Annotated in this window: 54 protein-coding genes (2 of these 54 running past the window's edge); 28 read left to right on the top strand and 26 right to left on the bottom strand. The window is 60.6% G+C overall.

The window, feature by feature from the left end; all coding sequences use genetic code 11:
- The 4 genes from ACQK2L_RS05735 to ACQK2L_RS05720 all read left to right on the top strand — a co-directional run.
- Positions 1-471 carry the 3' portion of a PEP-CTERM sorting domain-containing protein gene (locus ACQK2L_RS05735; RefSeq protein ID WP_425395974.1) on the top strand. 444 nt of this gene lie to the left of the window's left edge, so the window shows 471 of its 915 coding nt (coding positions 445-915); its start codon lies off the left edge, out of view; its stop codon occupies positions 469-471.
- Between the two features lie 117 nt (positions 472-588).
- On the top strand, positions 589-1341 hold the full coding sequence (locus ACQK2L_RS05730; protein WP_425395973.1) for a PEP-CTERM sorting domain-containing protein: 753 nt from the start codon (positions 589-591) through the stop codon (positions 1339-1341).
- A 121-nt stretch (positions 1342-1462) separates the two neighbouring features.
- Entirely contained in the window at positions 1463-2275 is an 813-nt protein-coding gene (locus ACQK2L_RS05725; RefSeq protein ID WP_425395972.1) for a PEP-CTERM sorting domain-containing protein, read from the top strand.
- A gap of 287 nt (positions 2276-2562) precedes the next feature.
- Positions 2563-3603, top strand: coding sequence for a sigma-54 interaction domain-containing protein (locus tag ACQK2L_RS05720; protein ID WP_425395971.1), 1041 nt, complete (start codon positions 2563-2565; stop codon positions 3601-3603).
- 15 nt (positions 3604-3618) lie between these two features.
- Here ACQK2L_RS05720 and ACQK2L_RS05715 read toward each other — a convergent pair whose 3' ends face one another.
- From ACQK2L_RS05715 to ACQK2L_RS05705, 3 genes are all read right to left on the bottom strand, one after another.
- Complete coding sequence (locus ACQK2L_RS05715; RefSeq protein ID WP_425395970.1) at positions 3619-3798, bottom strand: hypothetical protein; 180 nt, start codon at positions 3796-3798, stop codon at positions 3619-3621.
- Between the two features lie 21 nt (positions 3799-3819).
- Positions 3820-4476 (bottom strand): pyridoxamine 5'-phosphate oxidase, encoded by a 657-nt coding sequence (pdxH, locus tag ACQK2L_RS05710; protein ID WP_425395969.1) that lies wholly within the window; start codon positions 4474-4476, stop codon positions 3820-3822.
- Positions 4477-4678: 202 nt separating this feature from the next.
- On the bottom strand, positions 4679-5938 hold the full coding sequence (locus tag ACQK2L_RS05705) for a beta-ketoacyl-[acyl-carrier-protein] synthase family protein (protein ID WP_425395968.1): 1260 nt from the start codon (positions 5936-5938) through the stop codon (positions 4679-4681).
- Positions 5939-6349: 411 nt separating this feature from the next.
- On the opposite strand from ACQK2L_RS05705, the gene ACQK2L_RS05700 reads away from it, so the two are divergent.
- Positions 6350-7492 carry a fatty acid desaturase family protein gene (locus tag ACQK2L_RS05700; protein WP_425395967.1) on the top strand — a complete coding sequence of 381 codons (1143 nt, stop codon included), beginning with the start codon at positions 6350-6352 and terminating at the stop codon, positions 7490-7492.
- A gap of 111 nt (positions 7493-7603) precedes the next feature.
- Here ACQK2L_RS05700 and ACQK2L_RS05695 read toward each other — a convergent pair whose 3' ends face one another.
- Positions 7604-8407 carry a DUF5984 family protein gene (locus ACQK2L_RS05695; protein ID WP_425395966.1) on the bottom strand — a complete coding sequence of 268 codons (804 nt, stop codon included), beginning with the start codon at positions 8405-8407 and terminating at the stop codon, positions 7604-7606.
- A 43-nt stretch (positions 8408-8450) separates the two neighbouring features.
- Entirely contained in the window at positions 8451-10634 is a 2184-nt protein-coding gene (thrS, locus tag ACQK2L_RS05690) for a threonine--tRNA ligase (RefSeq protein WP_425395965.1), read from the bottom strand.
- Between the two features lie 567 nt (positions 10635-11201).
- Here thrS and ACQK2L_RS05685 point away from each other — a divergent pair.
- Together ACQK2L_RS05685 and ACQK2L_RS05680 are read left to right on the top strand one after the other, a co-directional pair.
- On the top strand, positions 11202-11351 hold the full coding sequence (locus ACQK2L_RS05685) for a hypothetical protein (protein ID WP_425395964.1): 150 nt from the start codon (positions 11202-11204) through the stop codon (positions 11349-11351).
- 254 nt (positions 11352-11605) lie between these two features.
- Positions 11606-12199 (top strand): superoxide dismutase [Ni], encoded by a 594-nt coding sequence (locus tag ACQK2L_RS05680; RefSeq protein WP_425395963.1) that lies wholly within the window; start codon positions 11606-11608, stop codon positions 12197-12199.
- 56 nt (positions 12200-12255) lie between these two features.
- On the opposite strand, the gene ACQK2L_RS05675 is transcribed toward ACQK2L_RS05680, so the two are convergent.
- Complete coding sequence (locus ACQK2L_RS05675; protein ID WP_425395962.1) at positions 12256-13047, bottom strand: hypothetical protein; 792 nt, start codon at positions 13045-13047, stop codon at positions 12256-12258.
- Between the two features lie 93 nt (positions 13048-13140).
- Complete coding sequence (locus tag ACQK2L_RS05670) at positions 13141-14202, bottom strand: polysaccharide biosynthesis/export family protein (protein ID WP_425395961.1); 1062 nt, start codon at positions 14200-14202, stop codon at positions 13141-13143.
- 770 nt (positions 14203-14972) lie between these two features.
- On the opposite strand from ACQK2L_RS05670, the gene ACQK2L_RS05665 reads away from it, so the two are divergent.
- Together ACQK2L_RS05665 and ACQK2L_RS05660 are read left to right on the top strand one after the other, a co-directional pair.
- Positions 14973-16121, top strand: a complete 1149-nt coding sequence (locus ACQK2L_RS05665; RefSeq protein ID WP_425395960.1) for an exosortase/archaeosortase family protein — start codon at positions 14973-14975, stop codon at positions 16119-16121.
- A gap of 239 nt (positions 16122-16360) precedes the next feature.
- A complete protein-coding gene (locus tag ACQK2L_RS05660; protein WP_425395959.1) occupies positions 16361-18790 on the top strand; it encodes a polysaccharide biosynthesis tyrosine autokinase in 2430 nt (809 codons plus the stop codon).
- Positions 18791-18929: 139 nt separating this feature from the next.
- Here ACQK2L_RS05660 and ACQK2L_RS05655 read toward each other — a convergent pair whose 3' ends face one another.
- The 7 genes from ACQK2L_RS05655 to ACQK2L_RS05625 all read right to left on the bottom strand — a co-directional run bounded on the left by ACQK2L_RS05655 (position 18930) and on the right by ACQK2L_RS05625 (position 24982).
- On the bottom strand, positions 18930-19082 hold the full coding sequence (locus ACQK2L_RS05655) for a hypothetical protein (protein WP_425395958.1): 153 nt from the start codon (positions 19080-19082) through the stop codon (positions 18930-18932).
- 40 nt (positions 19083-19122) lie between these two features.
- Entirely contained in the window at positions 19123-20082 is a 960-nt protein-coding gene (locus ACQK2L_RS05650) for a hypothetical protein (protein WP_425395957.1), read from the bottom strand.
- Between the two features lie 67 nt (positions 20083-20149).
- Entirely contained in the window at positions 20150-21523 is a 1374-nt protein-coding gene (locus ACQK2L_RS05645) for a hypothetical protein (protein WP_425395956.1), read from the bottom strand.
- A gap of 130 nt (positions 21524-21653) precedes the next feature.
- Complete coding sequence (locus tag ACQK2L_RS05640) at positions 21654-22967, bottom strand: APC family permease (RefSeq protein WP_425395955.1); 1314 nt, start codon at positions 22965-22967, stop codon at positions 21654-21656.
- A gap of 171 nt (positions 22968-23138) precedes the next feature.
- Positions 23139-23633 carry a hypothetical protein gene (locus ACQK2L_RS05635; protein WP_425395954.1) on the bottom strand — a complete coding sequence of 165 codons (495 nt, stop codon included), beginning with the start codon at positions 23631-23633 and terminating at the stop codon, positions 23139-23141.
- A 24-nt stretch (positions 23634-23657) separates the two neighbouring features.
- Positions 23658-24389 carry an SMC-Scp complex subunit ScpB gene (scpB, locus tag ACQK2L_RS05630; RefSeq protein ID WP_425395953.1) on the bottom strand — a complete coding sequence of 244 codons (732 nt, stop codon included), beginning with the start codon at positions 24387-24389 and terminating at the stop codon, positions 23658-23660.
- Between the two features lie 14 nt (positions 24390-24403).
- Positions 24404-24982: a hypothetical protein gene (locus ACQK2L_RS05625; protein WP_425395952.1), complete on the bottom strand. Its 579-nt coding sequence runs from the start codon at positions 24980-24982 to the stop codon at positions 24404-24406.
- 142 nt (positions 24983-25124) lie between these two features.
- Here ACQK2L_RS05625 and ACQK2L_RS05620 point away from each other — a divergent pair, with 142 nt between their 5' ends.
- The 6 genes from ACQK2L_RS05620 (at position 25125) to ACQK2L_RS05595 (ending at position 33295) form a co-directional block, all read left to right on the top strand.
- Complete coding sequence (locus ACQK2L_RS05620; RefSeq protein WP_425395951.1) at positions 25125-26303, top strand: cysteine desulfurase family protein; 1179 nt, start codon at positions 25125-25127, stop codon at positions 26301-26303.
- A 120-nt stretch (positions 26304-26423) separates the two neighbouring features.
- On the top strand, positions 26424-27524 hold the full coding sequence (locus ACQK2L_RS05615) for a helix-turn-helix domain-containing protein (RefSeq protein ID WP_425395950.1): 1101 nt from the start codon (positions 26424-26426) through the stop codon (positions 27522-27524).
- Between the two features lie 310 nt (positions 27525-27834).
- On the top strand, positions 27835-28950 hold the full coding sequence (gene dnaN, locus ACQK2L_RS05610) for a DNA polymerase III subunit beta (RefSeq protein ID WP_425395949.1): 1116 nt from the start codon (positions 27835-27837) through the stop codon (positions 28948-28950).
- Positions 28951-28953: 3 nt separating this feature from the next.
- Positions 28954-29328: a DUF721 domain-containing protein gene (locus ACQK2L_RS05605; protein ID WP_425395948.1), complete on the top strand. Its 375-nt coding sequence runs from the start codon at positions 28954-28956 to the stop codon at positions 29326-29328.
- A 58-nt stretch (positions 29329-29386) separates the two neighbouring features.
- Entirely contained in the window at positions 29387-31942 is a 2556-nt protein-coding gene (locus ACQK2L_RS05600) for a DNA gyrase subunit B (RefSeq protein ID WP_425395947.1), read from the top strand.
- Between the two features lie 6 nt (positions 31943-31948).
- A complete protein-coding gene (locus ACQK2L_RS05595; protein WP_425395946.1) occupies positions 31949-33295 on the top strand; it encodes a M16 family metallopeptidase in 1347 nt (448 codons plus the stop codon).
- A gap of 13 nt (positions 33296-33308) precedes the next feature.
- Here the strand turns inward: ACQK2L_RS05595 and ACQK2L_RS05590 are convergent, their stop codons facing one another.
- From ACQK2L_RS05590 to bcp, 9 genes are all read right to left on the bottom strand, one after another.
- A complete protein-coding gene (locus ACQK2L_RS05590) occupies positions 33309-33890 on the bottom strand; it encodes a hypothetical protein (RefSeq protein WP_425395945.1) in 582 nt (193 codons plus the stop codon).
- Complete coding sequence (locus ACQK2L_RS05585) at positions 33887-34705, bottom strand: hypothetical protein (protein WP_425395944.1); 819 nt, start codon at positions 34703-34705, stop codon at positions 33887-33889. The genes ACQK2L_RS05590 and ACQK2L_RS05585 overlap by 4 nt, the downstream gene beginning before the upstream one ends.
- A gap of 99 nt (positions 34706-34804) precedes the next feature.
- The gene (locus ACQK2L_RS05580; protein WP_425395943.1) at positions 34805-36400 is read right to left on the bottom strand and encodes a S1 RNA-binding domain-containing protein; all 1596 of its coding nucleotides are present in this window, start codon (positions 36398-36400) and stop codon (positions 34805-34807) included.
- Positions 36401-36539: 139 nt separating this feature from the next.
- Complete coding sequence (gene fhcD, locus ACQK2L_RS05575) at positions 36540-37442, bottom strand: formylmethanofuran--tetrahydromethanopterin N-formyltransferase (RefSeq protein ID WP_425395942.1); 903 nt, start codon at positions 37440-37442, stop codon at positions 36540-36542.
- A gap of 150 nt (positions 37443-37592) precedes the next feature.
- Entirely contained in the window at positions 37593-38354 is a 762-nt protein-coding gene (locus ACQK2L_RS05570; protein WP_425395941.1) for a hypothetical protein, read from the bottom strand.
- A gap of 89 nt (positions 38355-38443) precedes the next feature.
- Entirely contained in the window at positions 38444-39370 is a 927-nt protein-coding gene (locus ACQK2L_RS05565) for a hypothetical protein (protein ID WP_425395940.1), read from the bottom strand.
- A 161-nt stretch (positions 39371-39531) separates the two neighbouring features.
- On the bottom strand, positions 39532-39957 hold the full coding sequence (locus ACQK2L_RS05560) for a hypothetical protein (protein ID WP_425395939.1): 426 nt from the start codon (positions 39955-39957) through the stop codon (positions 39532-39534).
- Positions 39958-40203: 246 nt separating this feature from the next.
- On the bottom strand, positions 40204-40614 hold the full coding sequence (locus ACQK2L_RS05555) for a hypothetical protein (RefSeq protein WP_425395938.1): 411 nt from the start codon (positions 40612-40614) through the stop codon (positions 40204-40206).
- 389 nt (positions 40615-41003) lie between these two features.
- The gene (gene bcp / locus ACQK2L_RS05550; RefSeq protein WP_425395937.1) at positions 41004-41477 is read right to left on the bottom strand and encodes a thioredoxin-dependent thiol peroxidase; all 474 of its coding nucleotides are present in this window, start codon (positions 41475-41477) and stop codon (positions 41004-41006) included.
- Between the two features lie 160 nt (positions 41478-41637).
- Here bcp and rsfS point away from each other — a divergent pair, with 160 nt between their 5' ends.
- The 3 genes from rsfS to ACQK2L_RS05535 all read left to right on the top strand — a co-directional run bounded on the left by rsfS (position 41638) and on the right by ACQK2L_RS05535 (position 44784).
- Positions 41638-42084 carry a ribosome silencing factor gene (rsfS, locus tag ACQK2L_RS05545; RefSeq protein WP_425395936.1) on the top strand — a complete coding sequence of 149 codons (447 nt, stop codon included), beginning with the start codon at positions 41638-41640 and terminating at the stop codon, positions 42082-42084.
- 36 nt (positions 42085-42120) lie between these two features.
- A complete protein-coding gene (gene argS / locus ACQK2L_RS05540; RefSeq protein WP_425395935.1) occupies positions 42121-44091 on the top strand; it encodes an arginine--tRNA ligase in 1971 nt (656 codons plus the stop codon).
- Between the two features lie 201 nt (positions 44092-44292).
- Positions 44293-44784 (top strand): DUF1269 domain-containing protein, encoded by a 492-nt coding sequence (locus ACQK2L_RS05535; RefSeq protein ID WP_425395934.1) that lies wholly within the window; start codon positions 44293-44295, stop codon positions 44782-44784.
- A 35-nt stretch (positions 44785-44819) separates the two neighbouring features.
- Here ACQK2L_RS05535 and ACQK2L_RS05530 read toward each other — a convergent pair whose 3' ends face one another.
- Positions 44820-45347: an STAS domain-containing protein gene (locus ACQK2L_RS05530; RefSeq protein ID WP_425395933.1), complete on the bottom strand. Its 528-nt coding sequence runs from the start codon at positions 45345-45347 to the stop codon at positions 44820-44822.
- Positions 45348-45530: 183 nt separating this feature from the next.
- Here ACQK2L_RS05530 and ACQK2L_RS05525 point away from each other — a divergent pair, with 183 nt between their 5' ends.
- The 5 genes from ACQK2L_RS05525 (at position 45531) to ACQK2L_RS05505 (ending at position 49361) form a co-directional block, all read left to right on the top strand.
- Positions 45531-46316: a cyclase family protein gene (locus tag ACQK2L_RS05525; RefSeq protein WP_425395932.1), complete on the top strand. Its 786-nt coding sequence runs from the start codon at positions 45531-45533 to the stop codon at positions 46314-46316.
- 115 nt (positions 46317-46431) lie between these two features.
- Positions 46432-47346, top strand: coding sequence for a polyphosphate kinase 2 (gene ppk2 / locus ACQK2L_RS05520; protein ID WP_425395931.1), 915 nt, complete (start codon positions 46432-46434; stop codon positions 47344-47346).
- 92 nt (positions 47347-47438) lie between these two features.
- Positions 47439-48083 (top strand): hypothetical protein, encoded by a 645-nt coding sequence (locus ACQK2L_RS05515; protein WP_425395930.1) that lies wholly within the window; start codon positions 47439-47441, stop codon positions 48081-48083.
- A gap of 200 nt (positions 48084-48283) precedes the next feature.
- Complete coding sequence (locus ACQK2L_RS05510) at positions 48284-48697, top strand: hypothetical protein (RefSeq protein ID WP_425395929.1); 414 nt, start codon at positions 48284-48286, stop codon at positions 48695-48697.
- A gap of 97 nt (positions 48698-48794) precedes the next feature.
- Positions 48795-49361, top strand: coding sequence for a DUF4272 domain-containing protein (locus ACQK2L_RS05505; protein WP_425395928.1), 567 nt, complete (start codon positions 48795-48797; stop codon positions 49359-49361).
- Between the two features lie 51 nt (positions 49362-49412).
- Here the strand turns inward: ACQK2L_RS05505 and ACQK2L_RS05500 are convergent, their stop codons facing one another.
- Positions 49413-50426 (bottom strand): alpha/beta hydrolase, encoded by a 1014-nt coding sequence (locus ACQK2L_RS05500; protein ID WP_425395927.1) that lies wholly within the window; start codon positions 50424-50426, stop codon positions 49413-49415.
- A gap of 97 nt (positions 50427-50523) precedes the next feature.
- Here ACQK2L_RS05500 and ACQK2L_RS05495 point away from each other — a divergent pair, with 97 nt between their 5' ends.
- The gene (locus ACQK2L_RS05495) at positions 50524-51462 is read left to right on the top strand and encodes a DMT family transporter (RefSeq protein WP_425395926.1); all 939 of its coding nucleotides are present in this window, start codon (positions 50524-50526) and stop codon (positions 51460-51462) included.
- Between the two features lie 83 nt (positions 51463-51545).
- Entirely contained in the window at positions 51546-52274 is a 729-nt protein-coding gene (locus tag ACQK2L_RS05490; protein ID WP_425395925.1) for a methyltransferase family protein, read from the top strand.
- 8 nt (positions 52275-52282) lie between these two features.
- Here the strand turns inward: ACQK2L_RS05490 and ACQK2L_RS05485 are convergent, their stop codons facing one another.
- Entirely contained in the window at positions 52283-54250 is a 1968-nt protein-coding gene (locus ACQK2L_RS05485; protein WP_425395924.1) for a SpoIIE family protein phosphatase, read from the bottom strand.
- Positions 54251-54452: 202 nt separating this feature from the next.
- On the opposite strand from ACQK2L_RS05485, the gene pyk reads away from it, so the two are divergent.
- The 3 genes from pyk to ACQK2L_RS05470 all read left to right on the top strand — a co-directional run.
- Positions 54453-55880, top strand: coding sequence for a pyruvate kinase (gene pyk, locus ACQK2L_RS05480; protein ID WP_425395923.1), 1428 nt, complete (start codon positions 54453-54455; stop codon positions 55878-55880).
- Positions 55881-56037: 157 nt separating this feature from the next.
- Positions 56038-56292: a GlsB/YeaQ/YmgE family stress response membrane protein gene (locus ACQK2L_RS05475; protein WP_425395922.1), complete on the top strand. Its 255-nt coding sequence runs from the start codon at positions 56038-56040 to the stop codon at positions 56290-56292.
- A 79-nt stretch (positions 56293-56371) separates the two neighbouring features.
- Positions 56372-56486, top strand: partial view of a hypothetical protein gene (locus ACQK2L_RS05470; protein WP_425395921.1) — the beginning only. The gene runs 212 nt beyond the window's last position; only the first 115 of its 327 coding nucleotides appear in the window; the start codon lies at positions 56372-56374; its stop codon lies off the right edge, out of view.

Here is a 56486-nt window from a genome sequence, read left to right as displayed (position 1 = left end):
GGCGCCGGCATCGACATCGACTTCTACGACTCCGATGCGAATCATCCCGTGTCGAACCCCAACGGTGGCTTCGTACTCACCACGCCGGTCACCGGTTTGTCTTATACCGAAGTGCACAACGTCCGCTTCGACATCCAGTTTGTCGACGGCATCGACATCGATGGCGATGACGGCGAGGTGCACGGCAACGACATTGTCGACCTGTACGTCAACGACGTGCTAGTGCACACCGGCACCACTTGGGAATCGTACTTCTGGACCACCACCGAGGGACAGACTCCGCCAAGTGTGCGTGCGATCGACACCCTGCTGTTCCGGCTTTCGACCAACAACGGGTTCGTGTCGAACGGCGGTGGTTTCTACATCGACAACGTGCGTGTCCAAGGCGTGCCCGAGCCCGGCTCCATCGCCCTGCTGGGTCTGGCTGGCATGTTCGGCTCGGCCGTGTATCTCCGCCGTCGCTGGGCCTGATTTACAAAACCCTATCGGTCGCCGGGGGCCTGAGGGGGCCCCTGGCGACCCCCCTCCCTCCAAGTTTGCTTTCTGTTTCGCTTTAAGATCCTTCCTCCCTTTCCAAGGAATACGCTAATGCTACGCTCTTTCGCACTACTTACGGCTCTTGCGGTTGCTTCCGTCTCCCAGGCTGCCATTACCTACGACGACGATGTAACGCCCGACGTCATCTTCGGCAGCGGCAATCTCAACGGCGGCTACACCATCGATCGCGACAACGGTGTCGAGATCGGCCTTCGCGGCAAGCTGCGGCACAACGCCGCTGGCGCTCCGGAGAACACGTTCAATAGCAACGGCGATGGCACCTACACCTTCAAGTCGGGTGTGGCGCCTACGCAGTCTTACCCCACGGCCGAGTGGTCGTTCGAATGGGCAATCAACACCGACTATGAGGGAACAACCGGTACGAAGCTCGATGACCTCACGTATGAGTTGTCCATCACTGGACCGGGCGTGGCACCGGTGGCCTTCGACCCTATCAACGACATCAACCCCGGCAACGGCATGCTCCTGTGGGATCACTCGATGGGCGACAACTTGACTGGCAACGGTGCGGGTATCGAAGCAGCGGATGCGATCGAATACGCCACGAACATCGCTGACCTGAACGTGGCTCAACAGTCCTGGAAGCCTCATTGGATCGTTCCGGGTTTTAACCCCGAACTCAACGGCGAATACACCATCTCGCTGACCGCTTCGGACTTGCTCGGCCAAGTTGCCAGCAGCACGATCGTCATCAACGCGGTCCCCGAGCCCGGTTCCATCGCCTTGATGGGCTTGGCTGGCCTGTTCGGCTCGGCTGTTTACCTTCGCCGCCGCTGGGCCTAACTGATTATCGGTCGCCGGGGGCCCCGAGGGTGGCCCCTGGCGACATGCTTCCAGTCATTCAGCACCCTCCGCAACCTTGCCTTACTCAAATATCAAACTTCATTCCATAAGGAATTCGCTAATGTCCGCTACACTCACCTCCCTGCTACGTGCCGCTTCGATTCTCTGTCTGCTGGTTGCGACCAGCGCTGCTCAAGCTGGATTCACTTCGTTCGTGATTCGCGAAGGCGGCGGAAGTGCTCCTGACATTCTCCCCAACAGCGACTACGTGCCCAACGCGCTCGAGTTCGTGACTGGCGCCGGTGGTCAGAAGGCGGCTTGGGGCTCCAACGACATCAATGGCCAAACGATCGGTGGCATCTCCAACCTGTCCATCACTCGCCACGATGACACCAGTCGGTTCTCCGCCGGATCGGGTCCCGCCGTGGCGCCGTACTTCAACCTGTGGGTCACCGATGGCGGCGGCAACTACGCGGTGATCGCCAACGAGCCTTCGAATCCGGCTTTTCATTCGCTGTTCGAGACCAATGGCGATGGCAGCAAGTCCTACAACCTGAGCTACGCTGACCTGTCCGACAAAGTGGCCAAGGTTTATGAGACACCCGGCTGGAACACCAACTCGTCGTGGGTACACGCCCTGTTCGGCAGCGATCCGCTGACCTTCGCTGACTTGGCTACCCTCGAGATCGCCCCTCCTCCGGCCTCGTACATCACCAATCCTGCCAATGGCGTAGGCAGTGGTGCTCCGGACGAGCTCGGCACGAACACGGCTTACGGTTTCAACTGGGTGTTCGGCGACACGCTGAGCAACTACGTTTCGGGCGACGAAGGCTACGTCGTGTCCCACCCTGGCGTTCCCGAGCCTTCGTCGGTCATCCTGCTCGGACTGGCTGGCGTGGCTGGTGTGGCCGCCTATCGCCGCCGCCGGGCATAGTATCGCTGGCCACAGCGCACTAGCAACTCACGACCCTAGGAGCTGGCAACCGCTGGTTCCTAGGGTTTTTTATGTATTGATAGTGATCGTGAGGTTTCTCATAGAGCTGTTTCGGACTTCCGAAGAAGAGGCCATTTATGCGGCTTCTTCCACCATTTTTCTTTACAGCAGTTACACGAGCAAGCAGTTTGAAACGTACCGCTGAGCTTGAGTCGCGTGGGGCAACGCGATTTCGAGTTCAGTCCCGCCGAACATGCACCCATTGATTCCCACCCCCGGTGCCGCTAATGAATTCCACCTCGCTTTCCCCCATGGTTGGCCGTTCGCAGTGGCTGCGCGAAACGCAGCTTCGCATACAGCAGATTGCTCCCTACCAGGCCAACGTTCTGATATGTGGTCCAAGTGGTACCGGTAAAGAACTGGTTGCCAGGGCGATCCACGCAACCAGTCTCCGCAACGACCGATCCTTCTTGCCGGTCAACTGCGCGGCCATCCCCAACTCGCTGTTCGACAGCCAGATGTTCGGGCACGTCAAAGGCGCGTTCACTGGGGCGGACTACGAATCGCTAGGCTGCTTTCGCGCTGCTGAAGGCGGTACTCTGTTCCTGGACGAAATCGGCGAACTCGATCTCGACCTGCAGGCGAAGTTGCTGCGTGTGCTGCAAGATCACCAAGTGGTGCCGGTCGGCAGCCACACTCCGCAATCAACCGACGTGCGAATCGTCGCGGCCACCAACCGCGATCTGGAACAGGAAGTAGCAGCCGGGCGGTTTCGGCTCGACCTCTACTACCGCTTGAACGTCATCGAGATTCCTACGTTGCCACTCAACCAACGGCCCGACGACATCGATGAGTTGAGTCGTCACATGCTGCACCGGGCATGCGCCGAAAATGGCATGGCTGGCAAGTCGATCGCGCCTTCGGCCATGCGGTTGCTGCTGGAGTACCGCTGGCCCGGCAATGTCCGCGAGTTGCAGAACCTGATGGAACGCGCCGCGCTGGCCTGCCGCGAAGACGTGCTGTCTGCCGAAGCGCTCGAAGCCATCTGGAATCGCAAGCCGTGCCTGGAACAACCAGCGGCCGCGCTCGGCGCGATGCGAGAACCTTCGGAACCCGCGCCCAACGCTTTGAACTTTGGCCACCCAAGCCACGAGCCAGCCCCCTGGCAGTCGCTGGACGACGTCGAAGCCGAACACATCGCGCGCACCTTGAAGCACGTGTCGTCGAACAAAAGCGCTGCGGCACGCCTGCTGCGAATCGACCGCAAACGCCTGGACCGCAAGATCGCCAAGTACGGTCTTCAGGAAGCGGTAAGGCAGTTGGCGTAGCGGCTGGGTCGTCGCTCAACGCTCTGTATCGTCGCGGTATTCGACCCTTCCAGAAATGTCTTTGAGTTCCCTCAGGCTGCAGATGCGCACGTATTCGCGTACCGCACACGCAACTGCGTCCGAATTGTTGTCTAACTCTGTTGCCTTCCTGAGCTGCACGAGATCCTGCTCGGAGAGTTCAACGGTTACGTCCATTTTCAGGCTCTGATAAGGGTTTCACGGTCCCAAACGGCGAATCGCCCACCCATCACCTTCACGCTGGTACACCAAGCGATCGTGTAGGCGGTTCGGGCGGCCCTGCCAGAATTCCAGTCGCGTGGGCGTCAGTTGATAGCCGCCCCAATCGTCGGGCACGGGGACGTCTTGCCCCTCGTACTTGGCTTCGGCGGCGGCCAAGGCAGCTTCCAGCGTCTCGCGACTCGTCACCTCATGCGACTGGTCGGAAGCCACCGCGCCCAACTGGCTCGATCGTGGGCGAGTGGCAAAGTACTTGGCCGACGTCTCGCGGTCGGTCTTCTCCACGGTGCCATCGATGCGAACCTGGCGGCCCAACTGTCCCCAATAGAATGCGAGTGTCGCCTGCGGGTTGGCGGCTAGTTCGGCCGCTTTGTCGGACGCATAGCTGGTGAAGAATACAAAGCGGTTCGCGTCGTCGATCTCCTTGAGCAGCACCACGCGCGCGGCGGGTTGCCCGCCGGGGCCGACGGTGGCCAGCGTCATGGCCGTCGGCTCGAACCACTCGCCTGGCGAATTGGCGATCGCCAGGCTAAGCCAACCTTTGAACTCGTCGATCGGACTAGCCGCCATGTTTGCTTCCAGCAGACCATCCTGATGCTGATAGTCGGTCCGCAGGTCGCCCAGTTGCATGCTCATTTGTTTGCCTTGTCGCGTGAAGCGTCGTTCAAGAGCCAACGTTGCTACTCTTGTTTAGACCTCCCCCACGAAAAAGCTTAGCAGACCGCCCACGCATCATGTCAGAGGGCCAGCCACCCGAACGACTTAGCCGTGTGCCGGATTAGCACAGTAGGACGCTCGCCGCGGGCGCAGAGTTCGGAAGCGTCTCTGCGGAGGCCTGCTACTCCACCACCACGATGGTTGCCGCAGCCTGGCCGGTGGGTGTGTGGCTCAATTTGGCGAACGCTCGGCGATCGGTCGACTCGGTGGAGGTCGCCACGCGAACTGGACAATCGGGGTCGGTTTGCTCGTGGTTCAGCGTCGCCGGCACTTGTCGGTCTGCGGCGGCCAATAGGCTCACCGCCAACTCCACCGCGCCGCCGCCGGGACCGAGATTGCCAAAATAGCTCTTCGCCGCGGTCACCGGAACATCCGCCCCATCGAGCACTCGGGCGATGGCGGCCGCTTCCACCGGATCGTCTTCCACGGTGCTCAAGCCGTGAGCGTGCACATGCGCCAGCTCGGCGGGCGAAACGCCGGAGCGCTCGAGCGCCAGGCTGAACGCCGTGGAGATCGCCTCGCCCGGTGGGTCGTACTGGTGAGCGAGCTTCTGGTAGCGACTGGCCGAACTCACCACACGAGCTATCGGCGCCGCTCCGCGACGTTCCGCGTGACTGCGACTCTCGAGCACAAACAGCGCGGCCCCTTCGCCCATCACCATACCCGAACGCTTGGCGTCGAAGGGTCGGCTGATCGACTCGGGCGGATCGTTGGTCTGAGCCAGCCGCGCACCGCGGTGCCAGATCAGATCGGAGATGGCAAGTCGCGAACTCACGCCGCCGGTGAACATCAAATCGGCCTGCCCGCGACGGATCACATGCGCCGCTTCGGCTACCGACAGCACGCTGGATGCGTCGCCAAGGGCGATGGTGTTGGTAGGACCTCGCGCGTCGTGTCGAATGCCGATGTGACAGGCCGGCATGTTGGGCAGGTACTTCAGCATCCACAAGGGATAGAACTCCCGTAGGGCCTGCTCTCCCCACTTCGAGAAATCAAACTTCCCGTCGTTGGTGCTCGCCAGGTAGGGCTCCACCAACTCTTCCATGTCGCAGTACATCGAACCGGCGCCCAAGACCACGCCCGCCCGATCGGGATCGAAACTCCCCTCGGCGACGCCCGCTTGCTCGGCCGCCATTTCGGCGGCGGCGAAGGCCATCTGGATTTCGCGGGCCATGACCTTCAGGCTCTTGCGCGGCTTGACGTATTGCTTCCCGTCGAAGTCGAGCACTTGTCCGCCGTACGGAGCCAGCCAACCCGCCTCGGCGTAATCGTCGATCGGTGAAACACCACTGGTTAGGTTGGCCAAACTGGCGCGCACCGCTTCCGGCCCGATGCCCATCGGGGAAACGATGCCAATTCCAGTAATCAGTACTTCGTCCAACGGGGCTACCTGGGCGTCAATCGTGCCATCGCTGAGGAGGGGGCGCGCGGAACCAGCCTTTGCGGCGGTCCGACCGCGCTGGCGCGCGGCGTCTTCGCAGCTCGAGGGGGCAGACACCACCAAAGCGATCAGGATTTTCGCTATGGCGGCATTCTGGCGACAATCGGGCGGCGAAGCTAGCGACCCCTCAACTTGCCAGATCGGTTTGCGCCATCGTTGCAGTTTACCTATCCCTCGGCTCAGACTCAACAATCCACACTTCGCTAGCCGATCGTAACGATGCTGCCGTCCAGCGCAGTCGCCCACCTTTGCGCCGGTATTTTCCCTGCCGGCCCCGCCTCCCAGGCATGGGGACACTCGTGCCCCCGATTTGCCTATAATAGCTAAGCCCTCGCGTGCCCCTACCCTGACATGAGTATCGAATCCGCCGCACGAACGCCCGCCGAACTGCTGGAGCGTACCAGCGGACGCTTCTCGATGGCCCAGGCGCGGCGGATTGTCGGTAACCAGTTCCGCCCCAAAGCGACCCTGTACTGGACCGATCTCTTGGTCACCTGGGTCGTGGCCATTGCCTGCTACCGCATGGTGCGCGAGGAGTGGCTCGGCGGGCCTGTGCGGTTGGGGCTGTTCGCGTTGTCGTGCCTGTTGATTTACCGCGCTGGGCTGTTCATTCACGAACTGGTGCACCTGCCGGCCGATAAGTTTCGCGGTTTCCGCATCGTGTGGAACTTGCTTTGCGGCATTCCCTTCCTGATTCCGTCGTTTGTCTACTACACGCACATCGACCATCACCGTCGGCGTCACTATGGCACCGATCACGACGGAGAGTATTTGCCGCTAGCGCACCGCAGCCGTTGGTGGATCGTCGCTTATCTGACGCAGAGCCTCATCATTCCGGCGCTGGCCATCTTCCGCTTCGGCGTGCTCACACCGCTGACGTGGTTGCATCCATCGATTCGCACTTGGGTGCACCGCCACGCATCGAGCATGATCATCGACCCCATGTACCTCCGCCCGCTGCCTACCGAGCGGGTGCTGCGGGTGATTCGCTGGCAGGAAATCGGCTGCTTCCTGTTCATCTGGACATTCGCGGCGCTGGTGTACTTTGGTCGCCTGCCGGTGTTCGCGCTGTACCAGGCGTATGCCACTGGTGTGGTGGTGGTCACCATCAACGCGGTGCGAACCGTGGCCGCGCACCGCTGGCTCGGCCAAGGTGAGACGATGACGTTCCTCGAACAACTGGTCGACTCAGTGAACTACCCCGCAGGCAGATGGTGGAACATTCTCTGGGCGCCCGTAGGACTAAGGTTCCACGCCCTGCACCACTTGTTCCCCAGCATACCGTACCACTCGCTGGCCGAAGCGCACCGCCGATTGATGGCCGAACTACCGGCCGACTCGCCATACCGCGTAACGGAAAGCCCCTCGCTGTGGGCGGAGCTTCGTTCGCTGTGGCGGCGCGCTGGCGAGAGCCGAGAGAGTTCGGCGTACGAGCCAGCAGCCACCGAAACGGCAAGCGCTGGCAGACAATCGCAGCGGCTCTCGCGGGTTTGAACGACTCAGTTGCGTAGCAGCAGCCCGCGTAGCTTCCGCCGCCAAACGGAGGACTTTCGGGGGACCGCTTGGCGGTCCGCCTACCAAAGTTCTCGTTCCCCCAAGGTTGGTTTACCCCTTGTTCTTTCGACTTAATTGCTCGAGCACTTCGATAGCCTGGGAAACTCCATGCCAATTCGTCGGCGGATCAATGGCTCTGACATATTGGTCGAGGAACTGAGATCGTTCAAATTGCTCCCGTTGAAGGCCTTGAAGGTGCACTCGAATACTTGGTGACAGAGCACCCGCCAGGACTTCCGCTACCCGCTCGCTCATCTGCGACATTAGCCTTGAGTGTAAATCTCGAACCTCTTCGATAAACGTGGCGCGAGGCAGGGACCATCGCCCGAACTCGGCGGTCCACGCCAAGACACCTTTGAAGAGAACATCTCGATGGTCCCATTCTATGTGGACGAACTCGGAATCCGACCAAATGACGGCGCGAATTGGCGTCGTGAGGTAGTAGGATTCAATTGTACGTTTGTCTAACCAGCCAATGGCTAAACTGTCCAATTCCAGTTCATCGGATTCATCCAGAGATTCGACTGCATCCCACCACTGCGATCGACGGTGATTCCACTCCTTCGATTCGTCAACAGCGATAAAGCAGCGTAAGTCTTCCGGTACCACTTCCAGCGCATAGGGAGCGAGTTCGAGTAGGCCCTCGTAGAAGCGTGTCACCTGAAAGTCGCAAAGATGCGGGGCTCCCTCGGACTGCGCGAATTTGCTGTACTCGAAAAGTCTACTGTTTCCGGCTTGTATCCAGTAGCAACCATCAGTGAGCCCGAACCAATGCAGGTTGGGATCGTCAGGCTCGCCCCAAGGTTGAATCTGCTCGAGTGGTCGAAGCGTGAAGTTGAAGAGCGGGTACGGCATTGGCGTATCGAATCATATTTCCCAACGGCTTCGTTAGCCATCGTCAATACTCGTTCTGAGCCCCCCGATCCGACACCTCCGCGCCGACAGTCTGCTCGGCCACCTGTCGCACTTGGCGGCTGGCAATTTCTTCCTGCAGCTTGGCGATGGCCTCGTCGACGCTCATCGCGCCCAGGTCGCCGTCGATGCGGTCGCGGACCGTGACAGTTCCGTTGTCGCGGTCTTTTTCGCCGACCACGAACATGTAGGGCGTGAGCTCGAGCTGCGCCTCGCGGATCTTCGCACCCAGCTTCGCTCCGCGGTAGTCGCCACTGGCACGGAGGCCCGCCGCGGTGAGCTGCTTCTCGACCTGGCGGCCGTATTCTTCGCTTTTGTCGCTCACCGTGAGCACGCGGACCTGCTCGGGTGCAAGCCACAGCGGGAACGCACCGGCGAAGTGTTCGATCAATACGCCGATGAACCGCTCCATGCTGCCTAGCGGCGCGCGGTGGATCATCACCGGGCGGTGCTGCGTGTTGTCGGCGCCGGTGTATTCCAAGGCGAAGCGGGCTTCGCTCGGCAGGTTGTAGTCAAGCTGCACGGTGCCGAGTTGCCACTCGCGGCCAATGCAGTCGGTCACTACGAAGTCGATCTTTGGTCCGTAGAACGCCGCCTCGCCGGGTTCCGGTTCGCAGCCGGGCAGGTTCATTTCGCGGGCCACCTGCTCGATCGCCTGCTCGGCGCGGTCCCATTGCTCGGGGCTGCCAACGTATTTGTTGCTGTCGGGGTCGCGGAAGCCGAGCCGCGCGCGATAGTTCTCCATGCCCAGCGACTTGAGCACCTTCAAGGTGAACTCGATGCAGCCGCGCACTTCGTCGGCCACCTGTTCTTCGGTGCAGAAGATGTGGGCGTCGTCCTGCGTAAAGCCACGCACCCGGGTCATACCGCTCAGCTCGCCCGACTGCTCATAACGATACACGGTGCCGAATTCCGCCAGCCGCACCGGCAGGTCGCGGTAGCTGCGAGGCTTCGACTTGTAAATCATGATGTGGTGCGGGCAATTCATCGGCTTGAGCAGATATCGCTCGTGCTCGTGAGCCCACTTGTTGAGCGCCGCGAGGCGCTGCTCGCTTGTCGAATCGAGATCCAACTGACCATCGAAGCCCATCAGCCGCGCGGCGTCGAGCAGCTTGGCCTCGCCGTCGGCGTCGAGGTTGCCTTCTTTCAGCTGGTCCATCCAGTACTCGACCAAACCGCCGGCGTCGTGTTCGCAGAGCGGCGCGAACTGCGACTCTTTGTAGTACGGGAAGTGGCCACTGGTTTCGTACAGTTCGACCCGACCAACGTGCGGCGTGTAGACCGCCTCGTAGCTACGGCTCTTCAGCTCGGTGCGGATGAACTCTTCGAGCACACCGCGAATGATCGCGCCTTTGGGCAACCAGAGGATGAGGCCCGAACCAACCGTAGTGTCGATGTGGAACAACTCAAGCTGCTTGCCTAGCACGCGGTGGTCACGCTTGCGAGCTTCCTCGAGTCGATGCAGATGATCCTGCAGTTCCTTCTTGTCGAAGAATACGGTTCCATACAGTCGCTGTAGTTGCTCGCGACTGGCGTCGCCCTTCCAGTACGCGCCGGCCACCGAGAGCAGCTTGAACGCCTTGCCGATGTGCGAAGTGCTGGGAATGTGCACACCACGGCACAGGTCGACAAACTCGCCCTGGCGATAGAACGACAAATGCGACTCGTCGGCCAAGCCGGTCTCGATGTGCTCGACCTTGAACTTCTGACCCAGCTCGTCGCACAGCGCAAGGGCCTCGGCGCGCGGTTGATCGAGTCGCTCGAACCGCTCGTTTTCCTTGACGATCTTCTTCATCTCCGCTTCGATCTTAGGGAAGTCTTCCTCGCTAATCGGTTCAGGGCAGGAGATATCGTAGTAGAAGCCCGTGGCCGTGGTGGGACCAAACGCCAGCTGCACGCCGTCGAACAACCGCATCACCGCCTGGGCCATGACATGGGCGGTGGAGTGCCGCAGGATGGCGAGGGCCTCGGGGTCCCGCTTGGTGAGGATCCGCAAGCTCACCTCGCCCGAGTCGGGGAGCTGCTTGCTCAAATCGGCCGGCTTGCCGTCCACCTCGGCGGCAATGGCACTCTTGGCCAGCCCAGGACCGATGTCGGCCGCCACGTCGTAGATGGAGAGGGACGATTCGTACTGTTTCTGGGAGCCATCCGGCAGTTGAACGGTGAGCATCGTGCGAGCAAAAAGGTTGGGAGCGAGGATTGCCACAAAACACGGGCAATAAGGGGCGAAACCCTGCAAACTGCTCAGTATAGGACTGCAGCCGGTAGGTGGCTATCCGACATCAGGAGTCGAGCATTGCGGGGTAGGTTCGGCAGCGAGCCAATGCGTACCGCCGCAATCGTTCAAAACGCTCACACCGTTTTTTGATAGCAGCGAATGCGTTTTTGCCGAAGTACCCCCGTTTTTTCGGAAAAATGCTTGCGGACATGTGCGTTTTGGCTTTCAATAAACCAAGCGAGCGACATTGATTTCTCCTCCTTACCTACTACCGCTGCGCTCGATAGGGCCCTTGGCAGGTGAGATGCGAGACCGCTGTGTTGGCACGTGATTCACTTTTCTTTGATTGGCAGCTTCTGAGGAAGGCATCTCATGAACTGGAATGTACGAGTGTTGGGTTTGGTGCTGTTGGCTTTTTGCACCTGGGCACTTGCAGTGCCCGTTGCGTTGGCTGACTTATCCGAACCACCTAATTCGTTGATTAGTATCGATTCTCCCATCGATGTACCCCTCCACCAAATGCCCACCACCATGCCGCTGGAGGAGGTCGACCCAACTCCAGAGGCGCAAACAGTCAATGCCATCGCAGAACCAGGCTCCATTGGCTTGGTTGCCTTAATGGCCCTGATGGGCGGCGGTGCGATGATGATGCGACGACGCCTGGGCTAGCAAACGCCAGGACGATCTCGCGTTGACAATACGATTGACTCTTGTTGCGGTACAATTCCCCGAGTACCGCAACAGAACCGAGGCTCCCGTGTCTCCCCAACACGGGAGTCTCCCTTTTTGTCGTCGTCAAATGGGCGAAGTTGACGGTTGGGTACCCATCTGCCTGCCGCACCCATTAGAATGGACTCTCCCAGTCGACTCTGTGCGGCTGACCCGCCTTTGAACCAGTCTCTCACGTTCAGGAGTCCTCCACGATGATCACACGATTGAGTACCATTGCCGCCGCCAGCGTGTTCGTTCTATTCGCCGCCCGCCAAGCGTCGGCGCACTGCCAGGTTCCGTGTGGCATCTACGGCGACGAGCGACGGTTTGAGGAAATGCTGGAAGATACGCAAACCATCGCCAAGGCGATCACCTCGATCGATGAGTTGGCCGGAACGCACGACGCCACGGGCCACAATCAACTCGCGCGGTGGGTGGCCACCAAGGAAGCTCACGCGTCGAACATCCAGGAGATCATCGGGCAGTACTTCCTCGCCCAACGCATCAAGGCCGACTCGCCCAAATACGTCGAGCAACTTAAGGCTGCCCACGCGGTGATTGTCGCGGCCATGAAGTGCAAGCAAGCCGCTGATCCCGCCACAGCCAAGGCACTGGAAACGGCCATCTTGAATTTGTACCGGGCGTACGAAGGCAAAGAGCCGCAGTTCAGTCAAACAGATGCTGCAGGCGCGATTCCCGCCTCGGCTCATGCCGGTCACGATCACGGAGACCATGCGCACGAACATGGCGACCACGATCACGGACATGACCACGGTGACCACGAGCATGGTGACCACAAGAACTAAGGCTACAAAAAAACCCCGGCCTCACTTGGCCGGGGTTTTTTATGCGCTATGGAGTGCTATCGGCGGTTAAACAACCCGCGTGGCATCGCTGGCGGTGTGTCGCCACCGGCCTGCTGAACACCCGCTGTGGGCTTGGCCTCGGCAGGAATGAGCGAGACCTGTGGCCGCGATACTTCCATCGATGTGGTGGCCGAAGCCGGAAGAATCGCTCGCGGAGCGGGCATTCGCTGTGGGGTGTTCATTTGACCGGGACGAATTCCCAGCGGCAGCGGTGGTGGAGCATCTCCTCCGAACCTCGGTCCGGTTGGAGCCCGGCTGGAACCCGGGAAGATGTCGGCGGGTGGCTGACCAAACGGCAGCGATGGATCGCTGGGCTGCTCGCCGCTGGGCATGTCGCCGGGTTGTTCCCGCATGAATTCGGGCAGGTCGCTCGGGTCCGAGGCTGGCGGATCGGCAGGACGCTCGGGGCGTTCCAACTCGTCTTCCGTTGGCAGATCGACACCTGGCGTCTCCTCCTCGCTGCGGCGCGGCGCGGGCTCGGGCTCCAGGGCCTCGACCGTGGGCGGCGCCAGCCTGTCTTCGTGCTCTGGGTCCGGTGGATCGGAGCTTCCGATGTCACCACCCCCGATCTTCGTTTCGGCGGCGTCGCCTCGTTCGTCCAGAGTCGTGCCGGGCCACAAACGCCATTGCGTCTGGGTGTAACCCCACGTCGGGCGGTAAGGCACGCAGGCGCCTTCGGCCGAACAGGGCGGTGGCGTCGGCCGGCCGATGGGGGCAGCCAGCAAGCTGGCGGTCGCCATCCAGGGCAAAATAGCGGCGGCAAGAACGCGAAGACGGCGGGTAGTCATCGGTCAAAGTCCTCGATTTATCCAAACACGATATTCAAGCAGCTACTGGGGGCGTCGCGCGGCAGCGACCAGCCCCCACTTCATTAGCATTGGTTATTGGAGCTGTCCCAAGCCGAATCGAGCAATTCGGTTGAGCATGGCAGTACCCAGCGACACGAAACCGAAGAGCCGTTCGGCAGGTTGCGTGAACCGCGACAGCACGCCATCCAGCTTCCGCATCTTGTCCTCTTCGATGTACAACCGATCGCCCGGCAGCAGTTGGTAGTTGGTGGCCGTGGCGCCGCCGCGAGTAATCGCTTCGTAATCCACAGGCAGAATCTGCTCGCAGCCGGTTCCCGCAGGAGCAGGTCGGGCGATGAAGACTCGCGTGGACGATAGCTGGCTCAGACCGCCAATCGCGGCGATCGCGTCCAGCACGGTATCGTTACCCGTAATGGGAGCAGTGACGATGTTGTCGCCAAAGCCGGCGCCTTGGGTGATGATGTAGTACTTCTTGCTGTTGTAGGAGAAGACGTCGACGATCACTTCGGGGTCGACCAGGTACTCCGACAGCTTGTCCTCGATCCGCGCTTTGGCTTGGTCGAGCGTCAGCCCGGTGACGAACACCGACCCGTAGGTGCCCAGATTCACTCGCCCGTCGGGACCTACCAGGTGCTCGCCCACAATCTGCTGGGCACCAGCCGACACGGCCAGCGACACCGATACTTCCGCATCGGGATAGATCTGCGACAAGTGCTTGCGAATCGCTTCTTGAGCGTCGTCGATGGTCATGTTGGCGACCTGCACCCGGCCGTAGCTGGGACCGAGGTCGATCTTGCCCTCAGGATCGACGAAGAACGCGTTCTGAATCGGTACGTTGTCGTCCACGTACAAAGCGCGGACCAGCAGCCCGTCGAACGGTTCGACCACATGCGGCGGCTTGGGCACGATTTTCACGGCATTGATCAGCAGGATGTCTGGCGGCTCGATCACGTAGGGCGGCAGCGACACCATGTCCTTCTCGCGTCCTGCCGGATTGACCGCCGGCCCCTCGCAGGGCGACATGGGCAGGGGCTCGCGAGGCTCCATGAAACTGACACATCCAGTGGTGCCAAGCACCAACAGACCGAAGGCCGCCAGTAACGTGCGGTGAGTGATTTGGGTGATGTGCGTCATGGCCCCCATCGCCTATCTGCGTGAAAAGTTGCTATGTGTAGCGTTGTGTGTGCCGCCTGGCGGTGGAACGCGCAAGCCATCCGGTGCGACCGGAATGTTCGGCACATTCGTAATAATCGGTAGAGTCGCCACCTAACTTTGCTTGCGTTTGACAAATTCCGCGTGAAGGGGCCCGGGATGGGCAAGCGATAGCAGCTAGAGTTCGCCTCAGGCGGTCGAGCTAGCAGCCGACCGCCGGGCGGCTGCGGCTTTTTTTTGAACCGGCTTGAGGGCGTCTGCGTATATACGCGAAGAAGGCCGAAGGTTGGGCTGCAGTCGCTCGCGAAGAGCCAAAAGCGGTCCAATCGTTACAAGCAGAACCAGCTCGGAAAAAAAGAGCATGGTTCTCCCACGACAGGTTTCCCGCAGAGGTGCTACTAGCCGGGCGAGTGTCGTGCGATTGCTGGGTGTTTATCGAGAAAAACAGCGCCGCCCGCCGCGTGGGTGGGGGACGAATCCGTTATTATGGTAGTTTGACAGATTTTAGGGGCCCGCTTATCTTCGATTTCAACGTATCGATGCGGGCAAGCTCTCTAGGGCTTGTCTGCTGACAGCATTGCCTCTTTGGCGAGGTGGCCAAACACTGGGCGGTTTGACGTCCGTGTCGGGGCCGAAAAGTGGCCAACAGGCGGCTGCGTGCCGAGCAAGAGCCACTAATCAGACGGATCTGCCCTCGCCTACCGCTAGCTAATCCTCCATCCACCTATCTGCGCACATCCAGCCAAACTTCCATGAGTAGCACCCTCGCTCCCCGTCCTGTCCCTCTCGGAACTAGTGGCCACTCCGGCAGTGCCCCAAGCCTTAGCCCTGGCGAACAACAGGCGATGTGGATCACGCTCGTCAGCTCCATTGGAGTGCTGATGGTGGTCTACTGGAACGAGCTGACGATTACCAAGGACTACTGGAGCGATGCCACCTATTCGCACGGCTGGATCATTCCCTTCATTGGGATCTTCCTGATCTGGAACAAGCGTCTGCCGCTTGGCGGGCAGGTGAGCACCCAGGAAGAGAACCGCATTGCCCAAATCGTCCTGGCGCCGGCGGGATTGGCCATTGTGGCCTATTTTGCCGGTTTTCCCGCAGTTACCTGGCTGTTGTACGGAATCTCGGTGCTGCTGGGATTCGCCATGGTGCTTCGCTATCACGAGTTCGAACCGGTCGCCATGAGCGAGCGGTGGATCGGCGCTGCCCTGGTAGTGGCAGCCCTCGGATTGCGAATCTACGGCACCTTCTACGACAAACTGTATTGGGACCGATACAGCATGATCCCTGCGCTGTTTGGCGTCTTCATGCTGGCTGGAGGCTTTCCCATCATCAAGCGGATGTGGGCGGCCATCGCCTTCTTCGTATTCATGATGCCGCTGCCTTCGCGAGTCGAGCTTTTCATGCTCGGCGGTTTGCAGAAGATCGCGGCTGCCGCCAGTACCATCGTGCTACAAATCCTGGGAGTCGGTGCCTACCGCCAGGGTTCTCGAATCAATGTCGATGGATTGTCCGAGCCGCTGGAAGTGATCGGAGCTTGTGCCGGATTGCGGATGCTCACGATCTTCTGCGCGATGGTCATTGCCATGGTGCTGCTGATCGATCGCCCCTGGTGGGACAAGCTTATCCTGCTGCTGAGCGCCGTGCCCATTGCCCTGATAACCAACATTATTCGCATTACCACTACCGCACTGCTGTTTCTGGCTGTGGAAGGTACCAGCTGGCAAGACCCTCTGCACGACAGAATTCACGATGTAATGGGCTACGCGATGATCTTCGTGGCTGGCGGCATCATGTGGCTTGAATACAAGATCCTCTCCTGGCTGTTTGTCGAGGAGGGAGACGAAGTGCTCCATACCGCGGGTATGCGAGGTGGAGTGCCGATTGGCCGGAACTAGCCCTCTGTGTTGCCGCTGGGCAACATACGTTGTGTTTCGGCCACCTGAACTTAGCTGGCTGGGGCAGAAGGATTAACCGTATTTTCGCCGTTTGCCGCATAAATACTGAGTCGAACGTTTCGCGGCCACGCCTTGGGCGTCGAAGTTGCATATGCCTCAAGGCCAAGGCGGATGCCAATCCGTCCGGCGTACGCCCCTACTTGTCTCGGCAGCCATTATCCCTGAGGAGAGTTTAAGCAATGGCTAATCACGACCCTTCGCATCCGACCGCCCCAGGCAATAACCAGCCACTGGTTCCTGCCTCGATGCACGACCAAGGAGGCCCACTGGAGGTCTCCCAGCCTTTCGCCAGCCCAACGTTCTCGCGAACGCCAGCGGTGGTGAACGGCGGCATGGACGCATCCTGGTTCCTCAACTCGCTACGACGACGCTGGCTGCTGGCCACCTGCATGGGCCTACTTCTGGCCGCTGGTGCAGGCGCGGCATTGTACTACCTGTTTCCCGAGTCCGACACCGCGATGGCTCGGTTCTTGGTGAGTTCTAAGCAGGAAACCCTTCTAGACAACGGCATTAATATTAGTGGCCCCACCGAGAGCTTTGACATTTACAAAGCGACGCAGGTGCAGATGATCAAAGGCCCGAAGGTATTGCGTGCCGCTATGAAGAATCCCGACATGCAGAAGGTTGGGTTCCTGCGTCAAGAAGAAAACCCCGAGATGTGGCTGTACGAAAACCTGGATGTACGCTTCGAGGGAAATAGTGAATTGATGCGGGTCTCTTTGACTTTGGATGAGAACGCCGAGGAAATGGAGACCGCCATCCGCGCGATCTGCGAGGCGTACATGGAAGAAGTGGTCCGGGCTTCGCGAATTGAGCGCATGAAGCTACGAGATGCGCTAAAGGCCACGCGCTCGAATTTGATGGCCGAAATTCGCGAGAAGCGAGACGAGTTCCTGCGGCTCTCTGAAGAGCTTGGCATCACACCAAGTGGTCAATTTGATCCCTCCGTTCGTATGTTGTTCGACGAACTGAGCGCCAAGATGAGGCAGCGGGCGGAACTTGAAGAGCAAATAGTCGAAATTCAACTTCAGTACGAAAACTGGCGTAACACCAAGAACAATCCGGGCCTGCAAGAGCAGCAGGTCGACGCCATGGTGTCCGCCAATGAAAACATCGCTTACCAGGAACAGGAAATCCTGGCGCTACAAGCGCGGCTTCGTGATGCGGAGAAACGTTCCTCAGGTCGCGCCACCCGCCTGACGCGCCGCATTCAAAAGGACTTGAACTTCGCCCAGCAAAGTCTGGCGCAGGAAAGGAATCAGCTTCGACAACAGATCAAGCAACAGATCGCCAATCAACCGGATTACGAGATCGCGTTGGTTACCGAGCAGATGCAGCGTCGGCTCGGCTACCTCAATCGTCGCCTTCTACAGCTCATGCAGGGTCGCGACGTTCCACAGGAAGATGGCTCCACCGAGCATGAAATGGGCATCAACGAGTTGAAGGAGACTCTCGAAGCCAAGGCCGTTGGCTCCACGGATCTCACCATCCGCAATGCCGAACTTCAGCAACTCGACGAAGTCGCCTATGACCTGTCGCAACGCATCCAAGCGTGGGACATCGAGCTGGATCCCAAAGCCCAGCAGGAACGTGTCCAACTGGTCGAGGCTGCCTACACGATGCCTGGCATTAACAAGTTCCAGCGGTACGCCATCACTGGCCTGGGCAGTATCGCCACGCTGGTGCTTACCTGCCTGGGCATTGCTTACCTCGAGTTCATGGGTCGCCGACTCAACGGACCCGAGCAGGTGGACGAAGGCCTTGGCATCCGCGTGGTTGGCACCCTGCCGGCACTGAACGCCAAGCGAATGATGAATCCCAAGCACCCGTTGGTGGCTCAACTCACCGAGTCGATCGACAGCGTGCGAACCGCCCTGATGCACGACTCGACTTCCAAGCCTCGCCAGGTGGTGCTGGTCACCAGCCCGTCGGCTATGGAAGGACGCACCACGGTTGCCAGCCAGTTGGCTGCCAGCCTGGCTCGTGCCGGTCGTCGCACTCTGCTGATCGACGGCGACCTGCGTCGCCCGGCTCTGCACGTGCTGTTCGACGTGCCGCTGGAAGACGGTTTGTGCGAAGTGCTGCGAACCGAGGTCGACGTGGCGGATGTGGTTCGTCCGACACACGCCGAGAACTTGTGGCTGATGACGGCCGGCTACTGCGACGCCGATGCGGTGCACGCGATGGCCACCGATCAGATTCAGCCGATCTTCGAGAAACTGCGTGATGAGTTCGACTTCGTGATCATCGACGGTGCTCCGGTTCTGGGCCTCAGCGACTCGCTGATGATGGGCCAGCACTGCGACGGAGTACTGTTGAGCGTGCTGCGGGACCACACCTCGGTGCCCAGCATCTACAAGTCGACCGAACTGCTGCGTGACGTCGGTGTGCGACTGATCGGTTCGGTGGTCAACGGTGTCTCGGCTCGAGCCGACCGCCGCGTGACCCACCTGCAGATCGCCTCGCCCAAGGCAGCCCGTAAGCAACTGGAAGACCAGCACGCGGATGTGGCCGTGGCTACCAAGCCCGCCACGAAGCCAGCCACCGAGGTACAAGACCTCGACGACCTGGACGATATCGACTTCTCCGACCTGTCCAACGACGACTAATCGGTCGGACAAGTAACCCTAAGCTTCTCCTCAGCGGGGTTTCGATTCGGCAGCCTGATCAGCCCCGAAACGAAACCCCGTTTTTTTGTGGAAGTAGTATGGCCGCCCCGGCCGTACGTAGCAGGATGCGGTGCAGTATTCATGGGGCAAAGGGGTTCTCGGAGACGGTGGATGAGTCGAAGGGATTCTGGCCTTGGCAGATCGAGACTTTGGGATACCGCTCGCGAAGCTCTTCGACTCCTTCGTCGCCGATGGACGTGTCCACTAGTGTGAGCTTCTGAAGCTGTGGCATCTTGGAGAGCAGGTCGGCGACTTGCTCAATCGTAAGGCTTTCACCCCACAGTTCCAGTTCGCTGATTTCCAGCGGCGCTAGGTCCGTAAGACCGGTCGCCCAGCACCAAATCACGCTCTGGATCAAACCGCCATCTCATCGCTTCTTCAATCGAGCTATTTCCGAACGAATCAAGTTTCAGAGTCTCGAGGTGCGGTAGCGATTTGAGTTCTGCAAGTGCGTCATACGTCAGTGCACCTTCAATCGAGACCTTCTCAAGTTGAGCGAACCTTGATAGTTCGCAGATGTCATCCTTCCAATTGGCATTCATCCGCAAGTCGGCTTCGGTTCGCCGCCAGAACGCTTGCAGGTTACCCGCGTTGCCCACCAGCTTTCGCAGCCAGACAGGGCCTTCATATCGCCACCTACCATAGTTGCCCCCGTGGAACGGCGAGGGCGACACTTTGAGGTCGAACAGCTCGCTGAGCTCGAGTTCTAACTGCCGCTGGCGAGCGTTGGCCGTGTACCAACCAATCAACACGCCGAAAACGGCCATCCCCACCAACAGATCGACGACTCGAAACCGCAAGAGCCCGCCGCGGCGTCGCAGCCATCGCTCGGTTGACCAGATCACCAGTGCGATCACGGCACAAAACAACGCGAGGTCAACGATCACCGCCCACCAGCGTATCCGCCACTCTTCCCCATCGAGTGGCCAACTTCGTCTTCTGGTCCAGGAAACAGCCCGCTTCTCGGTATAGACTTCGGACACCTGCTGCTCGACTAAAATCAGCAGATTCTCAAACCGGTCCCCCGTATAGATTGCTCGCGCAGCACAAGGCATCGGCCAACCGTGCTCGTACACTCGCATGTCGGCATCCTCGTTCGCATGTCGCTCGAAAGATTGTTGCCAAGCTTCCCGGCACTCTAGCTGCCAAACGGTAGCTGGATTTTCGTAGCAACGACTCTCCTCCCCCGGCACCATAATCAACACCAGCGCTGCCGAGACCACCAGCATCACCAGCCAGGTGAATGGGTGGAGGCTTCTGAGGCGTCGGAAGAGGGAGCGGATCGGTTGCACTGCGAGTTCATTCTTTGGCGGCCATCGTGGGGTAACGCTGGCGGCGAACGTCTTGCACCAGCGATTCCATATCCGCAGGTGAATTGCCCGCATAGTTTTCCAGGCAAGACATTTGCTGCCAAACTGCCGTCAGGTTGACCCCAGGGTACCTCTCACGAATCGCGGCAATCTCCGTAGGAGTGATGGCGGGATCCTGGAGTATGAGAAACTCGAGATTGGGACTGCACTGCAGCAATTGTTCAACGTCTTCAGCCAACACCCATGGACCGCGTATGGTGAGAGCCTGCAAGTGCAGCTTGCCGAGTTTCGGCAAGTCCGCGTAGCCAAGGCAATCAGCGGGATCGAAGCCAGTCCGTGATTTGCCGGCTGCATCGCCTATCTTGTCGGGATCGCTCAGGGCAACATGCAGACGGTCCAATCGCTCGAGCTCTGCGATCGACGCGATCGCATCGCGCGGCATCCCAGAGGGAAAGTGGAAGCTCTTTAGGTATGGGAGTCGACCAAGCTGGCGGAGATCCTCCTCCCACAACTCGCTCGGCTCCAAATAAGCGATTTGGATATGATGAAATCGGGTGATGAGGACTTCGCTTCCGGCAAGGCGCTCGAGCCACAGCGGTCCGTAGTACTTCGGCGTATCCAGACGGCATCGCCTCTTCGTTTGCCGGTCGGAGTCATCGTCAAAATAGCGCGCCACCCGCTGTTCCACTTGGCGCAGTTGCTTGTGGTGTTCCAGCCAAGCGAGCAGTGCCGCAACAACAGTGAACCCTGCCAGCAGATCGACAATCCGCAGCCGGAGAAACCCGCCGCGTCGCCGGACCCAGATCTCCGTAAGGATGATCGTCGCAGCGAGAAGCGCGGATGCCACAAGCAGGTTCGCCAATAGCGCCGGCGTGTTGAGCCTCCAGTGGTCGCTCCAGAATGGCCAGCTGTCGTAGTTGCTCCAGGTAATGGGAGTCTCGATTTGATGATCGTTTCCCTTCCACCTGCGAAGAATAACAGCGAACTGCATCGCCGGTTCCGAGGCCTCGCGCTTGGGTTGTGGCACGTCCGCCAGCGTAGCTGGGCTGGGGCTGACCTCGGTACACGTGCATCGCACCAAATGGGGCCAAGGCCAACCATGCTCGTAGAGAGTCAAGGTCGTGTGGACAAACTCACCTTTCTTCCGACCCTGTTGATAGCTTGTGTAAGTCGCCAAATAGACTTCCTTGGCGTCACCCCACCACTCGCCGTCCAGTTGCTCAGAGCGGTACATCCGCTCACCCGGCACCATGATCAGCACTAGCGCCGCCGAAACCACCAGCGCCACCACCCACGTAAAAACGTGAAGGCTTCTCAGGCGTCGGAAGATGAAGCGGATCGGCTGCACGTCATCGGTTCTCACGAGCGGGTGGAAAGTATTCTCCCCGGCCTTGCCCGATGATGCAAACTCACTTTACGTACTATGGCCGCCCCGGCCGTACCCAAGCTAAGCTACGGCCGGGGCGGCCATAGTACCTGTCGAGGCGTAGTGCTTACTGCTCAATGTCTTCGTGGCGGACTCGGTCGATCCAGCGGAGCAGGAAATACATGGCCACGCCAGCGGCGATCGTCACGACGCAGGCGGTGATGGTGGCGGTGCCGTCGTCGGGCTTGCGCATCGCGGTGAGCACCATGAGCGCCAAAGCGGCGGCGACAAACACGCCTGCGGCGGTGAGTTGCCACCACCGCGGCTGACGCTCGGGATCGGGTCGCACCCAGAACAGCGTGGCCACGGCCGCCGCTGCGCAGAGCATCAAGATGAGCCCCAGGTACTCGAGCTGTGCCCTCAGGCTTGCGACCAACACCACAGTGCACGCCAGCACCGACTGCAGCGTGATTGCCACCCGCGGCGATCGACCGGCGGGGGGAACCGGAATAGGGAAGAGCCCGTCGGCCGCCATTTTGGAGTACACGCGGGGGCCACTCATCGTCAGCGCGCTGACGCTGGTGGCCAGTGCCGCGCAGATCAACAGCCGCGTGCAGACTTCGGCCGTCGGGCCGCCCAATATTCCCATGGCCAATGCTGCGATGTCATCCTGTCCGGCAAGATCTTCGATGGGACCCGAGAAGACGAACACGGCGTTCAGCGCCAAGTACAGCACCGTTACGAGCAGCGTGCCGAGCACCATGCTGCGGGGCACGTTTCGCTCGGCATCGCGGACTTCCTCGGAAACGTACACCGCCGCGTTGAACCCGGAGTACGCCATGTAGACGTAGGTGAGTTGCACGGCGAATACGCTCCAAGTGAACGTCGGCGGCGGGGTGGCAGGAAGCGGCTCGCGGCCGCCGAGCCACCAACAACCGAGCAGTGCCAGCAGCGACAATCCAGCGACCTTCAGCACGACCACGCCGTTCTGCAGCCACGCCCCACCGGCCACGCCGAGCGAGTGCTGCACGACGCACAGCAGGATGAGCACGATGGCGATTTTTCCGTTGGGCTCCGCAATTCCCAACAGCGGTGCGGCGTATTGCTCGAACGTCCCGGCGGCCAAGGCCAGCGCGCCGGTGAAGCCTGCAAGCAGCGACACCCAACCCGCCAAAAAACCAGCCAGCGGATGCACTCGCCGTGCCAGATAGACGTACTCGCCGCCCGACTCGCGCAACTGCTGGGCGAGCGCTCCATAGCTAACCGCACCACACAGCGCGACGATGCCACCGACCACCCAGCAGACAAGCACCCATCCCCGCGAGCCCAGCGCGGCCAGCGAGTAACCCGCACTGATGAAAATCGCCGAGCCGACCATGCTGGCCACCACCAGAGCAGTGGCCGAGCTGAGTCCCAGTGGCTGCGAAGGTTTATCGCTCATCGCAGTTCATCTACTCGTTGGCAAGAAAAAACCCCGAGCGGAAAGCTCGGGGCTTAAGGGAGTGCGTGCCGCACGGGCGTGTAGCGTCTGTGGCGGCGAATTTCCAGAGGATCTTGCTCAAATACACGCCAAATTTATCTGTAGTGCGCTCTAGTGCTTCGACATAGCGCTCTAATCTTCTTCATCGTACTCGTATTCGAAGTCTTCCTCTTCGTCGTCGTCGTCATACTCTTCGTCCGAATATTCGTACTCAACGTCGGCGTCTTCTTCGTCCGCATCGTCGGCTTCGGCATCGTCCTCGTACTCCTCGCCTTCTTCATCTTCCTCGAGGTCGTCCGCTTCGTACTCTTCATCGTCTTCGAGCTCGGAATCGTCGTCTTCGACTTCCTCCCAAGTTTCGTCTTCGTACTCTTCCTCTTCGTACTCTTCTTCCTCCAGAGGTTCGGCCTCTTCGAGCAGGTCGCCGTCTTCGACGTCCTCGTACTCGTCGTCGTAGACCTCTTCCTCATCATCGTACTCGTCATCGCCGTCTTCGTAGTCGTCGGCGTAGCCGTCTTCGAAGTCGTTCTCCAACTCACTTTGCAGGACGCGCGCCAAAGGGTCGTGCTCCGCCAGTGCGGTAGCGCTGGAAGATTGGCTGGATTGGTGGGGGGTGACGATACTCACGGAGGCTGTCTCCCTGGCTTGAGTTCATGCGGCTCGCGGAACCACATTCTGTTGACGGTTGCTCTCGGTTGCAAGCTGCCCGGCCGCCCCATCGACTCCGTCGAGCAGCGGCAGGTCTTTCAGACTCTTAAGGCCAAATAACTGTAGAAACCGCTTGGTGGTGCCGTACTGAAGGGGTCTGCCCAATTCTTCTGATCGTCCGACAATACGCAAGAGGTCCCGCTCAATCAACTGCCGGAGCAGTTCGCCGCAGGCTACGCCGCGGATGGCCTCCACTTCGGCTCGCAGCACCGGTTGACGGTATGCGACTACCGTCAGGGTATCGAGGGCCGGCGGCGTGAGCTTGAGCGGACTGTGGTCCAGGTCGCAGAAGTCGCCTATTTTGCCAATCCAAGGGGCAAATTGCGACCCTGTCAGCAGCCGATACCCCCCGGCCACGTTCTCGATCCGAAACGCCCGACCCCGCCGCTGGTAGGTGTGCGAGAGCTGCGATAGCAGCGTGCGGGCCTCGGTAGCGTCGGTCAGATTGGCCAGTTGGGCGATCCGCCGCAGGCTCAGGGCCTCTCGCGAAACCAGCAACACCGCCTCGACTCGGGCCTGGCGGTGGGCGTCGTCCGACTCCGCGATTGGAGCGTCGGAACTCTGCATTTCCGACCACACAGTCGTTCGGCCGCCTGCGCAGCGGGGTCCGTATCGCCGCGAACCGCTGGCGATGGTCTGAAGTTGCTCGGATAGCGCGGTCCTGTTTGGTGTCATCACGCAGCGTTTTCTTAGCGACGCAGTGGTCCCGTTCCGCTGGCCAGTTGCCACTCGCTCACTTGCCGAAGCACCTCTTGCGCGGCTTCAGCAGGGTTGGCGGAAACGGCCTCAAAGTGTCGTGTGAACCCGCTACCACCAGCGACCGGCGCCTCGCAATGGAAGCGAAAGAATTCGCCGTTGTCGCCCCACGGATCGAGCGAACAACGCGATATCCCGCGGTTTTTCAGTTCGTCGAACACTAGCGCAACGGGGGAACGGTCCGCTTCGATCGGCCCAGGAGCAACCGGCTGGAGTTGCTGTCCACCGACGGGATGCACTTGCGAGTCGACCAACGGCGGGGCATGCAATGGCTGGGCATCCGCCTGGAACGCCTCGGGAGGAGCTGGCGTCAGGGGGGCCATCGCAGTATCGGCAGCCGGTGGCTGGACCTCGTCTTCCGACGAGAAGGTCTCGGTGGCGAGTTGCTTGGCTCGATCGACAAACGGGGCGAGCTTCTCGAGCTGCGGACCATAGGCTCGATAGGCCAACGCTCCGAGAACGAGCGTACCGACCATTACCGATGCTCGGTAGAGAGTTTTGAACGATTCCATAGGTCGCTTTTGGGTGGGAATGTGCGGTGGGAACGTCCGGCAGGGGGCGTCGCGCGGAGGATAGATAGCACCCCCAGCCGCAACAAGGGCAATTCGGCGCCGGCGGCTCTCCCCAGAGCGTGCTAGCACCTATAATTGCCGCATGGAATCGCCCATCTATCTCGATTACAACGCCACCACGCCCACGGCCCCCGAGGTCGTGGATGCGATGGCCGAGGCCATGCGGGCTGGCTATGCGAATCCAGCTAGCCAGCACGATCCAGGTCGCACCGCGCGGCGGGTGGTTGAATCGGCTCGCGAGCGGATCATCGAGCTATTGGGCGGCGAGACCGGCGGGCGGCTGCCCGACCGGCTGATTTTCACCTCGGGCGGCACCGAAGCGAACAACCTAGCAATGTTCGGCTTGGCGCAGATGGCCGAGACCCAGCACGCCGGGCCCCACCAGCTCGTTCTCTCGCCCGTCGAGCACCCGAGCATCGCCAGGGCGGCCGACGCACTGGCCTGCCGGAATTGGCGGATCGACGAGTTGGAGGTCGACGCCGATGGCGTCGTGCCGCCGAAATCGCTGGAGGAACTGATCGGGCCCGAGACGCGCTTGGTGACCACCATGCTCGGCAACAACGAAACTGGCGTTTTGCAGCCGGTGGAGCGGTTGGCTTCGCTGGCGAGGTCGCATGGTGCGGTTTTTCACACCGATGCGGTGCAGGCGGTGGGCAAGATCGATGTTCATTTTGGCCAGCTCGGCGCTAGCTCGCTGGCGCTGGCAGCCCACAAGTTCCACGGCCCGCTGGGTATCGGGGCACTACTAGTGCGGGGCGATACACCACTGGCCCCGCAGCTATTTGGCGGTTTCCAGCAAGCCGGGCTGCGGCCGGGCACCGAGTCGGTGCCTCTGGTGGTGGGAATGCGGACTGCCCTGGAGCTATGGGACCGGGAGCGCAACGAACGTTTGGCGCACCTGACCAGTTTGCGCGAACGTTTCGAACAGCAAATCTGCGGAGCGGTGCCGTACGTGAAGGTCGTCGCAGTGGAGGCTAATCGTCTGCCACACACCTCGAACATCGCGTTTTGCGGCCTCGATCGGCAGGCGTTGTTTCTGGCGCTCGACACGGCGCAGGTGGCTTGTTCGACCGGTTCGGCGTGCGCCAGCGGCTCGAGCGAGCCCTCTTCGGTGCTGGTGGCGATGGGGTGTTCCGACGAGGTGGTGCGGGGCAGTTTACGCTTCAGTTTCGGCGCTCCAACCACCCCCCTGGAGGTCGACGAAGCGGCTCGTCGTATCTCGTTGGCCTGTAACAACTTAGAACGACAAAAACATCGATAAAAATGGCCCTTGGTGGCTCCCGCTGCGACAGCGAATCGGGTAGAATTTGGGTTTGCTCTTTTCCCCTTCGAGACAGGCTGCCTAACGGCCCCCCGAATTGGAGTTTTCGTGGTCAACGGAGTGTCGACGCTTCCCGTGCCCAGCCGCCAAAGCGATGCGCAACGATCCGCGCTGGCGGACACTGCTGCGCAGTCGACGCTCTCCACCAACTTCGTTGCGGGCGAGGAAAACCGGCTGCTCGCTGCTGTGCTCGGCGCGTGGTGCGAAGTGCTTGCCGAAGGCGATTCGAAGCCCGGCAGTTCGTCGAATTCCGACGTCTGGCTGCAGCTAACCAGCCCGCTGGTGCTTGTCGGCTCCACTGGTAGCGGCAAATCGCATCTGGCCCACGGCTTGGCCGAGTTGGCTGGCGATAAGCGTGCTGTGTACACCACGGCGAACGACCTGCGACGCGAGTTTGCGGGCACGTTCGACGATGGCGCATCACGCACTTGGCGTGAGCGACTTGCCAGTACGCCGATCGTCGTGATTGACGACCTGGACCATCTGCCGTCGCGGAGCCGGTTCCAACAGGAACTGCTGCACATGGCCCACGAAATCACTAATCGCGGGCACAAACTGGTGGTCACCTCCGCCCAACCGATTGCCCATTTGCCTGGCTGGCTTCCCGATCTGGTGAATTGGTTTGCAGCCGGTTTGACGCTGGAGATTTCGCCGCTCAGCCCCGAGTCGCGGCGCGAGCTGATCACCCAATTTGCCGACGCCAATGGGTGGCGACTGAAGCCCGACGCGATGGACATGCTGGTCGAACATACCCCGCCCGAGCCCCGCGAAGTGTTCCGCCTGGCGGCCGATATGCTCCGGCAGTTCGGCACCGGCGCGCGACTCGAAGTCGACACGCTGGCCCACTTCATCCATCAGCGCAAAGCTGCCCAAGCGCCCGAGCTTCGCGACATTGTTCGCGTGGTTTCGCGATACTACCGCATTCCGCTCAAGTCGCTCACCAGCGCTTCGCGGCAAGCGGCCGTGGTTTCCGCCCGGGCGACAGCCGTTTACCTGGCGCGAAAGCTCACCTCGGCCAGCTACGATCAGATCGGCAAACAACTGGGCGGCCGCGACCACAGCACGATCATGTACAGCCATCGGCAGGTGGAGAAACGCTTGCGACGCGAAGCGGCACTGCGTTCGGCCATCGAAGACCTGACGAGGCTGCTGCGAAAATGACCAGCGGCAGAATCACTTACCAAACACGTGTGGAGAAGTTGTAGACCAGTGGTCACGGATTGTCGGCTGCCTTGGTCAGTCGTCGACAGCGGCTGGCAAACCGACGTTTTTCATCGACCAGCAGCAACCAGCTATCGACCAATCGTCGACCACCATCCAACACGTTGTCCACCACACCACCAACTCAGCAAACCCCGACGCCCACAGCACTTACCGAGCACCCGGCGCTCGTTATGAACACCTCGCGGCGGCGAGTAAATAACAACAACATAAAAATTACTTTGTATTGGACTGATAGGGAGAGAACGCCATGAAGATTGTCGCCAACCGCGAGAAACTACTACACGCCTTTAGCACGGTTGCTCCTGTAGCACCCGCCCGAAGCCCCAAGGCGGTGTTGCAGAACGTGAAGCTGGACGTCACCTCCGACGGAGCCACTCTGATGGCGACCGACCTGGAGTACGGCATTCGTTACGCGGTCGATGGCATCGAGGTCGAAGCGCCCGGCGCGGTGTTGCTGCGAACCGATAAGTTCGGACCGATCTTGCGGGAGAGCAGCGACGAGACATTCCGCATCGAGTCGGACGGCAGCACCACCACGGTGCGTGGCGAGCGTAGCAAGTTCAACATGCCGGTCGCCAATCCGAATGAGTACCCGCCGGTGGCCAGCTTCGACGAGGCAGCCCACTACGAGATTCCCGCGCGGCTGCTCAAGGAACTCATCCGCCGCACGCTCTACGCCACCGACAACGAAAGCAGCCGCTACGCCCTCGGCGGTGTAAAGCTCGAAAGCGATGGGAAGACGATCACCGCCATCGGCACCGACGGTCGGCGACTGGCGAAGATGGAAGGCCCCGTGAACACGGTTGGCGAGCCGGTCGGTTTCGGCGAAGCGACCATTGTGCCAGCCAAATCGATGGCCTTCATCGAGCGGACCGTGATGGACGACGACGGCGAAGTGCAAATCGCCGTGCGGCAGAACGAGATCCTCGCCAAAACACCCCGCGCAACGGTCTACACTCGGCTGCTCGAAGGGCGTTTTCCTGGCTGGCGCGACGTGTTCCCCAGTCGCACCGAATCGGCCAAGATCGAACTGCCGGTTGGCCCGTTCGCGGCGGCCGTGCGGCAGGCGGCCATCGTCACCAGCGACGAAAGCCGCGGCGTCGACTTCACGTTCGCCGATGGTACGCTCACGCTCGCAGGCAAGACGGCCGACGTTGGCCAGTCGCACGTCGAGATGCCGATCAGCTACACCGGCGAGTCGATCACCATCACGCTCGATCCCAAGTTCGTGGGCGACTTCCTCAAGGTGCTCGACGCCGAGAAGACGTGCACGCTGGACTTGGCCGACGGCGACTCGGCGGCCGTGTTCGGCACCGACGATGGTTACGGCTACGTGGTGATGCCCCTGGCGCGAGACCGATAAGCCATGGACGAAGACGAACTTGCCCAGAAGCTGGCCTACCAGAAGCGTCGAAACGACGTGCAGCGACGTCGGTTCTACGCCCACGAGCCGCAGGCCATCGGCAAAGTGCTGGCCAAGGTCGTCATCAACAACCGCTACGCGTGCGGCGAGTCGAACGCGGCCCTGGAGGAAGCCTGGGCCAAGATCGTCGGTCAAGCATTCGCCGCCCGCACCCAACCCACCGGCATCAAACGAGGCAAATTCGAAGTCACCGTGGCCCACTCGGCCATATCACAAGAGTTAACGTTCGACGGGCGGCGCATCGTCGCTGAACTACAAAAAGCGTTCCCCGAAACAAAAATCACCGGCGTGCGTTACCGCGTCGGGACCATTGGATAGACAAAGCAACGTAGCATGAGCCTCGGGCCCACAACTACATCACAAAGCGAAAACACGAATGGCAGACGATAACGAATCGTACGGAATGAATCCCGAAGAAGGTGAGCAGGCGGAGTCGCAGCCCACCAAGCGGGCGCTCGCGAACAGCGAGTATGGTGCTTCGGACCTCGAGCACCTGAGCGACCTGGAGCACGTGCGCGAGCGGCCCAGTATGTACATCGGCGACACCACCGTGCGTGGTTTGCATCACCTGGTGTACGAGGTGGTCGACAACTCCATCGACGAAGCGATGGCCAGCTACGCCAGTGAGGTGCAGGTCATTATCAATGGCGATGGTTCGGTCACGGTCGAAGACGATGGCCGTGGCATTCCCGTCGAGAAGCACGAGCAGCTTTCCGAGCAGATGGACCGCGAGGTCTCGACGCTCGAAGGGGTGATGACCGTGCTAAAGTTCGGCGGCAAGTTCACCAAGGGCGCTTACCAGACCTCCGGCGGTTTGCATGGTGTCGGCGTCACGGTGGTGAATTTTCTAAGCGAATGGGCCGAGGTGGAAGTCTCTCGCGACGGCCACGTGCACCATCAAGAGTACGAACGGGGCGTGCCCAAGGGTCCGGTCCGCCGTGTAGGTGCAACCCAGAAGCGGGGCACGAAGACCACCTTCAAGCCCGACCCGCAGATCTTCCAGGTCACGAAGTACAGCTACGCCACACTGCTCAAACGCCTGCAGGAACTGGCCTTCCTGAACCAGGGCGTGAAGATCACCATCAGCGACGCCCGCACTGGCGAGAGCGAGTCGTTCCAGTACGAGGACGGCATTCGTCAGTACGTCGAACACCTGAACCGCGCCAGCGAAGCGGTCCATCCTGACGTGTTGTACGTTAGCGGCGAATCCGAAGGTGTCTCGCTCGAGATCGCCCTGCAGTACTCAGGCGAGTTCACCGAGAACGTGCACTCGTATGTCAACAACATCAACACCACCGAAGGTGGTACGCACCTATCCGGTTTCCGCTCGGCATTGACGCGCTGCTTGAACAACTACGGCAAAAGCGCCGGCATGTTCAAGGACCTCGTTCCCTCGGGCGACGATGTTCGCGAAGGACTCACCGCGGTGATCAGTTGTCGTGTGCCGCATCCGCAGTTCGAAGGTCAAACCAAAACGAAGCTGGGCAACAGCGAAGTCGAAGGCATCGTCAATTCGATCTTTGGCGAGTACTTGAGTAAGTACTTCGAAGAAAATCCCAAGACCGCCAAGGTGATCGTGAACAAAGCGATCACCGCCGTCGAAGCTCGTGAGGCGGCGCGCAAGGCCAAGGCCTTGTTGCGCGAACGCAAAGGCGCTCTGTCCGGCGGCAGCTTGCCGGGTAAGCTCCGCGATTGTTCGAGCAAGGACGTCGACAAGTGCGAACTGTTCCTGGTGGAGGGCGATTCGGCCGGTGGATCGGCCGAAGGCGGCCGGATGCGAGAGTATCAGGCGATCCTGCCGCTACGGGGTAAGATCATCAACGCCTACAAGAGCCGCGAAGACAAAGTGCTGGCCAACGAAGAGGTCCGCAGCATGATTTCGGCCGTCGGCACTGGCATCGGGGCTGAACAGGACCTGTCGAAGCGGCGTTACGGCCGCGTGGTGATCATGACCGACGCCGACGTCGATGGTTCGCACATTCGCACGCTGCTGTTAACGTTCTTCTATCGCCAGATGTACGAGCTGGTCGCCCGCGGTCACGTGTACGTCGCCCAGCCACCGCTGTTCCGCGTGCGCAAGGGCAAGCAAACCAGCTATGTGCAGACCGAAGAAGAGATGAAGGCGCAGCTCCTGGACCTCGGTCTCGGCGACTCGGTCTTCGATCCCGGCGACGGCCGATTGATCGAAGGCGAGCAGATGGCCAACCTGGTCCGCACCTTGGCGGCGCTCGAGGAGTCGATCATCGCCCTGGAGCGGCGCGGCATCAGCCTCAAACTGCACGCCCTGCGACAAGAACCCGAAAGCGGTAAACTGCCGGTGTATCACGTGTTCCTGGGCAACGACGAGCACTGGTTCACCGGTCGCGAACCGCTCGACGCGTTCGTCAAAGAGCAAGAAGCCGCGCTCGGCACCGAATTGGTAATCGACGCGGGCACCGCGGCCTTGAGCACTGAACCCAGCACCAATGGCGCGCCCACGGAGACCAACGGCTCGGCGGCCATTAAGCTGCGGATCGTCGAACTACACGAAGTGCGGACGATCAACACCCTGCTGGGCGACTTGCGCGAGATGGGCTTCGAGATCGAGGCGCTCATACCGCAGGAACGCACCGGCGAGGAGGGCTCGCGATACACGCTCCGCCGCGGCGAGAACGAAACCGGCCTGGAAGACCTCCGCGGCCTGCCCACCGCCATTCGCCACGCGGGCGAAAAGGGCCTGCAAATCACCCGCTTTAAAGGCCTGGGCGAAATGAACGCCGAGGAACTCCGCGAGACGACCCTCGACCCCGACAACCGCACGTTGCTGCAAGTGCAAATGGAAGACGCCGGCGCCGCCGACGAACTATTCCGCGTGCTGATGGGCGACCAGGTCGAACCCCGCCGAGAGTTCATTCAGAAGCACGCGCTGGATGTGAAGAATTTGGATGTGTAGGAGCGAATGACAGGTAGGCCCAGCCGGTGTGCTGGCGTCCTATCCCACTCCTGCAGTCACGGGGGCTTCATGGATTCCAGCAACAGGTCGGCGTTGAAGCTGCCGAGCGGTCTTCAAGTACTCTCCGTGGAGCGTCGGGTCTCGAAGCGCTTTGCAGTAAGTTTGGTGATCCGAGTAGGTGCGCGGGATGCACCGGTTGGGCAACCGACAATGGCACACCTCGCAGAGCATCTGGCGTTTGCCGGTCGAAATGAACCACTGATCGACAAGCTCGTGCTGCATGGGGCGTACGTCAACGGCATGACGGCCGCCGATTACACTATTTTCAGCATTGTCGGGCATGCCGATGGACTTCCGTTGGCGATGGAGTTCTTCGCCAACATAGTCGCTCCGTTGCAGGTATCTTCAGAGGATTTTGAAAGAGAAATCCCGATCATGCGGTGCGAACTGGTGGACGCGGCTCCCAGCGGAGTGTCTGTACGGCAACGACGGCTCGACCGCTTCTACTCGCGTTTGAACAAGAACCCGCACTGGAAGGTATCCGTCGCTAAGGAGCAATCGCTCCTCTCTCAAGTTTCATTGGACGCAGTGCGACAATTCGTCGGACAGCAATACGTTCCACGCAATGCGGCCCTGGCCGTGGTGGCTCCCAATACTACCGACGAGACGGAAGCGTCCGTACGCAGCACTTTTGGCATGCAAGAAACACCCGTCGACCGCGCAAACGCTAACGATCAACCGATCCCACCGGTAGCCAGGTTCAACTGGTCCTACGACACAGCACCTACCGTCTGGATCTGTTTGCACTATGGATCGAACGATACTTCTCCCTTGGCCAGACTCGTGGCTCAGCAGATCGCTAGTCGATTGGGAGGTGGTCCTGAAGGGGAGATGTTCAAGCAGTTCCGCCGGCAATCCGGGGCGGCTTACAATGCGAGTGCAGAATGTTACTGCTGGTTCGACCATACCTCGATTAGCAGCTTTGTATCCGTGAACAAGTCGGATGTACATTCCGCCGTGGCGTTCCTGATCGATCAGTTTCGGAACTTGGCCTTTGAGGGACTCAATCAGGATTGGCTCGATCGAGAACGGACCAAAATGCGCCGACAATTGGATGTCGAAATGGAGGACCCCCACTCAATGGCGGCGGCAATGGCCTACGAGGCGCTGCGCGCCGACCAGAGCAAGCTGCTTTGGTCCGAAGAGTATTTCCAACTGCTGGAGTCCGCTACCGAGGAGGACCTGCAAGCCAAGGCATCGTCTCTGCTCGCCGATGAGAACCTACGCTGCTTCCTAGGCGGGAACGTGGGGCCCATCTTGCGGTGGCGGATTCGGCGGTTGGTGGGTAGCTAGTATGCTCCACAGTTCAGCAGTCGCTTCGTTTCTCCCGCTCACGCTGCCACTGTTCCGAGGTATCCTCAGGAATCAGATCAGCGTCTAGCAACAACGCGAGGTGGTTGAGCTGTCGATCGCGAATATCGCAAGGGTGACGGATATGGACATCCTCTCCGCGAAAGAGAAGATGTAGGGTTTGGCCGTCTCGCTCCCAGCGTCCGCTGCCAGGTTTTTGCACATGCATCGGACCCTGCGTGAATGGGTTTATGGCTTCATACTGGTCGGTAATCTCCGCACCGCATGCTGAGGCAATGCTTCGCCATGTTTCGAGATCGAACGCCTGTCCATCCTTCCGGCGCAGTAGCAGGCACGGGGGCATCCACATCCGGGTGGTCCCCGTAGCTAACGGCTGTCCGTCTGGTGACAGGGGCGCGGGCAGATTGGCCTCGACCAAATCGTAGGTGACGCCCAGCTGCTCCAGTGCCTCGGAAGGAATCAGATAGAGAACTTCATTGGGTTCGCGTGCTGCAACCAGGCAATATTGCCGGGCGACTTTCTCGAAAGCGGCCGCCGCCGCTTCGGTCTGCGGAAGTCGGACTTTGGAGTAGATCATGAATCGCTTTTCGCGTTCGAGCTTGGCTGGAACACCCGATCGCGCATGACAATCTTGTCGGGTCCCAGCCAGCTGCGATGATGGTAGACAGGTTGCTGGAGGAGGTCGGCCATACCTTGTCCCACTCGCTCAACGACTTCGGTCGAATCCCAATCGGGATCCTGTCCGGGAGGTTCATACTTGGAAGCGGCGATCGTGATGGCAACATTGCACCCTACCGGTACCGACCTGTCCCATGCATCCAGACTGCCTGCGCGCTTGGAGGGTCGGGAAACTTCGTACGTAATGCCGGCTTCAACGGCCGAGCGCCAATCTTCTTCGCTGTGGCCGTTGTGGAATTCAGGCAGATTGAGCTGCCGCTGCAGGCCCTCGCAGAGTTGCGCTGGCGACAAGGGGCAGTCAACTGCCAGGCGCTCGATCACACGGACTCGATTCGGGTTGCCTGCGTGGTCGTAAAAATCAGCGGAGCAAAGCTTGGCTTCGCGCCCGTAGAGCCCCATCTCGAACGCCAGACCCAATTCCCGAAAGTCGCCGGCAAAATGCTCGGGATGGTCGACGTTGTTATGGTGGGCCAGTTCCGTTGTACTGTGAGCCATCAGCTGATTCCGGAGCTCCAATTCCGTGATGATTCCTCGGACCACCAATGGCCAACGTGCCCTACCCTTGCGTCCGTGCCTCTCGCGATGGAAAAGCAGGTGCTCCAGAAGGTGGATTGCCTCATCCTTTGGCAAAGGCTCACACTCCATTGCACTTGCCAGTTGTGCCATCGCGTCTACAAGAGTTGCAATGTGGGGCTCTTCAGGAAGATCGGCCATGCGTGCACCACTTGATGGGGTGAGTGAAGCGAGCCCGATAGGCAACCGCGTTGTGCACGGTTCATCAACTGAACGTAGAGAGCCAAGCTGGAACTCACTCTACCACTTCAACCCAAACTGCTCGCCGCCGCTTGGTCCGCCGATGCCACCTTTAAGCTGGCCTTTGCGTTTCTCGGGCGCTTTGGGGGCGTCGGATGGGGGGGTGAAGTCCGTCTCGGCTTCGTCTTTGTCCTTGGCCTTTTGCGGGGCTTCGGTTAGCGCCCGCAGGCTGAGGCCGATGCGTTGCTTTTCTTTATCGACCGTCAGCACTTTCACTTCGACGCCCTGCCCTTCGCTCACCACATCGGTGGTGCGGAACACGCGGCCGTGGGCCAGTTCGCTGATGTGAATCAGTCCCTCGACGCCCGGCTCGAGCTTGACGAACGCACCGAAGTCCATTGTCTTCGACACGGTGCCTTTCACCGTGGCGCCGGTGTAGTACTTGGTTTCGACTTTGTCCCACGGGTTCTCGGCACTTTCGCGGTACGAGAGGCCGATCTTGCCGGTGTCGGCGTCGATGCGTTCGATTTTGACTTTGACCTGCTGACCTTCCGATAGCACTTCGCTGGGGTGATTCACGCGATCCCAGCTCATCTTCGATACGTGGATCAAACCATCCACGCCACCCAGGTCGACGAACGCGCCGAAGTCGCGTAGGCTGCGAACCACACCTTCGCGCATCTGCCCGACGGCCAGTTCCTTCATCAGCTCGTCGCGCTTCTCGGCCTTTTCGCGTTCCATCACGCCGCGGTGGCTGAGCACCAGGTTGCGCCGCTCGGGGTTGGCTTCGGTCACCACCGCGTTCATCTTCTGGCCGACGTACTCCTCGGGATTCTCCACGCGGTAAATGGAAATCTGTCCCATCGGCATGAAGCCCCGCAGTCCGGCCACCTGGCATTCGAGGCCGCCCTTGTTCGAGCCAGTGACCACCACTTCGACCACCTGGCCTTCCTCGACGTCCTCCCAGTTGCCGACTTCCACTGCCGCGCCGGGCAGGGTGAGTTCGTACAAACCGTCGTCGCCGCCACGCACCACCACCACGTTCAGCTCGGTGCCGGGCTCGGGCAGCTCGCGGTCCTCGAACTGTTTGAACAGCACGACGCCCTGGTTGTTGCCGCCGAGGTCGACGAACACGTTGTCTTGATAGATCTTCGACACGCGGCCGGTGACGCTCGTGCCTTCGGGAATCTCCTCGCCAGGCGCTTGGCCGCCCTTCTCCATCAGCGCGTCGAGCGACTCTCCGCCCAGCGCGGCTTCGAACTCTTGTTCTAGCTCGGGGCTCAGTTGGTCACGGATGTTTGGCGGCGGGTAGATCTTGCCGGTCGGCTTGGGAGCCTCGGGACGAGAGCTGGCTCCTTCCTTCTCGCTCGGATCCACCGCCGGCGGCAGCGCGGTTGCTTTAGCGACGGGCTTCTCGGCCGCGTCTTCGGCGCGCTGGGTGCCGATCAGAATCCGTTGCCGTGGCTTCTCCGACTCGCCTTCGCCTCCGGCGGAGTTCTCCACAGCGGCGTCTGCAGTTTGCTCCACTGGCGCCGCTTCGGGCGTTGGAGTTACTGTGGCCTCAGCGGGGGAAGTTTCCGCTGTGGAAGCCTCCTCCTGCGGGGCAGTCTCGGCGGGAGTTTCCTGATCGGTCGACAGCTTTTCGGAGTCGGTCATCACTTCAACGACATTTGGGTCAAAAATGCGCCAGACAAACCCATCTGGGCGAGCCCCACAGTTTACCAAGACCCGCGAGTCGTGTGGAGCCGCCGGCAAACGAATGTGGTCGCTCGCTCCGCGAGCGCAGCCTGTGCGACTATTCCGCTAGCAACTCGCGCAGGTGATAGTGAAACTTGCCCAGTTTGCCCCCGTAATTGCCGGCCGAAATGGCCGGAATTCCCTCGCCGGCGGCTGCTTGCAGGGCCGCGCGCATCGCGTCAGCCACCGCCGATTCGCTGCTGCCGTTAATCACGATTTCGTAGGCGCACTGGGCTTCGGGCACCAACTCGGTTTCGACGCGGCCGCGGAGCGTCGGGCAGAAGGCGTCGTTCGTCGAGGCGATCATGCCCTTGTACCGCGAGCCGACTTTGCTGCCGCTCCGCACCACGCCGCCCGGGAAAGGGGTGATCACTTCCGGCAGCGGGGCGACCGCTTCGACCACCCGCCGCGCGGCAGCCAACGCGATCGCTTGCGAGGTGCCTTCGAGGATGATGTTGCCACCGGCCACGCCTTTCTGCACGCCGAGCGACTCTTCGACCAGGAACTCTCCATCCATCACGGGGATCCGCCAGTACCGCCGGGCGCCGGGCTTTTTGCTCTTCTGAAAACCGTCGCCAAAAAAGCGAATGTGTTTGCCAAGCGGAATGCGATCTTGCTCCACTCCGTCGACCGCCGGCAGCCCGTCGTACACGGCCGTCGTGGCGCAGGTCATCACGCACTGGCCCACGCGCTTGGGGATCGCTTTGGCCAAGGCGTCGGTCGAGAAGCCAAACGCCAAAACCGAGGCGGCCGGCCGACCGTCGGGCGACTCGTCCGGCGCGAGCAGCCGCTCCACGGCGATCTCGGCGTCGCACTGGATGACGCTCGACCCGTACCCACACAGCTCGCGCGTCGCAGCTTCGACCCAGTAGTCGTCGATGGCCGAGACAATCAGCCGCGCGTACCGCATGCGGAACGCTTCGGCGAATGTGTCGACAATGGTGGTGGACCCCAGTTGCATGGGTCCATCTTCGCCGGTTGTTGAGCGTGGGACAAGCCGACCGCAGAACGAGCGCAGTTAAAGGCGGGTCAACGGTATCGCCACAAAAAGGATAGAAAAGGCACAAAGTGGATGCCGCCAAGGGTTCCCTTTTGTGCCTTCTCATGGCAATCAATTGGAGAAGGACTCGGGACCAGGTCCAGGCATTGGCGGGAGTTTCGGCGGCCGTACCTTGTGCGGCACGGTAAATTCATGTTGCCTGGCGCGGCGAAGCGCTTTGAGAAGTTGCTGGATCTGCTCGTGGAGGTCTTGGTTGACTGTGATCACTAGCAGACCTGGTTGGATCGCGCGGATGCTTCGCACCGGGCCTCCGTTGTAGGTCCATCTATCGGATGCCGTATTACCGATGATCACGTCGATCAAGTCCTCGAGGGTCGCAGTTGGACCGCCATTATTGGCAAGGAGATCGCCCACTGGGTAGATAGCAGTCGATTGGTGGGACCAAGCCTCCTGTTCGGTAGTGATCAAAAGCACTTCGTCGCGGATGACGTAGGTCAGTTCCAACTGCCGCAGCATAAGTCGCAAGCCGGCACCGAGCGAAATGCCCCGTAAGTTGACGTTCAAGCGTTCGTTGGGCGAGAGGGCGAGATCGTCCAGAGCCGGCTGGTCGAGTTGGATCTCCATGTCGTACTCTTCGCGCAAGAAGTCGACGACCTTGGCGAGCGAAGTACTTTGAAACACCAGGCCATGCTCGGTCAGCGGTGCGCGCAAAGTCCGGCGGATTTCGTCGGTCTGCTGCGGGTTGCTCTCGACCCAGAAGACTGGAGTTTCGGGGTCGTCGGTCGGTGGTGGTGGCTCTTGCGCCGCAGTGCGCGCGATCATCATCCCGGCAAGTAGTAACCCGAGAAGCACCGCGCGAATAGGGACGGACATGCTGACTTTTTTGTAGAACGGAATTCATTCCGTTAGTTGAACCACCGGCCGACTTACAAACGGAATGAATTCCGTTCTACGGGGGAACTCTAGAACGCCCCGCCGCCTCGGTGGAGTTGCTCTTCCTCCGCTTTGGCTTCTCGTTCTTCCGGTGTCATCTGCCGATGTGGCCTGGCGGCCGGGTGGTCTTTCGCCAGGCGGAGGGCCAAAAGCAGTTTGCTGATTCGCTCATGGACATCCTGGGTCTGTGTGACCACCAGCAAACCAGGCTGCATGGTGCGAATCTCGGCCTCCGGGCCGCCGTTGACGACCCACGTGTCCGAAGCGACGTTCGAGTAGATCAGGTCTACCAGCGTTTCAATGTCTTCGGGACGACGGGCGCCGTTGTCGGTGGTGGCATCACGTTCGTAACCCTGCTTCACTTCCAGCAGGTCGCCCACAGGATAGATTGCCACGACGGGGCGCGCGCAAGCCACTTCGTCGGTGGTAATGACGAGCACTTCGTTGTCGATGTAGTACGTCAGTTCGAGCGGGCGGAGCATGAGTTGCAGCGCGCTGCCGAGCGAGATGTGCCGTAAGTCGGCGGTGACTGGCTCCTTGGGGTTCAGGCCGATCTCGTCCAGCCCGACCAGGTCGAGTTGGACTTCGATGTTGTATTCATCGCGAATGAATTTGACGACTTCGTTCAAGGGCGCATCTTTGACCTCAATACCAATACTGTTGAGCGGTTCACGCAAGACCCTGCGGATGTGGGTGGATTGTTTGAACTGCTCGTCGGCCCAGTAGACGGGCGTGTTTCGCTTCGCGCTGTCGAGGATCGCGTCGTACAGTGCCGCCTTTTTGTCGGCAGATGGCTGCTCAGCATCCGCCGCAGGAGCGGCCTCCTCGGCGGGTTGTCCCAGCGGCGGCCCGAACGGATTGTCGGCCGGCGGCTGAGCGGTAGTGGTCGCGAGGGCGACAAGGCTCACCGCCGCTGCGGCAGCTAGCAGATAGGTCCCGCGTAGGTAGCTCGACATAGTGTCTTCTCCCCTGAATAGTGACCGGTGCAGCGGAAACCACCCGCTCACCCAGTATAGGCGCAATCTGGCCCAAAATGGCGATTGCCGACCTTTAGATCGCGATGGGGAGAGATAATTATTGCAGGCGCAGAGGTGCGCCAAACGGAAAGAACTCCGTGCTACCCAGCCTGCGAAGTGGGGAAGGCGCCGCTGGAGACGCCGAGTATCCGTCCGCCGCTTTCGTACCAGCCGAGGCTGGTGAAACGGCACCATAGGAGGTCGATCTCGAGCTGCACCAGACCTTCGACGGGTAGGTCGATCGACAGCACCGCGCGGCGGTAGGGGATGGGCTTCTGGTGAAAGAATCCGATGCCCCGATCCGAAATGTCCCGGCCCACCACCACCATGGTGTGGTACTGCAAGTCGGGCACTTCATCGGGCTGCGGGGCGAGTTCGAACAGATAGGGGATCGGTGTTCGCGCGTCGGCGCGTTGATCGTGATGGATGGTTGGCTGCATCCGTTGCAACAGCTTGGCGACCTCGCCCCCCAATACGCGGGGAACCTGGCAAGTGGGAACGTCCGAACTGCTGCCGATCCAAGCCATCGATGAGCATTCCTGGGTGACGTGAAGTTGCCAGCGTAACGCAGCGCGAAGATAGGGGGCAGCACTACGTGGGCGGCGAAAAGCACCAGTCGCAACGGGACCGATGAGCCCGCTACGCAATCTTCGCGCAGCTTGGACCACTCAAAGCTAGCTCAGAGTTTTGCGCGCGGCAAATGAAAGTGATGCCGCAATGTTGGTTACCGGAAGCCGAGTCGCCGAATGACCGTTGCAAGCGTCAGGACCGTACTATCGGAAGGCCCACACCATCAGGGCCACGGTGGCGACCACACCTGTTGTAATCACTGCAACGCGTGCCAGATCGTACCAGCGGTTGGTCTGCCGCGCGGTGGCTGGCGTGTAGTACAGCTCGCGTGCGGGGCGTACCGAATGGCCGAGCTCCGCGGTGCGGAGGGCCGTTTGTTGCACCTGGGCCATTGCGGTCCGCGCGGGAATCGCGTCGCCCCAGTAGCCCGGCAGGTCGCGGCCTTCGCTGGCTGGAACGGCTTCTTCGAACAAATCATGTGCCGGGCGCAGTGCCTCGGCAAAACGCCAGCAATCGGTGCAGCGTTCCAGGTGTTCCTCCACGGCAACGTCCGAAGCGTCGCCCGTCGGGAACGGTCCACTCGTAAGCACCATGAAAACCTGATCGCAATCCATCGAACCAAGCCTCCCAGACAGCATCGCTATCACGACGCAACGTACTGGATTGGTGGCGCGTGGCATGGGAACAGCGAAGTGCCGCCCGCTGCGCGCCAACGAACTATGAACAAAGCCGCCCTGCCTTACAGATGCCCGATCAATTGAAGAGTAACCGAGAGTGTACTCCAAACGGGCGATTGAGCACCATAGGAATTGCTTGCAGACTTCGGACAGCCGTGCGTGTTGCGTGCGGGCCGGATCTCGGAGGCGGCGCTGAGAGGTGTGGGTTTCCGAACCACGAAGCCGCCAGCAGCAACTCCCTGCGCCGCGAAGTACGGGTGGCAAACCCTACACTTGGGCAAAGAGAGGAGGAAGATAGGAGAGATGGCGTGGAGATGGGCTCCTGGTTATTCGAGCTGTTTGAGTGCTTCGAGCACTTGCTCGTCGTGCCCGTCGACCTTCACGCGCTTCCACAATTTCGCCACCTTGCCTTTACCGTCGATCAGGAAGGTGCTTCGCTGGATGCCCATCGACTTCTTGCCATACATGTTCTTCTCGCGCCAGGCGCCGTACTTTTCGGCAATCTTGTGATCGGTGTCGGCCAGCAGTGGGAAGTTCAGCTTGTACTTGTCGCGGAACTTCACGTGGCTCTCCACCGAGTCGGCACTCACGCCCAGCACCACCGCTCCCAGCTTTTTGAGCTTGGCCTTCTGGTCGCGGAATGCGCACGCCTCGCGGGTGCAGCCGGGGGTGTCGTCCTTGGGGTAGAAATAGAGCACCACCGGCGAGCCGGCCAGCTCCGACAAGCGAACCTTCGACCCATCGTCTGCGGTCAGTGTAAAAGCGGGGGCTTTTTTGCCTTCTTCGATCCAGTCGCCCATGTTGCATTTCCTCGATTGGCCAGTGTGCGGAGTACCGTTCTGAGGATTGTAGAATTGCCCGCCAAACTCGGCGAGCCCCGGTAAAAGGCCCGGTTGCGGGAGTTCGTTGGCGATTGTTCTCGCCCTCGGTGTCCGATAAAATACCCAGCTTACGCAGAAAATGCTCCTCCACCCAATGAACGCCACCAGCCCGTTGACCGAAACTCCGTCCGCCACCAGCGATGCCCGAGCCGACCGCAGCCTGCAACTAGCGATGGCTGCTGCTCAGACCGCCGAAGAAAACCGCGGCCAGGAGATTGTGCTCTTGGACATGCGGAGCATCACGCCCGAATTCGATTATTTCGTCATTGCCACTGGCAATAGCCGACGGCAGTTGCACGCGATCAGCGAAGAGATCGACCACCGCTTGGAAGACGATCTGGGCGACAAGCGGATGGGCATCGAAGGCTACAGCGAAAGCCGCTGGATCCTGCTCGACTACGGTTCGGTGGTCGTCCATCTGTTCGACCGCGACACCCGCGACTACTACGCCCTGGAAGATCTATGGGACGGCGCCGTGCGTGTGCCGCTGCCGTGGGACAAAGAGGAACCCCCCGCGGCCGAGTAAGCCCCATCGTCCGACTGCACGTTCCCACTTTACCCAATGAACTTCCTCGCCGAAATACGATCCCGGTTCGCCAGTAGTGTGCAGTCTCTCGAAGGATTTACCGGCGACGTCGCGCCGGTGCTCGAGCTGATTCGCCCCAGCACCGACGCCAAGTTCGGCGACTACCAGGCCAACTGCGCGATGCCGCTTGGCAAGCAACTGGACAAGCCGCACCGCGAAGTAGCGGCGGCGCTCGTCAAGTCGCTCGACGTAACCGACCTGTGCGACCCGCCGGAGATCGCAGGTCCAGGGTTCATCAATCTGCGGATCAAAGACGAGGCCATCACCGCTGCGCTTGCCGCCGCGGCCAAAGACACCGCGCACCTGGGCGTGCCGCAGGCTACTGAGCCGAAGTGCGTGGTGGTCGACTACTCATCGCCCAACGTCGCCAAGCCAATGCACGTGGGTCACATCCGATCAACCGTGATCGGTGCGGCCATCGCCAACGTGCTGCGGTTCCTCGGCCACCAAGTGATCACCGACAACCACATCGGCGACTGGGGCACCCAGTTCGGCATGATCATCTACGGCTACAAGAACTTTGTGGATGAAGCGGCCTTGGCCAAAGAGCCCGTCGCTGAACTGGGCCGGCTGTATAAGCTCGTTAACGGGTTGGTCGAGTACCATTCGGCCAAGACCAACGGTTTGCCGGCAATCAATGAGCGGATTGCAAAGCAAGAAGAGACGGTAGCAAAACTGTCGGCGGCCGAGCCCACCGGCGACAAGAAGGCCGACAAGCAAGCAGCGAAGAAGCTACGACAAGCCGAGGCATCTCTGGGCGACCTGAGGGAAGAGAAAGAGTCGATCGAGAAGAAGATCGCCGCGGTGGACAACGACGCGACGCTCGCTCCGCTGGCTGCCGAGCATGCGAACATCGGCAGGGCGGTTCTCGACGAGACAGCCAAACTGCATGCCGAGGATGCCACCAACCTCGAATTGTGGAAGAAATTTCTGCCGGCGTGCCTCGAAGCGAACCAAAAGGTCTACGACCGACTGAACGTCTCGTTCGATCACACTCTGGGCGAGAGTTTCTATCATGACCGATTGGCTGCGGTAGTGGCCGATCTCGAAAAGCGGGGCTTGGCGACCGAGAGCGACGGGGCGATGTGTGTGTTCCTCGAAGGGTTCGCCGCGCCGTTTATCGTTCGCAAGCAGGACGGGGCTTTTCTGTACTCGACGACCGACCTGGCGACGATCGCCTACCGGCTCGAACATTGGCAGCCCGACGCAATTCTGTACGTGGTCGATCATCGGCAGGGATTGCACTTCGAACAACTATTCGCCACGGCCAAGCAGTGCGGCTGCGAGAACGTCGAACTCCAGCACGTGAGCTTCGGCACTGTGTTGGGCGAAGATGGCAAACCAAAGAAAACGCGAAGCGGTGACGCTGAAGGTTTGATGGGCCTCGTAGATGAAGCAGTTGCTCGCGCGCGAGCGATTGCCGACGAGAGTCCGGTGCTCACCACCGACGAAGAGCGACAGCAAGTGGCCGAACGAATCGGCATCGGCGCGATCAAGTACGCCGACCTCGCCCACAATCGAACGAGCGACTACACGTTTAGCTACGACAAAATGCTGGCCATGACCGGCAACACGGCCGCGTACATGCAGTACAGTTATGCTCGGGTGCGGGGCATCTTTGGCAAGGCCGAGGTCACCGAAGAGCAAGCCCTTGCCGGTGCCGAGAGCATCACGATCGACACGCCCGAAGAGCGGGCGCTCGCGATGCAGCTTCTTCGCTTCGCCGAGGCGCTCGACAAGGTGGTCGAAGACTACCGGCCTAATCACCTCACGGCCTACCTGTTTGACCTGGCCCAGGCGTACGCCACGTTCTTCCAGAATTGCCCGGTGATCAAGGCTGAGACGGATGAACTGAAGACCAGCCGGCTCGCGCTGTGCGCGCTATCCGCTCGCACGCTCGAAACAGGCCTCGGCCTTCTGGGCATCGAGTGCGTCGAGCGGATGTAAAGGTTCTCACGCGGAGACTCAGGGTGGCTGTGGTCGAGTTGAGCTCGCCCACAGTGCTCATACTGCTGGGGGCTCGTTGCACTCGTCCCCAGGCACCCAATGTCTTTTTGTTCTTGCAGCCTTGGTAGCTTCCCGGCTCGGCCAACTGCCCTATAATCAGGGGGCGGTGCGGCGTATATCCTTCCAGCTAGGAGCAAAGACATGAGCAATCTGATTGTGATTGTGTTCGACGACGAGCATACAGCGTTCGAAATGCGGACGGCGCTGGTGAAGATGCAGAAGCAGTATCTCATCGAGATGGAGGACGCGGTTGTCGTCACCAAGAACGAGGCCGGCAAGGTGCAACTGCATCAGGCGGTGAACCTCACCGCGGCTGGCGCTGTGGGTGGCGGGTTCTGGGGCACGCTGATTGGACTGCTGTTCCTCAATCCCCTGCTGGGTGCCGCCGTCGGAGCCGGCGCCGGCGCGCTGTCGGGCCTGTTTACCGACATCGGCATCGACGACAACCAGATGAAGGAGATGGGCGCGTCGTTCACACCTGGCAGCTCCGCCTTGTTCGTGCTGGTGCGCAAAGCAACCAACGACAAGGTGCTCGACGGCCTCAAGGAATTCGCCGGCAAGGGCAAGGTATTCCAAACATCGCTCTCCAAGGACGACGAAGCCAGCCTCCGCGCGGCGCTCGAGAAAATTTAAGCCTGCTGTCCCACGCTACCCTGAAGTCGCGGCGGTTACTCGCCGATCTGCGAGTCGTGCTCTTCCAGCATGCAGTCCATGTCCTTCTGTTCGATCTCGGTCGACAGGCGGTCGACCACTCGGCGGAAGGCTTCGCCGTCGGCGCCGCCGCGGTCGGCGAGTCGTTCGTGGCACACCAGCACGTGGCGGCTGAGCGCGTCGGTGTCGATTCCCTCGGGTTCGATATCCAGCCAGTCGGTGGTGACCTCGGGGCACTCGTCAATGAAGTCGAAGTACTTGTCGAGCGACGAAGTGGTGAATAGCTTCACCTGGCGAGAGTCGTCGGCCACGATGAGCATCTGTCGCTTGAGCCGCTCGGCCAGCTTCCGCACGCCGATCAAGCAGCCCAGCATGGTGCTGTCGAGGTACTCGCACTGCGACATGTCCCACACCAGGTGATACGCATCGAGCGCCATCTCGGCTGCCTTCCGCAGCGCGGGACTTTCCTGCATGGTTGCCCGGCCGATGATTCGAATCACCACCTGATCGGCCGCCCGTGCGACCTGCATTCGATCGTCCGACATAGCTGCCCTCCCGCGGGAGTAAGACAAGAAAAGGAGCCCCCTTCGCAGGGGTGGATTCTAACGCGCAGGAGTGCGCGATGCAAAAAGTCGCTGCTGCAATTGCGGCTTTTATTTGTCGCCCCGGCAGGAATAGCCTAACTTTGAGTCATACGCCCAGGGGTTGTCATTCAAGGGAGGTAAACCATGCGGGTCGTCACGATTGCTTTCGCGCTAGCACTGAGTGTCACCACGCTTGCGCCGAGCCATGCCGCAGGTCCGAATGTGATCGATCTGACGCATGCGTTCGACGCTGAGACCGTGTACTGGCCCACCGAGCCAGGCTTCGACCTCAAGAAGCTCTCGGCCGGATTCACCGACCGCGGCTACTTCTACGCCGCCAGCCGGTACGACGCGCCTGAGCATGGCGGAACGCATATCGACGCGCCGTATCACTTTGCGGAGCACGGGCAGACGGTCGAGCAGATTCCGCTCGACCGGTTGGTGGGCGAGGCGGTTTGTGTTGACGTCACCACGCCCTGCTCAGTGGATCGCGACTACCTGGTGACGATCGATGACCTGAAGCAGTGGGAGCTGGCGAACAATGCATCGCTGGCCGAGAAGATTGTGCTGCTGAGGACCGGCTACGCCGAGCACTGGCCCGATCGCAAGAAGTACCTGGGCACCGACGAGATGGGCCCCGCGGCGGTCGACAAGCTGCACTTCCCGGGCCTCGATCCGGCGGCCGCCAGTTGGCTGTGCTCCGCCCGACGCATCAAGGCCGTGGGCATCGACACCGCGAGCATCGACAACGGCCCGTCGCGACAGTTCCAAAGCCACGTGAATCTATTCGAGCGCAACACGCCAGCGTTGGAGAACGTCGCCAGCATGAAAGACCTGCCAGCCACCGGATTTCGTGTTTACGCGCTGCCGATGAAAATCACCGGCGGAACCGGTGCGCCCTGCCGAGTGGTGGCGGAGTTGGAGAATTAGGAGTTCGGCAGCCGAATTGGGTAGCACCAGTGTCCGTGCCACCCTCTGCGAATGATGTTAGAATGACGATGCGTGACATTCGCCATCGCTGCATCCCAGTTCATTCCACCCAGGTATGTCCAAACAGAACTACGAACGCGACCTCGATCGGTTGCGCGAAGAAGTCCTTGACTCGATTGACGAGGAGTTTGAAATCGAGTTGGAGGAAGCCGTCGACGAGCGGGCGGAGCATCCGCGGCCCGAAGTTCGCCAAGGCCCTATTTCGCGTCGAGTTTACTTTCGCGAACTGGTGCGACTGCAGCGAGAGTTGATCAAACTGCAAGACTGGGTCGTGGAGCACAAGGCGAAGATCGCGGTGCTGTTTGAAGGCCGCGACGCGGCGGGCAAAGGGGGCACCATCAAGCGGATCACGCAGCGGCTTAATCCGCGCGTGTGCCGCGTGGCCGCGCTGCCGGCGCCGAGCAAGCGCGAACAATCGCAGTGGTACTTCCAGCGGTACGTCAGCCACCTGCCGGCGGGCGGAGAGATGGTGCTGTTCGACCGCAGTTGGTACAACCGCGCCGGTGTCGAACGGGTGATGGGCTTCTGCAACGAGCGGCAACTCGAAGAGTTTTTCCGCACCGTTCCCGACTTCGAGCGAATGCTGGTCCGCTCAGGCATCTATCTGATCAAGTACTGGTTCTCGATCACCGACGAGGAGCAGCAATTCCGCTTCCAATGCCGCATCGACGACCCGCTGAAGCAGTGGAAGCTTAGCCCGATGGACCTCGAGTCGCGCCGCCGCTGGGAGCAGTACACGCTGGCCAAGGAGGAGATGTTCCAGCGGACCAACATCGCCGAAGCCCCCTGGTGGATCGTGGAGGCCGACTACAAAAAGCGCGCCCGACTGAACTGCATCCACCATCTGTTGCAGCAAATCCCCTACACCGAAGTGCCCCGCGAACCGATCGAACTCCCCCCGCGCGAGCACGACGAGGACTATCAACGCACACCGCTCCCAGCGGAGGTGTTTGTGCCGACGGTGTATTGATGCTTTACCCGTCCAGTACGAAGGCCTACACTACGATCCACCACCAAGCCATGCAGTGACAACCATTCGGCGCAAAAGGCCAGGAGGAATGAATGGCGGGCTACTTTCTTTACACGATAGACAACGATGCATTTACACGCCTAACCACTTCGCCTACGAAGGAAGATGGCGATGCGCTCGCCGACTTCATTCTTGAGGAATTGGAAGACTACCTGGATGATTTCGACGACGAGTCCGATGCGAAGATGTGGCCTGCAGATCGAGATGGATTGTCGGCGTTGATTGTCAAGCGACTAGCGCTTCCCGACTGGTACTCGGATCTAACTTACGACAACGCAAACATGTGGGATAACGTCCTGTTCGCACTTCAAGATGAGCCCGGCGAACAGATTGGATTGGACTTCCAATGCTACGACTACGAAAGCATCTACTGGGACTGCGCAGAAATCGCCACAGAACAGGGCGCATCCATGATGGCCGAGCCCACTTTCGGTAGCAGCGGGTTTCGGTACTTTGGGAAACCATCGACGGAGTATGCAGTTTACCCGATGTACAGTTTGCTCGTTCCGGATAAAGCAAAGGAACTGCTTGCACAACTCCAGGCGGTGGAACCCTACTTTTCATCGCTTGATGAGGGTGAGGGCATGCCACGCGAACAGTTCTTTGAGGGACTGCTTCCCCCTGTTCGATCCGCCGTAGAAAACAACCGCGCCCTATGGGTACAAACCGACACATAATGCTTCAAGTCATTCAGGGCAGCATTTTTGCGTGACGCCATTCACCCCGCCAGGGCCCGTGACAATCTCAGCCGATGCGAAAATGGCTCGTCATCCCGATCGTAATTCTATCAATTTTGGTAGTACTCGTAACTGCAAGGCAGGCCTACGTTCGGTATCGCTACCCTTACGGTCCCAGTCACTCCTGTGATAAGCAGTTGATGTTGGCATTGCATGAGTATGCTAAAGATCATGGCGGAACGTACCCGACGGGCGGAGCTTCACCCGAGGCATCACTGGGCCTCCTGTATCCCAAGTACGCCGACGCTTCACTGCTTTGTGGCAAGATGGTCCCCGTCGAAGTCACGGAAGCTCGCCTGGCAAGCGGCAAACCCCTGACGCCGGAGACTTGTGGCTGGCATTACGTCGAAGGCTTGACTCTCTTGGACGACAAACGATTGGCGCTGCTGTGGGACAAAGCACGACTCGGCCACAACGGAGAGCGCACCTCCGATGGTGGCACAGCTGTCTTGTTTGTCGACATGGGCTACGAGCAGGTAACGGAAAGCGAATGGGAGGCGTTCATGGCGGAACAAGCGGCCCTGCACGCTGCCAGGAAATCCAAGGGCGAGTAGAATCGCGGTAGCACGAATAGCCGACCTGCGATTGGACTGCATGGTTGCGACTGACAGGTGGCGAGTAGTAATTCAATAGCTGACTTAGGTGTGGACTGTGGATGACGATATCTACCTCGATACACCTCGGACCGCCGAGGAAATTGCGCGACGGGCCATTGCGCTCCATTGCACCATTGCGGCAGCCCACGGTGTGTCCAAGGACGACCTGACGCAATGGCTCAAAGAAAAGCAACTATGGGAAGAACTCACACCACGGGAGTTGGCTTTCTTCAGCCAAGCTCCAGATTCCCCGCAAGAGGTGGTTTGGATGACGTGGTTGGTGGAGGCTCAGGTTGCACTCCTATGGTCGATTGCAAAACTGGACGCACTGCCGGAGCCGACCGGCAAATGCGACACTGGATTAGTGGTTGCTGCCATGCCTGGCCTCTTCAAGTCCACGCACCAGTTTATTGAGTCAGCCGTTCTGCGGAGTCGTGAGGAAATCGAGCAGGAAGAGGCGAACGTCTATGACATTCATTGCCGTGTTGACCAAGCCACACGGAACGGCCAGAAGATTCCAGGGGGCTACGAAAAGAGCGTTGTCTTTTTCCGGCACTACGGCCTTTCTTGGGTGCGAGGCTATTGCGGCCAGTCCTGGGATGAAGTTACACCTGACACCTAGCAGGTAGCACGGACAGCCGATTCTCTTTTTTGCGCCTCTGCGTGATGCCAGTCACCCCGCCAGCGCTCGTGACAATCTCGGTAGCGAAACGTCGTACCGATAGCTCACGTCGGTGTGCCCGTCGGGGAAGAGTTCCATTTCGTGCTCGATTCCGGCGGCTGTGAGTTTCTTGCTCATGACGCGCGTGCCCACCGCGAAATTCAAATCGTCCCAGTAGCCGCAGTCGAGATAGATGTAGTTCATTTGGCGATACGCTTGGAGGTATTCCGGGCGGTCGATCATGCGCACGGGATCCCATTCGAGCCAGCGTTGCCAAATTTCGTCGACCAGCGCGCCGGTCTCTTCGTCGATTGGCAAGTGAAAACCGCGCGGAGCCGACAGGTCGGGCGCGTAGGCGGCGCCGTAGCAGAGCATGCCGATTGGACCCCAGAAGTCGCGGTGTGTCTTGGGTTTGAAGCCAGGGATTTTGGTGATAAACGCTTCGATGCCACCGTGTTTGCGGAACGTTTCGAACAGGTACGCCAGGTCGGGCAGCAGGCCGAATTCGAAGTAGATGTCGCCGCTGTGCGACGCCAGGGCCGAGAACAGTTCCGGGTGACGCATCCCCTGAACCATGGTGCCGTAGCCGCCGCTCGATTTGCCCACGAGGCCGCGGTGCTGGCGGTCGGCGAGCGTGCGGAAGTTGGTGTCGACGTAGGGAATGATCTCCTGCGTGATGTAGTCCTCGTAGTTGCCCAGGGCCGGCGTGTTGAGGAACTGCGCGCCGCCGAACAAGGTGAAGCAGTCGGGCACCACCGCGATGATCGGCTCGGCCTCGCCGGTGGCGATCAAGCGATCGAGTCGCTCGAAGAAGTTCTCTCCCCAAGCCACCGAGTTGAGCATCATTGGCGCCGAGGTACCGTGCCCGGTGAGGTTGTAGATCACCGGGAATCGCCGCTGGGGCTCGTCGTCGTACCCTGGCGGCAAGTACACTGGCAGCATCCGCCGTGTGGGATCGCCCGGCAGGTTGTCGGCGAGGATCGTGCTATCGAGCCAGGGGGTTTCGAGTCGTCCAGCGAGTTGCATAGGGGGCTCCAAGACCTAAAGTACAAGCGGCACGAACCTTCGCCAGTTGGGCGCTGTCCCTCCCGCGTCCCCCAGTTTCCACCGACGAGTCCCACTCTTGCAAGCCGCCGCCGACGAAGCCTGTGCCACCGCGCCCGCCACCCGCTACGCCTCGGGGGTAGTGCTGGCGATTGGGGGCACGTTTCTGTTCGCGCTGAAGAGCATCTTCATCAAGCTGGCGTTCGCCGCCGGGGCGGAGCCCACCGTGCTGCTCTCACTGCGGATGGGAATCGCGCTGCCGCTGTACGTGGTGGTGCTGTGCTACTCGTGGCGGTCGGTCCAGACGAACAGCGCCACGTGGCGACGCGACGTACCGCTCGCTTTGGTGCTGGGTTTCTTGGGGTATTATCTCGCCTCGTACCTCGATTTGTGTGGGCTCACGCACATCAGCGCGCAGCTCGAGCGCCTGACGCTGTTTACCTACCCGACGATGATTGCCGTGCTGGCGGCGATGTTCCTGGGCGAGCGACTTACACCAAGAATCGTCGCTGCGCTCGCGCTTAGCTACGCGGGCGTGTGGTTGATGTACGGGCAGGAGAAACTCATCGCTTCGACACAGTCGCGCGACGAGGTAACGATCGGCGTGCTGTTGGTATTGGGTTCGGCGCTCAGCTACTCGCTGTACATACTGTTCGCCAAGCCAATCATGCAGCGGATTGGTAGCCGGCAGTTCACCAGCCTGGCGATGATCGGCAGCACTGGCTTCGTGGCCGCCCACTTCTTGGCGACTCGCTCGCCGGCCGTGCTGGCCGAGCTGCATCCGATTGTCTATCTGTATGGCGTCGTTTTGGCGTTTGTCTGTACGGTGCTGCCGAGCTTCATGATCAACGAGTCGATCGTCCGCATCGGCGCCACTCGCACCACGGTGATCGGCACCGCAGGACCAGTGCTGACGGTGCTGCTGGCGGTGGCGGTGCTGCATGAGCCGACGAGCGTGTATCACGCGGTGGGACTGCTGCTGGCGATCGTGGGAGTGAGCCTGGTGGCGGTGAAGTAGGCTTCTTCTGGCCTTTGGCTGTAACAACAGCTACCCTGGTCCGTACGAGAACCATCCCTTACCCCAAATCAGGAGGTTTTCTGATGATCCGCGTTGCTGCGTTGCTATACGGCTTGGTTTCATACGCCATTGGCCTGGGCGGGTTGACCCTGTTCATGGTGTTCGCCGGCGGGTGGGGCTATCCCCAAGACATTAACGCACCAGCGACGGCCAGTTGGCCCCTGGCGCTAACGATCAACGTCGCTTTGCTGCTGCTGTTCGCGGTGCAACACTCGGTCATGGCCCGACAGCCGTTCAAAGAGCAGCTTACGCAAATCCTTCCAAACGGCGTTGAGCGAAGCACCTACGTGCTGATGTCGGGCGTCGTCTCGATCATCCTGTGCTTCTTCTGGCAGCCAATGAACGGCATGATTTGGAAAATCGAGATGCCGGCCGCGCGGGTCGCACTGTTCGCCCTGCAGATCTTCGGCTGGCTGTTCGCCGTGTCGGCGTCGTTCATGATCAACCACTTCGAACTGTTCGGCCTGCAGCAGGCGCATGCCTATGCCAAAGGCCGCGACGTCACCACTCCCGCGTTCACCACGCGATTCGGTTACCGGCTGGTCCGCCATCCGATTCAGCTGGGCATCGCTATCGGCCTGTGGGCGACTCCCACCATGTCGCTCTCGCACCTGGTGCTGGCGATTGGCATGGGAATGTACATTCGCTTCGGCTTGATGCTCGAAGAACGCGACCTCACCGATCAGTACGGGCAGGAGTATCTCGACTACCAACAGCGCGTGCGGATGCTGATTCCGATCCCGCGCGGCTAGAGTGTTGGCTACAGCACCTTGGCGACAACAAACGTCAGGTCGTCGTCCTGACTGGCGCCGCCACGGTGCGTGGCCAACGACTGGCGAATCGCCTGGCTGATTTCCTCGGCCGACTTTGTGGCATTCGCGCGGATCACGTCGCGCGCCCGCTCGACGCCGTACTGCTCGCCAGATTCGTTCATCGCTTCCTCGAGACCATCGGTCGAGGCCAATAGAATCGCTCCCGGCCGGATGTCGTTCTGGGTGTACTCGGTGTAATGCTCACCCTCCATCAACCCCAACGGCAGGCCACCGCCGTCGAGTTCGGGGAAGGTGCCGGTTGTCGGGTCGTACACCACCGGCGGGCCATGCCCGGCCGAGGCCCACCGCAGTTGATCGCGACCGCCAGAGATGGTCATGAGCAGCATGGTCATGAAACGCTCGCCGTTGGTGTCCACCACCAGCATGTCGTTCAGGTGCGTGAGGAAGTCGGCCAGCGAACCCGATTCCGCGCAGCGACTCCGCAGAATGCCCCGCGCGGTGGCCATCAACAACGCGGCCGCCACGCCGTGCCCCATGACGTCGCCAATCACCAGCACGGCGGTGTCCTCGTCGGTGCCCGAGACGTCGAGAAAGTCGTAGTAGTCGCCGCCGGTTTCGTCGCAATAGGTGCTGTGGCCGGCGATGTCGAGTTGACGCATCTCTGGCGCTTCGGCTGGCAATAGATTGCGCTGTACTTCCATGGCCAGCGACAGCGACCTCTGCATCCGGATGCGATCCTGCAGGCCTTCGGCCATCTTGTTGATCTCACTCGCCAGGTTCGAGTACTCCGGTGCGTGGCGAATGTCGATTCGCGTGTCGAGGTCGCCCTGACCGATCCGACGCACGGCGGTCACCAGTCGCGTGAGCGGATCGACCAGCCACCGCGCGGCCAACAAGCCTAGCACCACCGCCGCGGCCACGGCCAGCAAGCTGGTGACCCAACTGCGGGCGAACGCCGCCTCGATGCTGGCGGTGAAGTCGCTCTCGGGGACAATGGTCAGCAACGTCCAGTCGAGCCCGACGTCGCCGCCGACCTTGGATGAGCGGATGTAGTAGGTCTCGCCGTCCTGTTCGAAGCGGTTGGGCTCGTTCTGCTCCATGCTTCCGCCGGTCGCCCTGTTGCCAGCAGTCGCCACCAGCGGATTGGCAGAGTCGGAGGTGGTGAGTCGCTCGCCTTTGTCCGACACGATGCGTGCATCGCTCGACGTAGCGAGCAAACGCCCGTCGGGCGAGAGCAACATCGCCACGCCGGTCTTGCCGACTTTGAGTTTGCCGAGGTAGGTCGACAAGTCGTTGAGCGAATAATCGGCATCGACGATGCCAAGCAGTTGATCGCTGTCGTCGTACAGGGGAATACCGTACGAGATGCCCAGCGTGGTGCCCTGGCTGTCTTCGCCGCCGACCCACACGTAGGGCTCGCTCCAGGTGGCCTGTTTTGCATCGCGGGGTGCTTGGAACCAGGGCCGAGTCGTCACATCGAAGTCAAAACTGTTCTTCGAGTCGGTGATCGGTTGGCCTTGGGAGTCGAGTTGCCATTCCTCCATAGTGGAGCTGTTGCCATCGGACTTCAGCGCCCAGTAGAAGCTGCCGTCGGCGTAGCGACTCACCCAAGCCGACCGGCCATCGGGACCACCCCACGCGATAGCGCTGAGCATGTCGAACGCCTTGGACTCCTCGACGAACGACTCGCGCCATGCGGACAGGTCGTCCACTTCCAACGCGCCGCTCTCGACCAGGTGTTCGTTCACCTCGCACACCCGCACTGGAACCGAGAGGACATCGGATATCTTGGTGGCAATGGCGTTGTGAATCTGCTCGATGTTCTGTTCGGCCAGCTCGGCGACCGCCTGTTGCGACTGCCGGTTCCACTTTGTCGACAGCCACAAGCCCACCACCAGCACGGGAATGCCAAACAGCAGTGGCGCCAGCACTCGGATCGGCAATCGGGTGAGCATAGTCGTGTGGCAACCGCGTGGAGGAAAGCTGGATGAATCAATTCGCGTCCCAGGATAACAGGTTGCGCTGGTGCGGTTCACCCACCCGGCACACGGCGGCAACCCACGATCGACCGCGGTGGCCAAAACCATTAGAATGCCAGCGGCCCGAACATCGCTAGGTCCGCGGGTAAACAGCAGGCGAACTTCCCTCAGGTGCTTTATGAAGTCGCCTCGTTACTATCGACATACAAAAATCATCGCCACGCTCGGGCCCGCCACCGAATCGCGGGAGATGCTCGAGAAGCTCATCGCCGCCGGCGTCGATATCCTGCGCCTGAACATGGCCCACGCCAGTCGCGAATGGGTCACCAACACCGTGCAGCGAATCCGCGAGGTGTCGGACAAGCTAGAGCGGCACGTTGCGGTGATGATGGACATCAAAGGGCCGGAGATTCGCACCGGCGATGTCGACGGTCTGGTAGACCTGAAGGCTGGCGACCTGATCGATTTTCACGTCCGCTCGGCCGAACCGTCGGGCGACGAGGTGCTGAGCGTGTCGGTGAACTATCCCGACCTGCCAGCCGACGTCGAGGTGGGACAGATCGTGCTCGTAGATAGCGGGCTGTTGCGGCTGCGGGTGATCAACAAGGACGAGCACCACGTCCGCTGCCAGGTGCTCACGCCCGGCCAACTCGGATCGCGGCGGCACATCAACCTGCCGGGCGTGCACATTAGTTTGCCGTCGCTCACCGAAAAGGACCGCGAGGACCTGGCCGCCGGCGTCACCGCCGGCATCGACTTCGTGGCGCTATCGTTCGTCCGCCAGGCGAGCGACGTGCAGATACTGCGCTCCTTCCTCGACGAGTTGGGCTGCGACGCACGGATCGTCTCGAAGATCGAAGAACAAGCCGGCGTGCGGAACATGCGCGAGATCATCCGCGCGTCGGACGCAATCATGGTCGCCCGCGGCGACTTGGGCATCGAAATCGAATACCACCAACTGCCGCTGGTGCAGACCGAACTGGTCCGCGCGTGCCAGGCCGAAGGCAAGCCGGTGATCATCGCGACGCACCTGTTGGAATCGATGGTCTCGGCGCCGATGCCGACCAGGGCGGAGATCTCCGACATCTCCAACGCGGTCCGCGAACAAGCCGACGCGGTGATGCTCTCCGGCGAGACCACCACCGGCGCGTACCCGCTCGAGGCTGTGGAGGTTTTCAAGAACATCATCGAGAGCATCGAGCCCAAGGTCGACACCCAGCTCAATTCGTGCATTGTGCTGCGAGAACCGAAAGCCAAAATGCTCCGTTCGTCCGCCACGCTGGCGCAGGAACTCGGCAACTCGGGCATCGTGGTGTTCACTCGCAGCGGCTTCCTGGCTTACGTGCTCGGCGCGCTGCGCCCGCGCGGCGTGCCGATCTTCGCGTTCACCGACGTGGAGCACGTATTCCACCAACTACTCTTGCCGTGGGGCGTGGAACCGTTCCTGATGGAGTTTTCGGACGACCCGGAGAAGACCATCCAAGACGCCTTGGCGTACCTGAAACGACGCGACTGGTGCGAAACCGGCACTTGGCTCGTGGTGATCACCAACGTGCTGGTCGGCGATAAAGTGATCGATAGTCTGCAGTTAAGACAAGTAGACTAAGAAGAAGTTAACGAATGCCTGCGGGCGAAAAAGGTCCACGCGGCGCCCGCAATACTTGCAATGTCGTGCGCATGGGTTGAAGATAAAGGAGACGCCGACGGCATTCTCCTCAGCCGCTGATCGGCGGCCTCCCTCTTCTCTCCTTGCGAGGTTAGTCATGAACGTCATGGGTTTGCTGGTTGCGCTGCTAATTGGTGCGGTGTGCGGGTTCCTGGCCGGAAAAATCGTCAGGGGCCACGGTTTCGGCCTCGTAGGCAACATCGCCGTTGGTATCGTGGGCGCTCTGTTGTTCGGCCTGTTGTTTGGCAACTTCAGTTTGTTCGGCGAATCCATCCTGAACGAAATCGCCGGAGGAACGCTTGGCGCGGTGATCTTGCTGCTGGTAATCGGACTGTTCAAGAAAGCTACGTAAACCGTTCCAAACCCTAGCGCGAACAACTCATCGCTCCGTATTGTCTTGCTTTGCGCGGCGAGTTGGGGATACTGAACCCATGCGATACATCCTGCCTGCGATTTTGCTGGTGATTGGGGTCCTCCTGTTGGGCGTGGCGGTTGTCGCCTACATGCAGTTGAAGGCTATGGCTGCACTGCCAAATGTGCCCAACA

Origin of the sequence: Aeoliella sp. (assembly GCF_965227375.1) — a bacterium.
Taxonomy (GTDB): domain Bacteria; phylum Planctomycetota; class Planctomycetia; order Pirellulales; family Lacipirellulaceae; genus Aeoliella.
Note: the sequence above shows the minus strand (reverse complement) of the source record. Positions and strands in the feature narration are given on the sequence as shown.

What these genes read in the sequence shown, in the direction of transcription:
- ACQK2L_RS05730 (WP_425395973.1), top strand. Translation starts at nt 589, where the DNA reads ATGCTACGCTCTTTCGCACTACTTACGGCTCTTGCGGTTGCTTCCGTC.
- ACQK2L_RS05725 (WP_425395972.1), top strand. Translation starts at nt 1,463, where the DNA reads ATGTCCGCTACACTCACCTCCCTGCTACGTGCCGCTTCGATTCTCTGT.
- ACQK2L_RS05720 (WP_425395971.1), top strand. Translation starts at nt 2,563, where the DNA reads ATGAATTCCACCTCGCTTTCCCCCATGGTTGGCCGTTCGCAGTGGCTG.
- ACQK2L_RS05715 (WP_425395970.1), bottom strand. Translation starts at nt 3,798, where the DNA reads ATGGACGTAACCGTTGAACTCTCCGAGCAGGATCTCGTGCAGCTCAGG.
- pdxH (WP_425395969.1), bottom strand. Translation starts at nt 4,476, where the DNA reads ATGAGCATGCAACTGGGCGACCTGCGGACCGACTATCAGCATCAGGAT.
- ACQK2L_RS05700 (WP_425395967.1), top strand. Translation starts at nt 6,350, where the DNA reads ATGAGTATCGAATCCGCCGCACGAACGCCCGCCGAACTGCTGGAGCGT.
- ACQK2L_RS05695 (WP_425395966.1), bottom strand. Translation starts at nt 8,407, where the DNA reads ATGCCGTACCCGCTCTTCAACTTCACGCTTCGACCACTCGAGCAGATT.
- thrS (WP_425395965.1), bottom strand. Translation starts at nt 10,634, where the DNA reads ATGCTCACCGTTCAACTGCCGGATGGCTCCCAGAAACAGTACGAATCG.
- ACQK2L_RS05685 (WP_425395964.1), top strand. Translation starts at nt 11,202, where the DNA reads ATGCCCACCACCATGCCGCTGGAGGAGGTCGACCCAACTCCAGAGGCG.
- ACQK2L_RS05680 (WP_425395963.1), top strand. Translation starts at nt 11,606, where the DNA reads ATGATCACACGATTGAGTACCATTGCCGCCGCCAGCGTGTTCGTTCTA.
- ACQK2L_RS05675 (WP_425395962.1), bottom strand. Translation starts at nt 13,047, where the DNA reads ATGACTACCCGCCGTCTTCGCGTTCTTGCCGCCGCTATTTTGCCCTGG.
- ACQK2L_RS05670 (WP_425395961.1), bottom strand. Translation starts at nt 14,202, where the DNA reads ATGACGCACATCACCCAAATCACTCACCGCACGTTACTGGCGGCCTTC.
- ACQK2L_RS05665 (WP_425395960.1), top strand. Translation starts at nt 14,973, where the DNA reads ATGAGTAGCACCCTCGCTCCCCGTCCTGTCCCTCTCGGAACTAGTGGC.
- ACQK2L_RS05660 (WP_425395959.1), top strand. Translation starts at nt 16,361, where the DNA reads ATGGCTAATCACGACCCTTCGCATCCGACCGCCCCAGGCAATAACCAG.
- ACQK2L_RS05655 (WP_425395958.1), bottom strand. Translation starts at nt 19,082, where the DNA reads ATGCCACAGCTTCAGAAGCTCACACTAGTGGACACGTCCATCGGCGAC.
- ACQK2L_RS05640 (WP_425395955.1), bottom strand. Translation starts at nt 22,967, where the DNA reads ATGAGCGATAAACCTTCGCAGCCACTGGGACTCAGCTCGGCCACTGCT.
- scpB (WP_425395953.1), bottom strand. Translation starts at nt 24,389, where the DNA reads ATGACACCAAACAGGACCGCGCTATCCGAGCAACTTCAGACCATCGCC.
- ACQK2L_RS05625 (WP_425395952.1), bottom strand. Translation starts at nt 24,982, where the DNA reads ATGGAATCGTTCAAAACTCTCTACCGAGCATCGGTAATGGTCGGTACG.
- ACQK2L_RS05620 (WP_425395951.1), top strand. Translation starts at nt 25,125, where the DNA reads ATGGAATCGCCCATCTATCTCGATTACAACGCCACCACGCCCACGGCC.
- dnaN (WP_425395949.1), top strand. Translation starts at nt 27,835, where the DNA reads ATGAAGATTGTCGCCAACCGCGAGAAACTACTACACGCCTTTAGCACG.
- ACQK2L_RS05605 (WP_425395948.1), top strand. Translation starts at nt 28,954, where the DNA reads ATGGACGAAGACGAACTTGCCCAGAAGCTGGCCTACCAGAAGCGTCGA.
- ACQK2L_RS05600 (WP_425395947.1), top strand. Translation starts at nt 29,387, where the DNA reads ATGGCAGACGATAACGAATCGTACGGAATGAATCCCGAAGAAGGTGAG.
- ACQK2L_RS05595 (WP_425395946.1), top strand. Translation starts at nt 31,949, where the DNA reads ATGACAGGTAGGCCCAGCCGGTGTGCTGGCGTCCTATCCCACTCCTGC.
- ACQK2L_RS05590 (WP_425395945.1), bottom strand. Translation starts at nt 33,890, where the DNA reads ATGATCTACTCCAAAGTCCGACTTCCGCAGACCGAAGCGGCGGCGGCC.
- ACQK2L_RS05585 (WP_425395944.1), bottom strand. Translation starts at nt 34,705, where the DNA reads ATGGCCGATCTTCCTGAAGAGCCCCACATTGCAACTCTTGTAGACGCG.
- ACQK2L_RS05580 (WP_425395943.1), bottom strand. Translation starts at nt 36,400, where the DNA reads ATGACCGACTCCGAAAAGCTGTCGACCGATCAGGAAACTCCCGCCGAG.
- fhcD (WP_425395942.1), bottom strand. Translation starts at nt 37,442, where the DNA reads ATGCAACTGGGGTCCACCACCATTGTCGACACATTCGCCGAAGCGTTC.
- ACQK2L_RS05570 (WP_425395941.1), bottom strand. Translation starts at nt 38,354, where the DNA reads ATGTCCGTCCCTATTCGCGCGGTGCTTCTCGGGTTACTACTTGCCGGG.
- ACQK2L_RS05565 (WP_425395940.1), bottom strand. Translation starts at nt 39,370, where the DNA reads ATGTCGAGCTACCTACGCGGGACCTATCTGCTAGCTGCCGCAGCGGCG.
- ACQK2L_RS05560 (WP_425395939.1), bottom strand. Translation starts at nt 39,957, where the DNA reads ATGGCTTGGATCGGCAGCAGTTCGGACGTTCCCACTTGCCAGGTTCCC.
- ACQK2L_RS05555 (WP_425395938.1), bottom strand. Translation starts at nt 40,614, where the DNA reads ATGGATTGCGATCAGGTTTTCATGGTGCTTACGAGTGGACCGTTCCCG.
- bcp (WP_425395937.1), bottom strand. Translation starts at nt 41,477, where the DNA reads ATGGGCGACTGGATCGAAGAAGGCAAAAAAGCCCCCGCTTTTACACTG.
- rsfS (WP_425395936.1), top strand. Translation starts at nt 41,638, where the DNA reads ATGCTCCTCCACCCAATGAACGCCACCAGCCCGTTGACCGAAACTCCG.
- argS (WP_425395935.1), top strand. Translation starts at nt 42,121, where the DNA reads ATGAACTTCCTCGCCGAAATACGATCCCGGTTCGCCAGTAGTGTGCAG.
- ACQK2L_RS05535 (WP_425395934.1), top strand. Translation starts at nt 44,293, where the DNA reads ATGAGCAATCTGATTGTGATTGTGTTCGACGACGAGCATACAGCGTTC.
- ACQK2L_RS05530 (WP_425395933.1), bottom strand. Translation starts at nt 45,347, where the DNA reads ATGTCGGACGATCGAATGCAGGTCGCACGGGCGGCCGATCAGGTGGTG.
- ACQK2L_RS05525 (WP_425395932.1), top strand. Translation starts at nt 45,531, where the DNA reads ATGCGGGTCGTCACGATTGCTTTCGCGCTAGCACTGAGTGTCACCACG.
- ppk2 (WP_425395931.1), top strand. Translation starts at nt 46,432, where the DNA reads ATGTCCAAACAGAACTACGAACGCGACCTCGATCGGTTGCGCGAAGAA.
- ACQK2L_RS05515 (WP_425395930.1), top strand. Translation starts at nt 47,439, where the DNA reads ATGGCGGGCTACTTTCTTTACACGATAGACAACGATGCATTTACACGC.
- ACQK2L_RS05510 (WP_425395929.1), top strand. Translation starts at nt 48,284, where the DNA reads ATGTTGGCATTGCATGAGTATGCTAAAGATCATGGCGGAACGTACCCG.
- ACQK2L_RS05500 (WP_425395927.1), bottom strand. Translation starts at nt 50,426, where the DNA reads ATGCAACTCGCTGGACGACTCGAAACCCCCTGGCTCGATAGCACGATC.
- ACQK2L_RS05490 (WP_425395925.1), top strand. Translation starts at nt 51,546, where the DNA reads ATGATCCGCGTTGCTGCGTTGCTATACGGCTTGGTTTCATACGCCATT.
- ACQK2L_RS05485 (WP_425395924.1), bottom strand. Translation starts at nt 54,250, where the DNA reads ATGCTCACCCGATTGCCGATCCGAGTGCTGGCGCCACTGCTGTTTGGC.
- pyk (WP_425395923.1), top strand. Translation starts at nt 54,453, where the DNA reads ATGAAGTCGCCTCGTTACTATCGACATACAAAAATCATCGCCACGCTC.
- ACQK2L_RS05475 (WP_425395922.1), top strand. Translation starts at nt 56,038, where the DNA reads ATGAACGTCATGGGTTTGCTGGTTGCGCTGCTAATTGGTGCGGTGTGC.